This is a genomic window from Cellulosimicrobium sp. 4261 (genome assembly GCF_040546915.1).
Lineage (GTDB): Bacteria > Actinomycetota > Actinomycetes > Actinomycetales > Cellulomonadaceae > Cellulosimicrobium > Cellulosimicrobium cinnabarinum.
On the sequence record NZ_JBEPOQ010000018.1, the window covers coordinates 1 to 56,885 of the forward strand.

Below are 56,885 nucleotides of genomic sequence, written 5' to 3' on the forward strand. Positions count from 1 at the left end.
GGACCGCCCGCCCCCCCCCCCGGTGGGGGGGCAGCGGGCGGTGGCGGTGGCGCACCCCCCCCCCCCCCCCCCCCCCCGGGGGGGGCGCCCCCCCCCGGGGGGCGGCCCCGGCCCCCGACCCCGTTCTCGTCGACGTCTCGGCGGTGCAGCCGGTCAGCGCGCGCGGCGCTCCAGGCGGTCCATGTCGAGCAGGACGACGGCCCGGCCCTCGCGGCGGACCCAGCCGCGCGTCGCGAAGTCGGCGAGCGCCTTGTTCACGGTCTCGCGCGACGCGCCGACGAGCTGCGCCAGCTCCTCCTGCGTGAGGTCGTGCGCGACGCGGATGCCCTCGTCCGTCTCCTCGCCGAACCGGGTCGACAGGTCGAGGAGCGCCTTGGCGACGCGGCCCGGCACGTCGGAGAACACGAGGTCGGCCAGCGTCTCGTTCGTGCGGCGCAGGCGGCGCGCGAGGGCGTTGAGCAGGTGCTTCGCGACGCTCGGGTGCTTCTCGATCCACTCGACGAGCTGGTCGTGGCCGAGCTCGTAGATGACGGAGTCGGCGACGGAGCTCGCGGTGGCGGTGCGGGGGCCCGGGTCGAAGAGCGAGAGCTCGCCGAACATCTCGCCGGGGCCGAGGATCGACAGGAGGTTCTCGCGGCCGTCGTTGGAGCGGCGCCCCAGCTTGATCTTGCCGCTCGCGATCACGTAGAGGCGGTCGCCCGGCTCGCCCTCGCGGAAGAGCACGTCCCCGCGCGAGAGCTCGATTTGCTGCATCGACTCGAAGAGGGTGCGCGTCTCGTCCGCGTCCATCGTCGCGAACAGGGGGGCGGAGAGCACAACGTCGTCGTCCACGCGGGGTGTCCTATCGTCTCGTCCTCGGAAATGTTCCAGGACAAGTCTGCCCTACCGCTGCAACTCGGGTGTCGGGGGCGGCGGCTACGGTGGGTTCGTGACCACCACCGAGCAGGCCCGCGCGCAGGCTCCGAAGCCCGAGTCGCACCTCGCGCTCGTGCGGCGCGCGCGCCGCACGAACCGTGAGCTCGCGATCACCTACCCGGACGCGCACTGCGAGCTCGACTTCACCACGCCGCTCGAGCTGCTGGTCGCGACGGTCCTCTCGGCCCAGACGACGGACAAGCGCGTGAACCTCACGACGCCTGCGCTCTTCGCGCGGTACCCGGACGCCGCGGCGTACGCGTCGGCGGACCGGGCCGAGCTCGAGGAGATCCTGCGGCCCACGGGCTTCTTCCGCGCCAAGGCCCAGTCGGTCATCGGGATCGGCCAGGCACTCGTCGAGCGGTTCGACGGTGAGGTGCCCGCCCGCCTGGAGGACCTCGTCTCCCTGCCGGGCGTGGGCCGCAAGACGGCGAACGTCGTGCTCGGAAACGCGTTCGGCGTGCCGGGGCTGACCGTGGACACGCACTTCGGCCGCCTCGTGCGCCGCCTGGGGTGGACCACGGAGGAGGACCCGGTCAAGGTCGAGCAGGTCGTCGGCGGTCTGATCGAGAAGTCGGAGTGGACCATGCTCTCCCACCGGCTGATCTTCCACGGCCGGCGCGTCTGCTTCGCGCGCTGGCCCGCGTGCGGCGCGTGCACGATCGCACGGTGGTGCCCGTCGTTCGGCGTCGGCGAGGTCGACCCGGTCAAGGCGGCCGCGCTCGTCAAGACGAGCTGACGGTCTCCCGCCGACCGCCCGGCGACCGCTCGGTCAGCCCGCGGGCCGCTGCGTCGTGGGGAGCCAGTCCAGGAGCAGCTCCGTCACGGTGTCCGGCGCCTCCTCGGGGAGGAAGTGCCCGGCGTCGTCCACGACCTCGAAGCGGAAGTCCCGGGCGAGCGCCGCGCCGTCGGCGTCCGCGAGGTCGCGGCGCAGCAGGCCGTCCTGCGCCGCGTGCACCTGGAGGGCGGGGACCTCCACGGGGTGGCGGAGCGCGGCGAGGAAGCGGCGCCCGTCGGGCCGGGGGGTGGAGCGCACGGCCCAGCGCAGCGACTCCATCGCCGTGTGCGCCGCGAAGGGGATGCGCATGACGGTGCGGTACGTGTCGACGACGTCGGGTGCGAAGGGTTGTGCGGCGCCCGTCGCGAGCACGTCGGCGACGAGGTCGCCGCGGACGAGCGCCCGCTCGGGCAGGGTCGGCACCTGGTAGAACGCGAGCTGGCGCCGCGCGGCGGGCGTGAGCAGCCGCCGGGCCGACGTGTGCAGGCGGGCGGGGTGCGGCGCGGAGAACGCGGCGACCCCGGCCGTCACGGCGGGCTGGAGCGCGGCCATCGCCCAGGCGAGGCTGCCGCCGGTGCCGTGGCCCACGACGACCGCGCGGCCCGACCCCAGCGAGCGGATCACGCCCGCGATGTCGCGCGTGCGCGTCGGGGCGTCGTAGCCGATCGGCGGCTTGTCGGACGCACCGACGCCGCGCACGTCCATGGCGGCGACGCGGTAGCCGGCGGCGGCCAGCGGCTCGAGCTGGTGCCGCCACGCCCACCAGAACTGGGGGAAGGAGTGGAGGAGCACGACGAGGGGCGGGCCGGGGTCCCGCACGCCGCGGTCCTCGGGACCGGCGAGCGCGACGTGGAAGCGGGCCCCGTTGGCCGGCACGAACTCGTGGCGCCAGGGGCCGTCGAGGAGGGCGGACGTGAAGTCGGAGGGGTCGGGCGTCACCCGGACGAACCTACCGGGGTACCGGACCCGCTGTCCGCGGACGACGCGGCGTCCGCCCCGGTGGCATCGGTCCCGCCCGGCTCCGCGGCCGCCGCCGGGCGGCGGTCCTTCGGCGGGTCGAACCGGTAGCCGACGTTGCGCACCGTGCCGATGAGCTGCTCGTGCTCCGGCCCGAGCTTCGCGCGCAGGCGCCGCACGTGGACGTCGACGGTGCGCGTGCCCCCGTAGTAGTCGTAGCCCCAGACCTCCTGGAGGAGCTGCGCGCGCGTGAACACGCGGCCCGGGTGCTGGACGAGGTACTTGAGGAGCTCGAACTCCTTGTACGTGAGGTCGATCGGGCGGCCGCGGAGCCGCGCGGTGTAGCCGCTGGCGTCGATCGCGAGCTCGCCCGCCGCGATCTCCTGCGGGCCGTCCTCGGCCGGTCCGCGCGCGGAGCGCTCGATGACGAGCCGGAGCCGGGCCTCGACCTCGGCCGGGCCGGCGCCCTCCAGCAGGAGGTCGTCCGCACCCCACTCGGCGGTCACCACGGTGAGCCCGCCCTCGGTGAGCACGAGCACGAGCGGGACCGTCAGGCCCGTGGCGTGCAGGAGCCGGCACGTGGTGCGGGCGGCGACGAGGTCGCGGCGCGCGTCCAGCAGCAGGACGTCGGAGTCCGGCGCGTCGACGAGCGCCGACGGCTCCATGGGCAGGACCCGGATGCGGTGCGAGAGCAGGCCGAGCGCGGGCAGCACCTCGACGGAACCGCCTGTCGCGGGGGTGAGGATGAGCAGGTCGGCCATCCGGCACCTCCTTCCGGGTCGCGGGGCGCGGGCGGCGCCCCCGGGCGTCGACGCGTGGCGACCGGGCGGACGGACCTCTACGGGGCACGCCACGTCGTCGGCCACGTCCTCGGTCCGTGGACGGTTACCGTATCGCGTGCCGGCCGCGCGCACGGTGCGTGTCTCACATCGCGCGCGTCCTCTCCCTCGCCGGTGACAGCGCTGCCCGACGGCGACGCGGCAGCCCGCCCGCGCGACCGCCGCTCGATCGCGGAGCGGGGGCCGGTGAGCGGCGCGCGGCGAGTCTCTGCGACACTCTGAGGCGTGCTGCACGACCCGACGCCCTCCCGCGACCCCCGAACGGGGCGCTGACCGCGTGGACCTCTCGACCCGTGCCGTCGTGACGGCATGCCTGGCGGCGGTCGTCGCCGTCGCCGCGTTCTTCGGCCCGCTGCCGCTCACGATCGCGTCGGGCGCCCTGGCTCTGGGCGTCGCGATCGGCTGGCCGCGGCTGCTCGACATCCCCGTCCACGGCGGGACCCGGGTCGTCATCGCGATCGCCGGGCTCGGCGCCGTGGCCGCGACCGCCGCGACGCACGGCGAGCCCGCGCTGCGCCACCTGCCCGTCGTGCTCGCGCTCTCCGTCGTCCTCGCGTTCGTCGCCGAGCTCCTGCGGCGCGACGGCCGTCCGCGCCTCGTCGAGTCGCTCATCGGCACGGTGAGCGGGATCGTCGTGGCGACGTCGAGCGCGGGCTGGATCGCCGCGGGCCGGACCGACGCCGGCGAGTCCCTCGTCGTGACGACGGCCGTCGCGCTCGCCGTGGCGTCCGCGGTGTCCGCGCTGCCGCTCGGCGGGTGGCTCAACGCCGCGCTCACGCTCGGCCTCGCGGTCCTCGCGGGCGGTGCCGTCGGCTATGTCATGCCCGACCTCGAGCTGCTGGGCGGCGTCTGGGCGGGGGTCGTCGCGGGCCTGCTCGTCGCGTCGCTGCACGCGCTCTTCGACCAGCTCCCCGAGCTGCGCGGCCGGCTGGGCGCGTTCTCGGCGACGGCCCTGCCCGTCGCCGTCGGCGGGACCCTGATCTTCGTCGTCGGCCGGGTGATCGTCGGGTGACGCCGTCGCCGCTCGCCGTCGTGCTGCTCGTCGTGACCCTCGTCGGGACGGCGGTGCTCGGCGTGCGGTGGCAGCGCCGCCAGGGTGTGGTGCGGGCCGCGCGCGAGGGAGCGGGCGCCGCGTCGTCCGCCGCCGGGCCCGCGGCCGTCGACTGGGCGACGCACGGCGTCGCGCTCGCGGAGCGCCGCACGTTCGTCCAGTTCTCCGCCGAGCTCTGCGCGCCGTGCCGGGCCACCGCCCGGGTCCTGCGCGACGTGAGCGCCGCGCACCCGGACGTGACGCATCGTGAGATGGACGTCGACGACCACCTCGACCTGGTGCGAACATTCGGCATACTGCGCACGCCGACCGTCCTCGTGCTCGACGCGGAGGGCCGGGAGGTCGCCCGCGCGAGCGGTGGCATGAACCGCGCCCAGGCGCTCGCGGCGCTCGCCGTCGCGGGCCCGGGCGCGCAGCCCGCGAGCGCGCCAGGCAGCTGACCGCCGTCTCCGACGGCCCGACCGGAGGAGACCCGAGTGAGCGACCAGGCAGGCCCGGAGGCCACCGTCACCGAGCCGGACGGCACGCCCGTCGGCATCGACCCGCGCGGTCCGCGCGCGGGGGCGGGCATGACGGCCGTCCTGCTCGCCGTGGTCATCCTGCTCTGGACGTCGCCCGCGGCGCTCGTGCTGCTCGCGGTCGTCGCGGCGAGCTTCCTGCTCGGTACCGTCCGCGGCGCGCAGGGTACCTGGCAGGCGGCCGTCTACCGGCTGGTCCTGCTCCCGCGCATCGGCCCGACGACGGAGCGCGAGGACCCGAGGCCGCCGCGGTTCGCGCAGGCGGTGGGCCTGGTGATCACCGGCGCCGGGGTCGTGCTCGGGCTGCTCGGCGTCGCGGGCGCCGTGCCGGCCGCGGCGGCGCTCGCGCTCGTGGCCGCCGTCCTCAACGCCGCGTTCGGCCTGTGCCTCGGGTGCGAGCTGTACCTGCTGCTGCGCCGGGTCGCGCCCGCCCGCTGACGGCCGTGCGCGGGTCGGTCAGTAGACGAGCGCCTGGGCACCCTCGCGCAGCGCCTCCTCGACGAACACCGCCGCCCCCGCGATGCGCACGCCGGGCAGGACGTCGTCGGCCGTGATCCCGCGGCGCGCCGCGCACTGGGTGCAGACGGTCACCGTGCCCGTGGCGAGGACCGCGTCGAGCAGGTCGGGCAGCGGCGCCGCGTGCTCGAGCTCGAGCTCGGCCGCGCGGCCCGGCACCCCGAACCACGCCGCCTCGCCCGTGAGCCAGACGCTCACCTCGACGCCGGCCGCGACGGCGGCGGCGGCGACGGTGAAGGCCTGGTTCGCGGCCTCGGGCCGGTCGAGCCCGGAGGTCGTCTTGACGACGAGCGAGCGGGAGCGGGGGGCGGCGGCAGGGAGCGAGGAGTCGGTCACGCGGCCGAGCGTAGCCCCGCGGGTGACCACGGCCACGGCGTGCCGGTGCCGTCCGGCCGGTAGGATCGCCCGCATGAGCCCGCACACTCTCGAGCTGATCTTCCTCGGCCTGCTCCTCGCGGCGACGGTCACCATCACGTGGTTCGCCGGGTACGTCGTCTACAAGCTCTTCAAGGGCCAGCGCTGACGTCACCGCACGGGGCCCGTCCCCGCGCGGGCGCCGCGCGTCGCCCGACTCCGAGAGGTGGTCGCTGATGCCGTTCGAGTTCCCCGAAGGCCTCGCTCCCGAGGTGTACCCGCTCGCCTGGCTCGTCGGGAGCTGGCGCGGCGAGGGCGTCGTGAAGTACCCGGGCATCGAGGAGACGCCGTTCGTCCACGACGTCGTGTTCGACCACGACGGCGGCCCCTACCTGCGGTACGAGTCGACGCTGCGCGTCCTCGACGCCGCGATCCCCGAGACCGTGCCCGCGGAGGGCGAGTGGCCCGAGCGTGACGAGGCGACCCTCGACGCCGCGGCCGCCGCGTCGCCCGTCTGGTCGACGGAGACCGGCTACTGGCGCGTGTCGACCGACCGGCCCGAGGGCCTGGAGGACGACCGCCACCCCCTCGAGGTCCTGATCGCCGACCCGGCGGGCCGCGTCTCGGTGTACCTGGGCGCCGTCGGCAACGGCCGCGTGGACCTGGCGAGCGACCTCATCGCGCGCACGTCCACCGCGTCCGAGGTGACGGCCTCGAAGCGGCTCTACGGGTTCGTCGAGGGCCAGCTCCTGTGGGTGTGGGAATTGGCGGCCTTCGGTCAGCCGTTGCAGTCGTACGCGTCCGCGAAGCTGACCCGGCGCCCGTCGGCCTGACGCGCAGGCCACCGGGCAGCCCCGTAGGCCTGCCAGGACCGGACGCGTCGACGAAGGAGGACCACCCGTGACCACCGGTTACACCAGCCCGCTCCTGTCCCGCCACGGCGCCGTGCCCGCGACGGGCCCCGACGAGGGCGTCGCCTGGCACTACGGCGACCCCACCGGGGAGCAGCGCGCGCTGCGCACGGGCGGCGCCGTCGTCGACCAGTCGCACCTGGGCGTCGTGACGGTCACGGGCCCGGACCGGCTGAGCTGGCTGCACTCCATCACGTCCCAGGACCTCACGGACCTCGCACCGCGCACCTCGACCGAGCTGCTCGTGCTCTCGCCGCAGGGCCACGTCGAGCACGCCGCGTCCGTCGTCGACGACGGCACGACGACGTGGCTCGTCACGGAGCGCTCGCACGCCGCCGACCTCGCTGCGTGGCTGGACCGCATGAAGTTCATGCTCCGCGTCGAGATCGCGGACGCCACGGACGAGTGGGCCGCGCTCGGCGAGCCGGTCGACGCCGAGGGCACCGAGGACGAGCCCGTGACCTGGCGCGACCCGTGGCCGCACGTCCTCGCGGGCGGCACGCGGTACGGGCCGCCCGAGGACGAGCACCCGGGGCGGGAGCGCCCGTGGCGGCTCGTGCTCGTCCCGCGCGCGGAGCTGGCCGACTCCGTCGCGGCGCGCGAGGCCGCCGGGTGGCGCCTCGTGGGCACGTGGGCGAGCGAGGCCGCCCGCGTCGAGGCCTGGCGCCCGCGGCTCGCGACGGAGGTCGACCACCGGTCGATCCCGCACGAGACCGACTGGCTGCGCACCGCGGTCCACCTGCACAAGGGCTGCTACCGGGGGCAGGAGACCATCGCGCGCGTGCACAACCTCGGGCGCCCGCCGCGCCGCGTCGTCATGCTGCACCTCGACGGCTCGGGGCACCTGCTGCCCGCACCGGGGGCCGACGTCACGCTCGACGGCCGCTCCGTCGGCACCGTGACGTCGGTCGCGCGCCACCACGAGCTCGGGCCGATCGCGCTCGCGGTCCTCAAGCGGAGCGCGCCGGTCGACGCCGAGCTCCTCGTCGACTGCGACGGAGGCGCGATCTCCGCGGCGCAAGAGGTCGTGGTGCCCGGCGAGGGCGTCTCCGTCGACCGTCCGGCCGCGCGCGGCCCCGTCGGGCGCGGCGTCACGCCGCGCGGCGAGGGCGCACCCACGAGCATGCTGTGACGTCGGGGCCGGCGCGAGGGCAGTCCTCGGGTCCGGGGGCGGTCGACGTCGCCCGGACCGCGTGGCGCCGGCTCCTCCTGCGGGCCCGGATCCGGCAGGGCGCGTCGCGCGTGCGCGTGGCGCTGTGGCCCATCCTCCAGGCGTCGGCGGCCGCGGGTCTCGCGTTCGGCATCGCGCGGTACGGGCTCGGGCACACGGCACCGTTCTTCGCGCCCGTCTCGGCGTGGATCTGCCTCGGCTTCAGCCAGGACCGGCAGCTCCGCCGCGTCCTCGAGCTCGCCGTGGGCGTCGCGATCGGCGTCGGCCTCGGGGACCTCGTGGTCCACGCGATCGGGTCCGGCTGGTGGCAGGTCGCGGTCGTGCTCGCGGTCTCGGCGCTCGCCGCGCGCTTCATCGACCGGGGCGCGATGCTCACGACGCAGGCGGGCGTGCAGGCGATCGTCATCGTCGGGCTCCCGGCCGCGCAGGCGGGCGGCCCGCTCGGGCGGTGGACGGACGCGCTCGTCGGCGGCGCCGTCGCGCTCGCCGTTGCTGCCCTCACGCCGGGCGACCCCCGGCGACGACCCCGTCTGCTCGGGTCCGAGGCGACGACGGAGCTCGCGGGCGTGCTCGACGTGATCGCCCGCGGCCTGCGGGCGCGCGACCCCGCGGACCTCGACGCCGCGCTGGTCCAGGGCCGCGCGTCCGAGGGTGCGCTGGAGGAGTGGCAGTCGTCCGCGTCGTCCGCGCGCGAGCTCGCGCGCGTGAGCGCGGCGGGCCTGCGGCACCGCGACGAGCTGGGCGGGCTCGAGCGGCAGGCGGTCCTCGTCGACCGCGCGATGCGCAGCGTGCGCGTCCTGGCGCGGCGTGCGCGGCCGGTCGCGAGCAGCCCGGACGACCACGAGCTCGACGCCGTGGCGGACCTCGTCGGCCGGTTCGGCGCGGGGGTGCACGTGCTCGCCGAGGCGGTCGGCGCGGGCCGCGACCCGGCGGTCGCGCGCGAGGTCCTCCTCGAGGTGGCCCGGAGCGCCGACCCCCACGTGCTCGGCGACGGCGACTGGCAGGTGCAGTCGCTCGTGATGCTCGTGCGGTCGCCGATCGTCGACGCCCTGGAAGCGGCGGGCGCGACGCCCGAGCAGGCGCGCGACGCGCTCCCCGACCTCTGAGCGCCGGCGCGTGGCGGGTGCGGGCGGCGCCTGCGCTCGCGGTGCGCGCCGCCTGGGCGCACCGGGTATGCACCAGGGGACGACCGGCCCCTGCACAGCGGCACCGCGGGCCGGTACGGTCGGGGCATGGAGGTCCCTGTCAGCGCGCTGCGCGCCGAGCTCAAGTCGTGGATCGAGCGGGCCAGGGACGGTGAGGAGGTCGTCATCACCGAGCGCGGCGTGCCCGTCGCCCGGCTGACCGGCGTCGCGACGGCCGACCTCGTCACGGAGCTCGTGCGCGACGGCGTCCTGGTGCCCCCGGCGGGGGAGCGTCCCGTGCACACGGTGCCCGCGCCGGCGCTCGTCGCGGCGACGGACGGGCCGCGCCCTGCCGGGCCGGACGGGTCGCGTCCCACCGACGGCGCCCGGGCCGCCCGCGGCGGCGGGGTCGCGGCGCTCGTGCGCCGGATCCGGCGCTGAGGGTCCCGCGGTGGCCCTCGTCTACTTCGACGCGAGCGCGCTCGTGAAGCTGTGCGTCCCCGAGGCCGGCTCCGCGCTGGCGAGCCGCCTGTGGAACCGTGCCGACGTCGTCGTCACGAGCCGCCTCGCCGACGTCGAGGTCCGCGCCGCGCTCGCCGCGGGGGCCCGCGGCGGGGTGATCGACGGCTCGGCGCACGCCCGCGCGCTCGGCACCTGGGACACCCTCCGGCCCGCGCTGCACGTGGTCGAGGTGTCCGGCGCGGTCGCCGACCGCGCGTCGCGCCTCGTCTCCGCGGGGTCGATGCGCAGCAACGACGCGGTGCACGTGGCGAGCGCGCTCGCCGTCGCGCACGACGACACGGTCGTGGCCGCCTGGGACCCCCACGTCGTCACGGCGGCGCGTGCCGCCGGGCTGCGCGTGGTGCCGTGGCCGCTCGTCAGACCGTAGGCTCGTGCCCGTGGGAATCTTCGGGTCGCTGCAGTGGATCGTCTACCTCCTCCTGTCGCTGGTCGTGTTCGGGACGCAGCTCTTCGCGCTCGTGGACGCCCTCCGGCGGCCTGCGAGCGCGTTCACGGCGGAGGGCAAGCTGAGCAAGCCGATCTGGCTCGCGATCCTCGGCGTCGCCGCGGCGCTCGGATTCCTCTCGATCCCCCTCGGCGGCGGGATCAACCTCGGCTTCATCGGGATCATCGCGGTCGTCGCGGCGATCGTGTACCTCGTCGACGTGCGCCCGCGCCTCCAGCCGTACGGGAACGGGCGCGGCAACGGGTCGTCCGGCCGGCCGGGCGGCTGGTGAGCGCCGCGGTGACCGACGGCGTCCGCACCGGGGTCGCGCGCGCCGCCGTCCCGCTGGCCGAGGTCGTGCGCGGTGACCTCGTCGAGTCCGTCCACACGGGCCACCTCGTGCTGCTGGACGCCGACGGCGGCACGCTCCTCGAGCGCGGCGACGCCGGCACGGTGATCTGGCCGCGCTCGAGCGTCAAGCCGTTCCAGGCCGTCGCGATGCTGCGGCACGGGCTGCGCCTTCCGCCGCGCCTCCTGGCCCTCGCCGCCGCGAGCCACGACGGCGAGCCCGAGCACCTCGCCGGGGTGCGCGAGATCCTCGCGGGCGCCGGGCTCGACGAGTCCGCGCTGCGCAACACCCCCGACCTCCCGCTGCACCCGCCCGCCGCGCTCGCGTGGCAGGAGGCGGGGAACGGCCCGGCGTCGATCACCCAGAACTGCTCCGGCAAGCACGCGGCGATGCTCGCGACGTGCGTCGTGGCGGGCTGGGACCCGCGCACGTACCTGGAGCACGACCACCCGCTGCAGGTCGCGGTCCGGGAGGCCGTCGCGGAGGCGACGGGCGTCGCGGTCGAGCACGTCACGGTCGACGGCTGCGGGGCGCCGCTCTTCTCGACGACCGTGCGCGGGCTCGCGCGCGCCTTCGGGCGGCTCGCCGCGGCCCCGCAGCACGACCCGGGTTCTCCCGAGGCCGAGGTCGCGCACGCCATGGCGGCGTTCCCCGAGATGGTGGGTGGCACGGGCCGCGACGCGACGCTCGCGATGCGCGCCGTGCCCGGCCTGGTCGCCAAGGACGGGGCCGACGGGGTGTACGGGGCCGCGCTGCCCGACGGCCGTGCGCTCGCCCTCAAGGTGCTCGACGGCGCGTCCCGACCCCGGCCGGCGGTGCTCGCCGCCGCGCTGCGTCGTCTCGGCGCGCTCGACGTCGCGGGGGCGGACGGGCCGGCGCTCGACGCGCTCGGCGACGTGCCGGTCCTCGGTGCGGGGCAGCCGGTGGGCACGGTCCGCGCGGTGCTCGACGAGGCCGCGGCGGACGCCCTGCAGGACCGGCCGCACGGCCCCTCGGCCGACACCGCGCGGCACGCCGACGGGGGTCGGCCGTGAGGGCCGTCGTCCAGCGCGTGACGCGCGCGAGCGTGCGCGTCGTGGCCGACGACGGGACGGCGGAGGTCGTCGGCGCGATCGACCGACCGGGCCTCCTCGCGCTCGTCGGCGTCACGCACGACGACGGCGACGCGCAGGTGGAGACGATCGCGCGCAAGATCGCCGAGCTGCGGATCCTCGCGGGGGAGCGGTCCGTGCTCGACGACGGCGCGCCCGTGCTCGTCGTCAGCCAGTTCACGCTCTACGCGGACACGCGCAAGGGCCGACGCCCGTCGTGGAACGGCGCGGCGCCCGGTCCCGTCGCCGAGCCGCTCGTCGACGCGGTCGTCGACGCGCTGCGCGCCCGCGGGGTCGAGGTCGCGACCGGACGGTTCGGCGCGCACATGGCGGTCGACCTCGTCAACGACGGCCCGGTCACGCTGATCCTCGAGGCCTGACGCGCCGCCGTACGGGCTGTCCCGTACGGGATGTGCGTACGCAGGACCGCGTACGCCGCGCGACGTGCGTGACGCGAAGAGTGTGGGAAGCACGTAGTCCCCCCGCGCCCGCCCGCGGCTACGGTCGCTGACGTCAGCCGGTCGCTCAGGCCCCGCAAAAGGCCGCACCGCCGCGCGTCCGTGCGGGTCGGCGACCGACCTCGTCGACGAGAGGTTCTCTCGATGCACCGTCCTCGCCCGTCCGCCCCGCGCCCCGCTCGCGCCACGCGCGCGGCCGCCGGCCTCACCGCCCTCGCGCTCGCCGCGAGCGGGGCCGTCGCCGCCGCGACGACCGCCGCCGCCGCGCCCGCCGACCTGACCGCCACGACGGCGGCCACCGCCCCCACGCCCGACTCGCCGAACGGCGACGCCGCCCTCAACGGGTACCGCAACGTCGGCTACTTCATGTCCTGGGCCCCGGAGAACTACGGCTACACCGTGCGCGACTTCGTCGAGTCCGGCCAGGCCGAGCAGATCACCCACGTGAACTACGCGTTCGGCAACATCCACCCGACCGACCTCACGTGCTTCCTCGCGGACGCCCCGGGCACGCCCGAGCCGGGCGGGAACGACGGCGCCGGCGACGCGCAGGCCGACTTCGTGCGGGCCGTCTCCGCCGAGGACTCCGTCGACGGCGTCGCGGACACGGCGGACCAGGCGCTCGCCGGCAACTTCAACCAGCTCCGCAAGCTCAAGGAGCAGCACCCCGACACCAAGGTCCTCATGTCGCTCGGCGGCTGGACCTGGTCGAAGTTCTTCTCGAAGGCCGCGGCGACGCCCGAGAGTCGCGAGAAGTTCGTCGCGTCGTGCATCGACCTCTACATCGACGGCAACCTGCCCGTGATCGACGGCCGCGGCGGCCTCGGCGCGGCCGCAGGCCTGTTCGACGGCATCGACGTCGACTGGGAGTGGCCCGGGGCGCCCGACTGGTCGCAGCACCCCGAGAACCACGTCGACCCCGTCAACGACAAGGCGAACTTCACCGCCCTCCTCGCCGAGTTCCGCAAGCAGCTCGACGAGCGCGGCGCCGCGCGGGGCGAGGACTACCTGCTCTCCGCCTACATCCCGGTGAGCCCCACCGTGGTGAACGCCGGCTGGGACGCCCCCACGATCTTCGACTACCTCGACTACGGCAACATGCAGGGCTACGACCTGCACGGCGGCTGGTCGCCGAACCTCGCCGGGCACCAGGCGAACCTCCACGACACCACGCAGCCGGGCACGATCTCGCTCGAGGACGGCATCGACCTCTACCTGTCGCGCGGCGTCGACCCCGCCCAGCTCACGCTCGGCATCCCGGCGTTCGGCCGCGGCTGGTCCGGCGTCGAGGCCGGCGACTCGAACGGTGCCTGGCAGCCCGCCGCGGGCGTCGCCCCCGGCACCTACGAGGCCGGGAACAAGCAGTACTTCGAGCTGCGCGACCACGGGACGGAGTACTTCGACGAGGCCAGCGGCGCCTCGTGGCGCTACGACGGCGACCAGTGGTGGAGCGTCGACACGCCGCGCGCCGTCGCGCACAAGGCGTCGTGGATCACGGAGAAGGGCCTCGGCGGCTCGATGTTCTGGGACCTCGCGGGCGACTACGAGGACGAGCTCGTCGGCACGGCGGCCGACGTCTACCGCGCGGGCCCGGCCGGTCCGGTCGACCCGACCGCGCCGGGCTCGTGCTTCCCGGGCTGGGACCGCAGCACCTCGTACGTCGGAGGGCGCGTCGTCGCGCACGAGGGCGTGAACTACCGCGCCGCGTGGTGGGTCCGCACGAACGTCCCGGGCACGGAGAAGTGGTACCCGGCCTGGCGCGTCGTCGGCACCTGCGCCTGACCTGAGGGTGCGGTGCGCGACCTCGGCCGCGCACCGCACCGTCCGGCGTTCAGCGCAGCCAGCCGCGGCGCTTGATGTACGCCAGCGGGATGACCGCGGCGACGAGCGTCACCAGGACCGTGAGCGTGAACCCGTACGGCCGGTCGAGCTCGGGCATGTGCGTGAAGTTCATGCCGTAGAACGACGCGATGAGCGTCGGGGGCAGGAACACCGCGGTGATGATGGTGAAGACCTTGACGATCTGCGCCTGCTTGACGTCGAGCGACGTCATGATCGCCTGCTGCAGGTAGCGCACCTTGTCGTGCTCGAACCCGGCGTGCTGCTTCACGCCGTCGACGTCCGCGACGAGGGTCTCGACGAGCCCCGCGAGCACCGGGTCCGAGTCCGCGATCTCGCTGCGCAGGTGCCGCGCGGCGCGCGCGAGCGAGAGCTGGGACTCCTGGGCTCGCGACACGATCTCCTCGGCGCGGTTCATGCGCGTGATCGTGTCCTGCATGTCGCTCACCCCGATCTCCCGGCCGCGCGAGTCGACGCCGCGCGTGGCCTCGTCGATCTCGTCGGACATGTCCTCGAGCAGGTCGCTCGCGTAGGACACGACGCGGTCCGCCGCCTCGTTGAGCGCGTAGAGCAGCGCGTACGCGACGCCGTACGACGAGCCGATGAGCCACGGCGTGCGGCGCATGCGGGCGATCGCCTTGTCGAAGACGGCGTAGTGCCGCTGCGGCTGGGCCGTCACGACGACGTCGGCGGACAGGGCGAGCACGATGCGCTCGTCCACGACCCGGTCGCCGTCGCGCCGGGTCGCCGTCACCGGCAGGTAGACGTGCGCGTCCGTCTCCCAGACGCGCCCTCCGGCGGCCGCGAAGTCGACGCCGTGCTCGGCCGCGCGGGCCGCGGACTCCGGGTCGCCCACCGCGACCTGCACCCAGCGCGAGCGCAGGACGCGCGGGTCGAACCGGGGCGCGCCGTCGCCGTGCGCACGGGCGTGCAGGTCGAGCCCGCCGCGCGCGGGGGCGGGCAGGCGGGTCTCCGTCCGGGGAGCGAGGCCCGGGGTCTCGGGCAGCATCGTCGTCATCACGCACCGCCGGCCGTGAAGTGCGCGGTGAGGAGCGCGGCGCAGATGAACAGGTAGAGCCCCACGGTGAAGGAGATCGACTGCCGTTCGAGGTTCGGCCGGCGCGCGCGGCGCCGCTCCTCGCGCGGGGCACGCAGGGGCGTCCGGGCGGGGCGCGTCCGCACCGGGGTCGCGGCAGGGGTGGCGACGGGCGTGGTGGCGGGTCCCGTGGCAGGGGAACGCTGGGTCATGGTGGTCGTCCTTTCCGGCGGGCGGACGCACGGGCGCGGCCACGTACGGGCGGCGCGGGAGCGTCGGCGGGGGAGGTCCGGCGGCGCGCACGAGGCGCGCGCGGAGCGCACTGGCGACCTCCCCGCGCGGGACGGACGACGGCCGGGGACGCAGGGACCTGCGTCGGCCGGGCTCAGGCGTCGGGTCGCGAGCCACGGGGGGTGAGCGCGCAGTGCACGGATCTATGACTGCTGCCGTCAGGCATGGGGCTCACCTCGCTCTCGTGGCGGCGGCGCCGTGGGCGCCGCACCCGGGTCGGGACGCACGAGGGTCGTGGCCGCGACGGGGATCGAGCCCAGGCTAGCCCTCCGGGCAGCGGGCAGCAACCGTCGAGGTGCGGGTGTCGGCCCAGGTGGCGGCCGTGTGACGGGCGGGAAACGATGAGGTGATCCCTTGTTTACGGAGGGTTGTTAACATTTCATCCGGTCGACGGGCGACGAAGCCCCCGGACGGAGGGTCCCGACATGTCAGAACAGCAGGACTACATGGTTCCCGAGCCGGTCCGTCGCGCGGACTCGCGGTTCGCACGACGGCTCGAGCGGCTCTCGTCCCGCGCGCAGGAGGTCGACCGCGCGCTCGCCGCCGTGAGCGAGGGCAAGGGCGGTCTCGTGTGGACCGCCGAGCACGGCATGGGTGCGAGCGCGACGCTCGAGCTGGTGTGCGAGGCCGTCGCGACGCACGAGTTCGCGCAGCCGACCGTCACGCTCCGCTGTCGCCCGCCCGCGGGCGTCCCTGCTCCGGGGTCGGCCGTCGTCTCCGTCGTGTCGCAGGTGTCGCAGCTCGCGGGCGGCGTCGTCCCCGAGCGGCTCACGCGGGTCCTCGAGCCGGTCGACCCAGGCTTCGGCTACCTCCCTGAGGTAGCGGCGGTCGCGCTCGCCGAGCTCCTCGTCGCGACGTTCGACGGCGCGACCGTCGTCCTCGTCGCCGACGACCTGCACCTCCAGGACGAGCTGAGCCGGTCGGTCCTCGCGAGCCTCGTCGCGCAGCGGCACGCGCCCGTCGTCCTGCTCGGGACCGCGCCGGCGGGTGCGCTCGACCCGTCCGTGGGGCCGTTCGAGCTGCGCGCCGTCCCGCCGCTCGCGCCCGCCGACGCGCTCCACCTCCTGCTCGTCGAGCGTCGGCTCGCCGTCGCCCCGCACGTCGCGGCGCGGCTCGCGCACCTCCTCGGCGGCAACGCCGCGGCGATCACGCAGACGGCGGCGCTCCTCACGCCCGAGCAGCTCTCGGGCGGGTCGATCCTGCCCGACCCGCTGCCCGCGGTCCCCGCCGTCCGGTCCCTCTTCGCCGACCGGCTCGCCGCGCTCAGCGAGGCGGAGCGCCAGGCGCTGCTCGTCGCGGCGGTCGCCGTCGTCGACCGCACGGAGCTCGTGCTGTCCGCGACGGGGCTCGCGATGGAGCAGGTCCTCGACGGCCCGCTCGCGGAGCACCTCGTCCTCGCGGGGGGCCGCTTCGCGTTCGTCGACCCGCGCATGCGCTCGCTCGTCCACGCGGACGCGCGCCTCGCCGAGCGCACGGCGGCGCACGTGGCGCTCGCGGAGGCGCACCGGCGCGCGGGCGAGGAGGACGTCGCGGTGTGGCACTCGGCGCTCGCGACCCTCGTCGGCGACCCGGCGCTCGTCCCGGGCCTCCTGCGCATCGCGCGCCGCCACCTCGACCGCGGCGACGTCGTCTGGGCGCACGAGGTCGCGCGCGAGGCGGCGAGCCAGGCGGGCGCCGAGCACCGTGCGGAGGCGTTCGCGATCGCCGGGGTCGCGGCCCTGCGGTCGGGCCACGTGCAGGACGCCGCCGACTGGCTGCGCAAGGCCTCGCGGAGCGGGGACGACGCGCTGCGCGCCTGCACGCTCGGCCCGCTCGTCGCGGCGCTCACGCTCGCCGAGGGCCAGGTGCCCGACGACGTCCTGTCGCCCTACCTGCGCGGGGGGCGGCCGGACGGCCTCCCCGCGGACGCGGTCGCCGGGGTCGTCACGGGCGTGCTCACGGCGGCGCGGCTGCACGCCGAGCGGGGCGACGGCGTGAGCACGTCCCAGCTCCTCGACACCGCGACGTTCCTCGCGTCGTGGTGCGAGGACGACGCGACCGCGGCCCGCCTCGCGCTCGCCCGGTCGTGGGCCGCGGTGTTCGGGGTGGGGGAGCGCGGCGTCGTGCCCGACGTCGACCTGGGCCCGGACCACGAGGCCGCGCTCCAGGTGAGCCGGGCCCTCGGGCTCGCCGCCGACGACCGGCTGGACGACGCCGCGCAGACGCTCGCGAGCGTCGTCGCCTCCCTGGCCCCGGTGCGCGACGGCGGTCGGTGGTTCGACGGCCCGGACGCCGCCCTCACACCGCTCGCCGAGGCGCACGTCCGGCTCGCGCAGGCGCTCGTGCACCTGTGGCGCGGCACCCTCACGCGCGCCGCGGACGAGCTCGCGGAGGCCGCGTTCCGGCTGCCGCTCGGCCTGCCCTTCGCGGGGATGGGCGTGGCCGCCGCGCGTCGGCTCGACATGATGACCCGGGGGGTCGTCGGGCCCGTCGCGACGGCGCTCGAGGAGACGTGCGCGAGCCCGACGTCGCGGCCCGTGCGCCTCGGCCTGCTCGTGGACCGCGCGATGGGCGCCGCGTTCGCCCACCACGTGACCCAGGCCGCGACGCTGCTCGAGCTCGCCGCGGAGCGCGAGCGCCCCGACAGCGCACGCATGCTGCCGCTGCCCGGCCTGGACGACGTCGAGGCATGGGTCGTCGCCGGGCGCCACGACGCGGCGCAGCGCGCGCTCGCGCGGCGCCGGGTCGACGCCAAGGAGCTGCCGCCGTCGCTGCGGTCGGCGACCCTCGTGCGCGCCGACGTCTCGCTCGCCGCGCCCGAGGACCTCACCGCGCCGCTCGAGCGGGCCACGCGCGTGAACCGCACGACCGCGTCGCCCTACGAGCACGCGCGGACCGACCTGTGCGCCGCGCGCGCCCTCGTGCGCGCGGGCGAGCTGCAGCGCGCCCACGGCCTGTTCCTGTCCGCGATCGAGCTGTTCGACGACGCGGGCGCGGACGCCTGGACGACGATCGCGCTCGACGAGCACGCCGAGGTGGTCCGCCTCCTCGGCGGCCCGGTGCCCGAGGACCTGACCGTCGCGGTGCCCGGCCCGCCCGGTGTCCCCGGCGTCCTGGGCGGCGGAGCCGTCGGCCCGGCCGGGGCGTGGCCCCACGCCACGCGGGCCGCCGGCCTGCCCACCGCGGCCCTCGGGGTCGCGCGCGCCGGCGCCGAGGCGCAGGCCGCGCTGCGCACCGCCCCGCCGGACGCGTGCCGGCTCGCGGTGCGCGAGAGCGACGTGACGGACGAGGCGCTCGCGGAGCTGCGGGGCCGGTGGGCCGACGAGCTCACGGAGCGCGAGCTCGACGTCGCGCTCCTCGTCGTCCAGGGGGCCTCGAACCGGGAGGCGGCGGACCAGCTGTACCTGTCCGTGCGCACCGTGGAGGTCCATCTCGGACGCGTCTTCCGCAAGCTCGGCGTGCGCTCGCGCGTCGAGCTCACGGTGCTGGCGCACCGCGTGGGCCGCTGAGACGAGGGCGTTTCGAGGGTTCTCGTCAGCATTTGTCCACTTTTGTCCTACGGGTCTTCCCCTACGCCGACCCCGCGGACGCGCCGCGAACACTGCGGGAAGCGCGGATCACGCGCGGGGTCCGGCGTGGCTACGTTCGGGGTGACCTGAGGGCAGGGCGGCCCCGACGACGGCGCCGCCGCAGCTCCCCGCACGAGCACGAGGCAGGACCCATGGACGTGTCCCTCTCCACCCGACCACCGCGCCCGGCCCGGCGGCGCGGCGTGCGCCTCGCGGCGCTCGCGACGGCGGCCGCCCTCGTCGGCGGCCTCCTCGCGGGCGTCGCGCCGGCGCAGGCGGCGCCGACCGCCACGACGGCGGTCGGCAACCCCGGCGACAGCGACGTCAACGGCTACCGCAACGTCGGCTACTTCACCCAGTGGGGCGTGTACGGCCGCGCCTTCCCGCTCAAGAAGGTGCAGGACTCCGGCGCGGCCGCGGACCTCACCCACATCAACTACTCGTTCGGCAACATCCATCACCAGAACCTCACGTGCTTCATCGCGAACAAGGCGCAGGGCACGGGGCCGAACGGCTCCGACGGCGCAGGCGACGCGTGGGCCGACTTCGGTATGGGCTACACGGCCGCGAACTCCGTCGGCGGCGTCGCCGACGCGTGGGACCAGCCGCTCGCGGGCTCGTTCAACCAGCTCAAGCAGCTCAAGGCGAAGAACCCGCAGCTGCGCGCGCTCATCTCGATCGGCGGCTGGACCTGGTCGAAGAACTTCTCCCGCGCGGCGGCGACGCAGGCGTCCCGCGAGAAGCTCGTGTCGTCGTGCATCGACCTCTACATCAAGGGCAACCTGCCCGTGATCGACGGCCGGGGCGGGCCGGGTGCGGCCGCCGGCGTGTTCGACGGCATCGACATCGACTGGGAGTGGCCGGGCTCGAACAACGGTGAGGTCGGCAACTCCGTCGACCCCGTGAACGACCGCGAGAACTTCCGGCTCCTGCTCGCCGAGTTCCGCAAGCAGCTCGACGCCTACGGCGCGCAGACCGGCAAGCACTACCTGCTCTCGGCGTTCCTGCCCGCCAACCCGGCCGACATCGCGGCGGGCGGCTGGAACGATCCGCGCATCTTCCAGTCCCTCGACTACGGCAACGTGCAGGGCTACGACCTCCACGGTGCCTGGGACCCGGCGCTGGCCGGCCACCAGGGCAACCTCTACGACGACCCGGCCGACCCGCGCGCCGCGAGCCGCCAGTTCAGCGCGGACAAGGCCGTGCAGGAGTACCTCCGCGCCGGCGTCGCCCCGAGCCGGCTCGGCCTCGGTCTCGCCATGTACGGCCGTGGCTGGAAGGGCGTCACGTCGTCGCAGCCGTGGTCGGCCGCGAACGGGGCGGCCCCCGGCACGTGGGAGGCGGGCAACGAGGACTACGACAAGCTCCGCACGCGGGGCCAGGACTACTACGACCCGACGACCGTCTCCGCCTGGCGGTACGACGGCGACCAGTGGTGGAGCTACGACAACGCCCGGTCGGTGGCGGCCAAGGCCGAGTACATCGACCGCCTGAACCTGGGAGGCGCCATGTGGTGGGACCTGTCCGGCAACCACGACGGCACGCTGCTCGGCGGCTTCACGGACAAGGTCCGCACGCTGCCCGCCGGTCCCGTCGACGGCACGAGCGGCCCGACGAACCCGCCGACCAACCCGCCGACCAACCCGCCGACCAACCCGCCGACCAACCCGCCGACCAACCCGCCGACGAACCCCCCGACCAACCCGCCGACCAACCCGACGGCCTGCGTGGCCGCGTGGTCGGCCGCGACGGTCTACACGGGCGGGGCGACGGCGTCGTTCGAGGGCAAGAACTACCGCGCGAAGTGGTGGACCCAGGGCGACAGGCCGAGCGCGGGCGGTCCGTGGGAGGCGACGGGCGCGTGCGGCGGGACCACCCCGACGACCCCGCCGACGACGCCGCCCACGAACCCCCCGACCACGCCGCCCACGACGCCGGGCACGTGCACCGCGCCGGCGTGGTCCGCGACCGTGGCCTACACCGGGGGCGCGACGGTCTCCTACCAGGGCCAGTCCTACCGCGCGAAGTGGTGGACGCAGAACAACGTCCCGGGCGCGGAGCAGTACGGCCCGTGGCAGGCCCTCGGCGCGTGCTGACGACCTGCCGGACCTCCTGACGCGGGACCGCCGGGGCGGCCCGCGGGTACGGGGAAACCCGTACCCGCGGGCCGCCATCGTGTGGTTCTCCCGCATCTCGACCAACCCTCGCGCTCGTTAGCGTGAAGGGGCCGACGAGGACCTCCGCAGCCCTCCCCAGTGGGTTGCGGGGCTCCTCCGACCGTGAAAGGCGGTCAGCGTGCCCGTGCGTCACCGAACGACCCGACCCCGCACCTCCCGTCCCCTCCCGGCGTCCCTGGCCTCCGCCCTGCCCGTCGTCCTGACGGCCGTGCTCGGCGCCGCGCTCCTCGCGGGCTGCACGAGCGGCTCCGCCGACGCCGGGGCGACCGTGGACGGCGGGTCGGGCCCCGCCCAGGCCGAGGACCACGGCTCGCACGGCGACCACGCCGACGCGGGCAAGGTGCCCGTCGGCCCCCTCCAGCTCCCCGGCGCCGACTACTGGTCGGTGCTCCAGCCGGCCGACGGCGTCACGCAGGTCCGAGCGGGCGGGTGCCCCGAGGACGCCGCGTGCCCGAGCTTCGAGGTGCTGACCGGCGCCGCGCTCGACGGCATCGACCCCGCGGCGGCGCTCCTGCCCGACGGCGCGACGTGCCCGGGCACGGACGCGCTCGCGGCCCGCGCGGCCGGCGACCCCGCCGAGTCGGACGTCGAGGTCGCCGGCACGCCCGCGACGCTCGCGCGCTGGACGCTCTCGTGCGTCGACGCCGCGGGGGCCGAGGTGCGGACCGTCGAGCAGCTCCAGTGGTACGTGCCCGACGCCCCGGGCGGTGCGGTGCTCGTCGTCGACCGCTGGGCGTTCGAGGGTCTCGAGTCGCGCCTCGCCGCGGGGGGCTGGGCGTCCGCCTGACGGCGGCCTGCCCCCGGGCACCACGACGGCCTCGCTCCCGGGAGGGTGCGAGGCCGTCGTCGTGCGCCCGGCCGTGCCGGCGGCCGGGTCAGCTCTTGCGCGTGCGGCGCGCCAGCAGCACGACCGCGGCGCCCACGGCGGCGAGCCCCGCGGCGACGGCGGCGTACAGGCCCACGGTCGCGCCCGTGGTCGCGAGCGACGAGGACGACGAGCCGGTCGCGACGGTGCGCGAGACCTGGGAGGCCGTCGTGGTCGTCGTCGGGTTCCCCTGCCCGGGCGGGTTCGTCGCACAGCTCGGGGACGACGGCGGGTAGTCCACGCTGACGACCGTCTCGGGGTTGACCTGGAAGAGCACCTGGACGCTGGGGCGCACCCAGTCGAACTCGTCGCCCTCGACCCACTGGCCGTCCACGAGGCTCCAGCCGGGCCAGTCGGCGCCGCGGCCGTCCGCCCCGACGACGGCGCCGGGCCACAGGACGCGGCCCTGCAGGGGGAGACCGGACTGGACGACGTTCTCGCCGCCCGGGTTGAGCCACGTGATCGTCGCGGTGTCGTTGTCCGTGCCGGTGACGGCGATGGCGTACTCGAGGTACGGGACGTCCCCGTCGCAGACGGGGGTCAGCGTGGTGAGCTCGATCGTCGGCTCCGGCACGTACGTGTCGTCCTCGGCGGCTCCCGCGACCGGTGCGGCGAGCAGCACCACCGTCGCGGCTGTTGCGGTGACGGCCAGCGCGCGGCTCGCGGCGCGGCGTCCTCCCGACGTCTTCATGGTGATTCCTGTCCGTGGGCGGGAAAGGCTGTTCGTGGAGAGGGAGCCGTGCCCCGAGGTCCCTGATACGTGCAGGTGCCACACGCGCGCGAGGTGTTTCCGTCCTGCCAGGCTAGCGACGTGGGCGTGCGAGTTGGACGCTCGTCCAGGGTGAAAAACGCCGGGAGGCCGGGTTCGTGACCGTGCCGTGACGTGACCCGAAGCGGCTCAGCCGCAGGGCGCGACCTCCACGGTGCGCAGGCCCGGCTGGGTGGTCGTGGGCGTGCTCCACACGTCGAGCGAGGTCGCGGCGGCGGTCCCCGCGTCCCGCGGCGTCGTCGTCGTGAACGACAGGGTCGTCGACTGTCCGGGCGCGAGGTCGACCATCGCGGACAGCGCGCCGCGGCCCGCGACGTCCGCGGGCTGCGCCGGGAGCGGGGCGTCGTCGCTGCGCAGGCCCGACACCTGCCCGTCGCGCGGCGGGTAGAGGACGACGAACGTGCGCGTGACGCCCGGCTCGACGCCCGCCGTGCCGCCGCCGGTGACGTACCAGGGCAGGCTCGTCGCGGCGTCGGCCGGGGCGGACGACGCGAGGTCGACCTCGAAGGTGTCCACGCGGCCCGCGGCCGTGCACCTGCTGCCCGCGAGCCGCACGTCGCTGCCGAGGTAGACGCCCATCTTGCCGCCGGTGCCGTCGTTGAGGAACACGCCGACCGAGCCCGCGGCCTGGTCGGCGGTGTCGATGTCGCCCGCCACGACCGTGCCCGCGAGACGCTCCTGCTCCGCCTCGTGCGCCGACCACAGCAGCACGCGGTGCTCGTCCGCGCCGCGCACGAGCGCGTCCCGCGCGACGGCCGGGTCGGCCCCGCCCGCGAGGAACTCCTCCAGGACCCGGGCCGCGACCGCCGCGAAGAAGGTGTCCGTCTGCTCGCCGGGCTCGAGGTCGGCGTACGCGTCGGAGAGGAGGGTCTGCACGACGTTGCCCGCGTCGAGGTCGACCGCGCCGCCGTCGACCGGGACGGTCACCGGGCCCGTGGCCTCGAGCAGGTAGGAGAGCGCGACGGGGTCGGTCGCGATCACGCCGTCGACCTGCTCGCCCTGCGCGCGCTCCCACATCGTCGACGCGAGCGCCGCGGTCGTGGGGAAGTCCGGCGTCAGCGGGGTGTCCTGGAGGTAGCGGCCCACGCGGTCCGAGAAGAGCTGCTCGACCCCGGGGTCGAGGGGCAGCACCGGCTCGTCGAACGACGGGAAGCCGACCGTCGAGGCCTGCCGCTCCAGCATCACCGTGCCCTGGTCCGCCGAGATCACCGCGAGCGCGCCGGGAATCCCGCCGCCGGCGCGCAGCTCGGCGTTGTTCAGCGCGAGCACGAGGTAGCGGCGCGGGCCGTCGGCACCGAGCATCGCGGGCGCGAGCGCCGTGAGCCGGTCGGCGGTGCGGACCACGGGGCGCAGGTCGTCCGTGCGCGCGACGAGCGCCGCGTACGGGTCGGCGACCTCCGCGTGCAGCGCGTCGCGGTCGACGGTCGCGAGGCGCGCGTCGATCGCGTCGTACGCGTCGGCGGCGCGCGCGACCGTCGGGGCGGCCGCGACGAGCGGCGCGAGGTCGACGCCCTCGCCCGTGAGCGCGAGCCCGTCGCCCTCGACGCTGCCGAGCGTCTGCGTGAGCGACGGCAGCACGACGGCGGCGAGGTCGTCGGCCGTCGCGGCGGCCACGGAGAAGGCCCGCACGTCCTGCCCGTAGACCGGCAGGTGCGCCGCGAGCGACCACAGCGGTCCGTCGGTGTGCGCGCGTGCGGAGGCGGTGAGGGGCTGGACCCGCTCGAGCGCGGCGTCGGCGGCCGCGACGTCGCCCGCCCGCAGCGCCTCCTCGGCGGCGGGGACCTCGTCGAGCGCGCGCGTCAGGGCGTCGCGCGCGGCGAGCGCGTCCCGCGCGAGGAGCCCGACGCACACGACGAGCGCGACCGCGAGCAGGATGAGGCCCCAGCCGAGCCACGCCGCCCGGCTCCGCAGACGGCGGGGGTGGCGCGGCGGGGCGTCCCGCTCCGTCGTCGTCATGCCTCTCAGCGTAGGTGCCGGGGATGGCAGGATCGGTGCCGTCGCGGGTGAGGTTCGGGTGAACCGCGGGGCGTGCAAGGAACGCGCGCCCCGGCACACAGAGCGGTTGACAGCCCGCCCCGCCGACGAGGAGCCGCCGTGACGACCGACGAGGGCAGTGCCGGGACCACCCAGGCCGCCGTCCACGACGAGGCCTGGTTCGCCGCGCTCTTCGCCGCGCACGCGACGCCGCTCTACCGCTACTTCCGCCGCCGCCTGCCGAGCGCCGTCGGGGGCGTCGCCCCCGACGCCGACGACCTGACGGCGGAGGTCCTCGCGACCGCGTGGCGGCGTCGCGACGACGTGCCCGACGGCGCCGAGCTGCCGTGGCTGTACCGCACGGCGGGGTTCCTCCTCGCCAACCACCGGCGCAAGGCGCGCGCGCTGCCCGTGGCGGCGGTGCCCGAGCGCCCGGACGACGGGGCCGACGTCGAGCACGTCGTCGTCCAGGACGACGAGGTGCGCCGCGCGCTCGGCGCGCTGTCCGACCGCGACCGGCGCATCCTCCTCCTGCACGCGTGGGAGGGGCTCGGCGGAGCGGAGCTCGCCGCCGTCCTCGGCACGTCGCGCGGGGGCGCGGACGCGGCCCTCTCCCGGGCTCGTGCCCGTCTGCGGGCGGCGTGGGCGGAGCAGGCGGCGCTCGCGCAAGAGACCGGCGCCTGAGCACACATCACGGGTAGACCCGACCGGCCGCGCCTGCGCGGTACGGCCCCTGCGGTACCTGGAGGGCGACATGACCACCCGAACCCCCGAGCAGCCCGACGACGCCGACCTCGAGCGCCTGCGCGCGGCCGACCCGGCCGCGGACGCGACCCCCGACGCCACGGCCCTGGAGGCCGCGGTGCGCGACCGCGTCCCCGAGGCGTTCGCCCGTTCTGCGACGGCCGGCCCGGGCGCGGGCCCGGCTTCCGCGGCGCTCCCGGACGCGTCCGGCCTCGCCGGGGCGGACGGCCCGACGGCCGCGCTCGTCGACGAGCTGGCCGAGCGCCGCGCGCGCCGGCTGCGCCGTCGGGCGCCGCTCCAGGTGGCGGCTGCCGTGGTGGGTGCGCTCGTCATCGGGACGGGCGGGTACGCGCTCGGCGCCGGCGACTGGGGCTCGGCGGGCGACTCCGCCGCGGAGAGCACGGCGCTCGCGCCGATCCGCCTCGGCGGCGCGGACGCGCCCGCGGCGGCGGACATGCCGGCGGGGACGGAGGTGTTCGCGGGCGGTGTCGCGACCGAGGAGGGCTCCGTCGGGAGCTCCCGCGCCACCGCCGACATGGCCTACCCCGGCGGGTGGGGCGGCCGCACCGTCTTCCGTGCCGACGGGCTGTCGTCCGACGGCGCGCGCGCGGACGCGTGGGCCTACGACGCGGCGGGCGTGTTCTCGCAGGAGACGGCGCGCCGCGTCGCCGAGGTCCTCGGGGTCACGGGCGAGGTGCGCGAGGAGTACGGGTCGTACGCCGTCGGCTCGGCCGACTGGACGGGTCGCACGGTCTCGCTCCAGCCGGACGGCCTCGCGAGCGTGAGCTTCAACGACCCGGCCAAGGACCCGTGGGGCTGCGTCGTCGTGACGCCGATGCCCGCCGAGGGCGCGGACGGGGTGAGCCCGTCGGCCGAGCCGGGCGCGTGCGAGGAGGCCGACCACGGCGCCCCGCCGAGCGGCGCCGAGGCCGGTGACCGGCTGCGCGAGGTGCTGGGCTCCCTCGGTCTCGACCCGGACGGCTACGAGATCGCGGCGGAGGAGCAGCCCGTGGACCAGGGCGCCCCGCGCGCGACGACGGTGACGGCGGCCGAGGTGGTCGACGGCCAGCGCACCGGGACGCAGTGGAGCGCGACGTACTCGGGCGCCGGGCTCGCGTCGCTCTACGGGACCCTGGCGCCGCGCGTCCCGATCGGCGCGTACGACGTGGTGAGCCCTGCCGAGGCGGTCGAGCGGCTCGGCGACCCGCGGTTCGGCGGGGGCGGCATGATCGCGTGGGCCCGGGCGGACGTGCAGGCCGTCCCCGAGGCCGCGCCCGAGCCCGAGGCCCCGACGGTCCCGCCGACGGTCGGGGAGGGGGCGCGGTTCTCCTGGCCCGTCACGGACGTGACGATCACGGACGCCCGCCTCGGCCTGGCGGTGCAGCACCAGCCCGACGGCGCCGCGGTGCTGCTGCCCGCGTACGAGCTGTCCGACGCGGCCGGGAACGTGTGGTCCGTCGTGGCCGTGGTGGACGACCAGCTGGACTTCACGCCCTCCGCCTGGTGACGGAGCACGTCCTGGCGGTCGGTATCGTGGATACCGACCGCCAGGTCGGCGTCGGCCGCGCGCTTTTGCACGTTGCAAGCATTCGCTGTCGCGAAAGTGGCGCCGCTTTTGATTGACCACCGACAAAAGTGTGGTTAGGGTCGCAGCAGACCGAGCGCCACCGGGTCGGAGAGCGAGCAGAGCGACCCTCTCCCGGGGTGTGCGGTCCGGCGGTGGCAGGGAGGCCATCGCCGTCGTGATCGGCGGCGCCGCGGCGTCCGCCGTCGGAACGGGAGCAACGATGCACCACTTCGCCCCTGACGGATCGTCGGACCGCCCCGCCCCGGACGCGCGCACCGGGCTCTGGCTCGTCGGCGCCCGCGGCTCGGTCGCGACCACCGCCGCCCTCGGCCTCGCGGTGATCGCCGACGGGCGCGCGGAGCCGACCGGGTGCGTCACCGCGGGCGAGCCCTTCGCCTCCGCCCCGCTGCCCGCGTTCGGCGACCTCGTCGTCGGCGGCCACGACATCTCCGACGTGTCGATGGTCAAGCGCGCCGAGCTGCTCGTCGAGGCCGGGATGATCGCGCCGCGCCTGCTCACCGCCGCGCACGCCGCGCTCGAGCGGGCCGACGCCGAGGTGCGTCCCGGCTACTCCGCCCACCCCGCCGAGGGCAGCGCGCGCGAGTCGCAGGAGGCCGCCGCGGAGCGCCTCGCGGCGGACATCGTGGACTTCCGCGAGCGCCACGGCCTCGCCCGAGTCGTCGTCGTCGACCTCGTGTCGACCGAGCCGCTGCCCGAGCCCGCGCCCGAGCTCTCCGACCGCGACCTGCTGCGCGCGGCGCTCGCGGACCCGGAGCGCGCGGTGCTCCCGCCGAGCTCCGTCACCGCCTACGCCGCGCTCCTCGCGGGCGCCCCGTTCGCCGAGTTCACGCCGTCGGCCAGCATGCACCTCCCGGTGCTGCTCGAGCTCGCAGAGGAGCGCGGCGTGCCCGTCGCGGGCCAGGACGGCAAGACCGGCCAGACGTGGCTGCGCACGATCCTCGCTCCGGCGTTCGGGGCCCGCGGGCTGCGCGTCCTGTCCTGGGCGGGGGCCAACCTGCTCGGTGGCGGGGACGGCGCCACGCTCGCCGACCCGCAGGCGGTGCAGAGCAAGCTCGTGTCCAAGTCGCGCGGGCTCCAGGACCTCACGGGCAGCGACGTCACGCCGCTGCACATCGACAACGTGCCCGACCTCGGGGACATCAAGGTCGCGTGGGACCACGTCCACGTCGAGGGCTTCCTCGGCTCGCGGCTCACGCTGCAGACCACGTGGTCGGCGTACGACTCGATGCTCGCCGCGCCGCTCGTGCTCGACCTGGCGCGCCTGCTCGCGCTCGCGGACGCGGCCGGGTACGCGGGCCCGGTCCCGGAGCTCGGGTTCTTCTTCAAGGACCCCTGGGGCAGCGGCGTGCACGACTTCGCCGCGCAGACCGTCGCGCTGTCCGACTGGGTCCGCGAGGCGACCGCCCGGGTGGGCGGCGACGCGACCGCCGCGACCGACCGGTCGTGACGGGCTCCCTCCACGACCACCTGGACCTGGTCCGCGCCCCCGCGGTCCTCTCGGTGGTCGGTGACACGCTCGCGGGCGCGGCGGCGGCCGGGCACACGCTCACGCCGCGCCGCGCGCTCCTGCCGGTCGCGTCGGCGTGCCTGTACGCGGGCGGCATGGCGCTCAACGACTACGCGGACCGGCACCTCGACGCGGTCGAGCGGCCCGAGCGGCCGATCCCGTCGGGCCGCGTGACGGAGCGGCGTGCCCTCCAGGTCGCCGTCGGTCTCACGGCGGCGGGCGTCGGGCTCGCCGCCGCGGGCGGGGGAGCGCGCGCACTCGCCGTCGCCGTCCCGCTCGCCGCGAGCGTGTGGACGTACGACACGGTCGCCAAGGAGCGCGCGGCCGGTCCTCTCGTGATGGCCGCGTGCCGCGGGCTCGACGTCCTGCTCGGGGCCGGCGTCGGGCACCTGCGCGCCGCGCTGCCCGCCGCGGCGGGGATGGCCGTGCACACCGCGGGCGTCACGTACCTGTCGCGCGGCGAGGTGCACGGCACGACGTCGTCCCTCGCCGCGGGCGTGGCCACGGCCACCGCGGTGGGCGGGGCGGTCGTCGGCGCCGGTGCGCTGCGCCGAGCCCGCACGGCCGACGGCGGCGCGAGCCGCCGCGTGCGCGTCGCGACGGCGGCCGCCGGGGTCGCGGCCGCGGGCGCCTACGTCGCGACGTGCCTGCCCCGGCAGGTCGACGCCGCGATCGCGCCCTCCGCGCAGAACGCGTTCGCCGCGACCAAGGCCGGGATCCGCGCGATGCTCCCGCTGCAGGCGGCGTGGTCCGCGCGCGGGGGGAGCCTCGCGTCGGTCGGGGTGCTCGCGGCCGTGGAGGTCGCCGGGCGTCTCCTGCGCCGGGCGGGCCGGGCCCCGGGCCGCGCCGAGATGAGCGAGACGTGACCGCGCACGCCGCCCCCGGGGGCGGGATGCCCTTCACGCTCGGGTACGGCACCAACGGCTTCACCGACCACCCGCTCGACGTCGCGCTCGACGTGCTCGCGCACGAGGGGTACGGCGCGGTCGCGCTCACGCTCGGCTTCCCGCACCTCGACCCCTTCGCGGACGGCTGGGAGGACGAGGCCGCGGCGCTGCGCACGCGGCTCGCCGCGGCGCGCGACGGCGCGGGGATACGGGTCGTCGTCGAGACGGGCACGCGGTTCCTCCTCGACCCGTTCCGCAAGCACCGCCCGACGCTGGTGGACACCGACGCCGACGCCCGGCTGCGGTTCCTGCGGCGCGCGGTCGAGGTCGCCGCCGTGCTCGACGCGGAGTGCGTGTCCTTCTTCTCCGGGGTCCTGCCCGACGACGTGGCCCCCGCCGAGGGCTGGTCGCTCCTGCGCGAGCGCCTGCCCGCGCTCGTCGAGCACGCGCGCGACCACGGCGTGCGGCTCTCGCTCGAGCCCGAGCCGGGGATGCTCGTGGAGACGGTGGGCGACGCCCTGCGGCTGCGCGACGAGCTGGGGGGAGACGGCGGCGACCTCGCGGACCTCGGCGTCACGGTCGACGTCGGGCACTGCCTCGTCGTCGAGCCCGACGGCGTCGTGGGCGCGCTGCGCGCGGCCGCCCCGTACCTCGCGAACGTGCAGCTCGACGACATGCCGCGCACGCACCACGAGCACCGCCCGTTCGGCGAGGGCGAGATCGACCTCCCGCTCGTGCTCGGCACGCTCGCCGACGTCGGGTACGCCGGCGTCGCGGCGGTCGAGCTGCCGCGCCACTCGTACGACGCCCCCGGCCTCGCGCACCGCAGCATGACAGCGCTGCACCGCGCGTGGGACGACCGCCCCCACCACCCCCAGGAGGTGCCATGACCGAGACCACCCGCCCCGACGCCCGCACGGCGGACGGGACCGCCCCGGGCGAGCGCTGGCTCGCCGAGGCGCGCGCCGCCGTCGTGCAGGACCCCGCGGTCGTGACGCGCGCGTTCGCGCTCGCGGGCCGCCAGGTGGGCCGCGCGCCCGTCCGCCCGGACACCGACCCCGCCGGGGTCGTGCACGGGACGGTCGACGACGCCGCCCGCGCCGACCTCGTCGTCGCGCTCGCCGAGGCCACCGGTCGCGGCGGGGCCGACGGCGACGCCGCCCTCGCGGCGCGGCTCGCGGACCTCTACCAGCACGGCGACACCGCCGAGCGGCGGGGCGTCCTGCGCGGTCTCGACGCCCTCACGGAGCGCGGGGCGCTGGCGGACGACGCCGCGCCGTCGGTCGTGGCGGTGGGCCGGGACCTCGCCGCGGACGCGCTCCGCACGAACGACCAGAGCCTCGTCGCGGCGGCCGTCGGGCCGTTCGCGGCCGCGCACCTCGACCCGCACGCGTGGCGCCACGCCGTGCTCAAGCTCGTCTTCATGGGCGTGAGCCTCGACGCCGTCGCCGGCCTCGACGACCGCGCGGACGACGAGCTCGCCCGCATGGCGCGCGACTTCGCCGCCGAGCGCCGCGCCGCGGGCCGCGTCGTGCCCGACGACGTCGCCCGCCTCGCCCCTGACGTCACCACCGGGAGGACCGCCTGATGCGCATCTTCGACCCCCACATCCACATGACCAGCCGCACGACGGACGACTACGAGGCCCTGTACGCCGCGGGCGTGCGCGCGCTCGTCGAGCCGGCGTTCTGGCTGGGCCAGCCGCGCACGAACGTGGGGTCGTTCCTCGACTACTTCGACGCGCTCCTGGGCTGGGAGCGGTTCCGGGCCGCGCAGTTCGGCATCCGGCACCACGCGACGATCGCCCTCAACCCCAAGGAGGCGAACGACGCGCGGTGCCGCGAGGTGCTCGACGAGATCCCGCGCTACCTGCTCAAGGACGGCGTCGTCGCCGTCGGGGAGGTCGGGTACGACTCGATGACGCCGGAGGAGGACGAGGTCTTCTCGCGCCAGCTCCAGATGGCCCGCGACGCGGCGCTGCCCGTGCTCGTGCACACCCCCCACCGCGACAAGCTGTCGGGGACGCGGCGGACGCTCGACGTCGTGCGCGAGTCGGGGATCGCGCCCGAGCACGTGCTCGTGGACCACCTCAACGAGACCAACGTCGCGCTCGTGCTCGACGCGGGCGCGTGGGCCGGGTTCTCGATCTACCCGGACACGAAGATGGACGAGGACCGCATGGTCGCGATCCTCCAGGAGCACGGCACCGAGCGCATGATCGTGAACTCCGCCGCCGACTGGGGCCGCTCCGACCCGCTCAAGACGCTCAAGACGGGGCAGGCGATGCTCGCCGCGGGCTTCACCGCGGACGACGTCGACCAGGTGCTGTGGCGCAACCCGGTCGAGTTCTACGGGCAGTCGGGCAACCTCGTGCTGGACCCGGTCCCCGGCTTCGTCGAGGGGGACCTCCCCACCCCGGGCGTGGAGTTCGAGGGCTCCTCCGTGCTGCGCGGCGCGCGGGCGTAGCGCGGGAGGGCACCACCATGCTGCTGTCGTACTGCACCAACGTCCACCCGGCCGAGCACCTCGACGGGGTGCTCGACCAGCTCGTGCGCTACGCCGCGCCCGTGCGCGAGGCCGCGGGCCTGGACGTGCTGGGCGTCGGGCTGTGGATGCCGGCCGTGCTCGCGCACCGCCTCGCGGGCTCGCCCGACGACCGCGTGCGCCTGCGGTCCGTGCTCGACGAGCACGGCCTCCAGGTCCACACGCTCAACGCGTTCCCGTACGGCGGCTTCCACGCCGACGTCGTCAAGCTCGACGTCTACACGCCCACGTGGGCGGACCCGGAGCGGCTCGCGTACACGCTCGAGTGCGCCGAGGTGCTGGCCGAGCTCCTGCCCGACGGCGTCGCCGGGTCGATCTCGACGCTCCCGCTCGCGTGGCGCGAGCCGTGGACCGACGCCGACGACGACGCCGCGACGCGCGCGTTCGCCGCGCTCGGGGAGGGCCTGCGCGACCTGCGCGAGCGCACCGGCAAGGTCGTGCGCGTCGCGGTCGAGCCCGAGCCGGGCTGCGTGCTCGACACGGTGGACGACGTCGTGGCCTGGCTCGCGGCGCGCACGGGGCCGGACGTGCCGGCGGACCGGCGCATCGACCCCGAGCACGTCGGCGTGTGCCTCGACACGTGCCACCTCGCGGTGTCCTTCGCGGACCGCCGCGCGGGCACCGCCGCGACGGTGCGCCGCGTCACCGACGCGGGACTGCGGGTCGTCAAGGTGCAGGCGTCGGCCGCGCTGCACGTCGCGGCCCCGGCCGACGACGCGGCGCGCGCCGCCGTCGGCGCGTTCGCCGAGCAGCGGTACATCCACCAGGTGCGCGAGCTCACCGCGACGGGCGACGTGCTCGCCGCCGACGACCTGCCCGACGCGCTGGGCGGCGCGCTGCCCGCGGAGGGTCCGTGGCGCGTGCACTTCCACGTGCCGCTGCACCACGAGCCCGCCGCGCCGCTCGCCGCGACGACCGACGTGCTGCGCGAGGCGGTCGATGCCGTCCGCGCGGCGCCGCACGGCGACGAGGCCCACCTCGACGTCGAGACGTACACGTGGGCGGTGCTGCCCGAGGGGGCCGCCACCGACTCGCTCGTCGCCGGCATCGCGGCCGAGCTGCGCTGGGCGACGACCCACCTCGCCGCGGCGCACGACGTCGCTGCCGCCGGGACGGCGCACACCGAACCGCCCTCGGGGCCGACCGCGGACGACACCGCGGCCGACCCGGGCATGACCAGGAGGACCGCATGAAGCCCGTGCTGCTGCTCGACGTCGTCGGGCTCACCTCGACCGCGCTCGCGCACATGCCGCGACTGCGCCAGCTCGCCGCGAACGGCTGGCAGTCCGAGCTCGCGACGGTGCTCCCCGCCGTGACGTGCAGCGTCCAGTCGACGATGCTCACCGGGCTCAGCCCGGCGGAGCACGGGATCGTGGGCAACGGCTGGTACTTCCGCGAGCTCGGCGACGTCTACCTGTGGCGCCAGCACAACCGCCTCGTCGAGGGCGAGAAGCTCTGGGAGGCCGCGCGCCGGGCGCGCGGCGAGTACTCGGCGGCGAACGTCTGCTGGTGGTACGCGATGGGGATGACGACGGACGTCACCGTCACCCCGCGCCCGGTCTACCACGCGGACGGCCGCAAGTCCCCGGACGCCTACGTGCGCCCGCCGGCGCTCCACGACGACCTCGTCGGCCGGTTCGGCGAGTTCCCGCTGTTCACCTACTGGGGCCCGACGGCGGACATCACGTCGTCGCGGTGGATCGTGGACGCGACGCGGCACGTGCTGCGCACGCACGCGCCGGACCTGACCATGGCGTACGTCCCGCACCTCGACTACGACCTCCAGCGGTTCGGGCCGACGTCGCCCCAGGCCGACGCCGCCGCGGCCGAGCTCGACGCGACGCTCGCGCCGCTGCTCGACGACGCCGCGAACCAGGGCGTCACCGTCCTCGTGGTCTCCGAGTACGGGATCGCGGACGCCGACCGGCCCGTGCACCTCAACCGCATCCTGCGCCGGGAGGGACTCCTCGAGGTCTACGTGCAGGACGGCAAGGAGCAGCTCGACCCGTGGACGTCGCGCGCGTTCGCGGTCGCGGACCACCAGGTCGCGCACGTGTACCTCGGCGACCAGCAGGACCCGGCGCTCCGACGGCGCGTCACGGACCTGCTGCGCGGCGTCCCCGGCGTCGACGAGGTGCTCGACCGCGAGGCGCAGGCGCGGTACGGGCTCGACCACGAGCGGTCGGGCGACCTCGTCGTCGTCGCGGAGCCCGGCGCGTGGTTCACGTACTACTTCTGGCTCGACGACGCCCGCGCGCCCGAGTACGCGCGCGGCGTCGACATCCACCGCAAGCCTGGCTACGACCCCGCCGAGCTGTTCTTCGACCCGGCGGACCGGCTCGCGAAGGCGAAGGCCGGCCTCAACCTCGTCAAGAAGAAGGTGGGGCTGCGGTACGCGATGAGCACCGTGCCGCTCGACGCGTCGTACGTGAAGGGCTCCCACGGGCGGCTCCCCGACTCCTCCGCCGACACGCCGCTCGTGCTGTGCTCGGACCCGGAGGTGCCGGCGTCGGTCGCGGGCGTGGTGGAGAACGGGTCCGGGCAGGTCCCGGCCGCCGCCATCAAGGGCCTGGTGCTCGAGCTGCAGGGCCTCGGCGTCCGGGTCTGACGAGCGATCGCTACCGGGCGAGGCGCTCGTCGAGCCAGTCGAGCACGCGCTGCTCGACGAGCGCCCGCCCGAGGGGCTCGCAGTGCCCGCTCGCGCCCTCGTCGTCGCTGAAGGTGACGAGCGTCGCGCCGGGGACGAGCCCGGCCAGCCGCTCCGGCTGGCCGGGCCAGAACTGCTCGTCCTCCGGGCTCGTGACGAGCAGCGGCGTCGTGACCTGCGCGGCGACGTCGGAGGCGTCGTACCGGCGGACCTCGCGCAGCGTCGCGGCGTACCCCTCGACGCCGTACGGGCGCGCGCGGAAGCGCCATGTGCGGGCAGCGCCCTTCGACAGGCGCAGGCCGAGCGCCATGTCGCGGTCGAACGCGTGGTCGTCGCCCTTGTCCAGGAGCTTGAGGAGGCTCTTCGGCACCTCGCGCTCCCACGAGGTGGCCACGTCGACCACCCCCGGGTCGACGACGGCCGCGGCCGGGCGGTGCTCGAACGCGAGCGCGCGCGTGACCCAGTAGCCGGCCTGGCTGATCCCGTAGAGCGCGACGCGGTCGGGGTCGACGTCGGCCCGCGCGACGACCGCGTCGAGCACGGGCGTGAGGACCGCCTCGAAGTCGGGACGGAACGGGACCCCGTGCTCGAAGAGCACCGACTGCTGGCCCGGGCCGTCGAACACGAGCGCGTGGTACCCGCGGCGCACCGCCCCGGACACGACGGCCGACCACAGCGCCGGCAGCGAGCCGTCCGAGCCGTTCACCGCGACGACGACGGGTCCGCGTGCCGCGGGGTCCACGCCCGGGGCGCGGAAGAAGTACCCCGGGAGCGTCGTGCCCTCGTAGGGGATCGGGAAGCGCTCGACGTCGAGGTCCACGAGGTCGACCCAGCGGTCCCACGCCGCCCGGTGCTTGCGGAACGTCGGCAGCAGCGGCGCGTCGTCCTCGAGCCCGGACACCGCGTTCACCGCGACGCCGAGGTAGGTCGCCGCACGCAGGTACGCGGAGGCGGCGCTGACGCGGTGCCCGCGCGCCGCGCACGACTCGCCGGTCGCGGCCAGGCGGTCCCCGAGCGCGTCCCAGGCGCGGAACCACGCACGGTGGTCCGTGCCGACGTCGGCGACGGCCGCGAGCGCCTCGCCGACGTCGGCGGCGCCGCTGAACGCCCCGCCGAGGACCGTGCGGATCTCGAAGTCGAGGTCGGGGTCGTGGGAGAAGCGGCCGGAGAGGCTGCTCCGGTGCGTGCCGTGCCCGGTCATGAGGTGCCCCTGCCGTCCTGGGAGGTACGGAACGCTCTCCAGGCTAGGAGCGTCGGCGCACGGGCGCGCGGCGAGCGAGCGGTGCGCACGCCCGTGCGCGGTCGGCGAGCCGCGCGGGCGGTCGGTCAGGCGCGGGTGACGGCGCCCACGACGAGCGTCGCGACGAGACCCACGACGAAGACGGCCGAGCACACGCCGCCCACGACCCGCGCGGCGCGCAGCCCGGCGGGTGCCGGGGCGTCGCCCGGGTCGAGGAACCCGACGAACGCCGACCCGGCGTACGAGGGCCGGATCGGCACGTGGAACTGCCGGACGTCGTGGTCGGTCAGCGCAGGCGGCGGCTGGTGCGCGAGCGCCGCCTCGACGCGACGGCGGCGCAGGCGGCCGACCTGCAGCACGTACCCGGCGAGGACGCCGTACTGGCTGAGGTAGAACAGGCCCAGCGCGAGCACCGTCGTCCCGAGACAGACCCCCGTCGCGGACCGCATCGACACCAGCAGGGCCACCCCGCCGGCGGTGAGCGCGGCACCGAGGAGCAGCCACAGGGGCAGCACGGCCCAGGAGCCCGAGCGGTCGTCGGCGTACGGCGAGGCGGGCTGCGTGGGACGGCTCGAGTCCGCGAGCTGGTCCGCGAGCCGGCTCGCGGACGGCTTCTCGTCTTCCCACCAGGCCATCGGGTCGTCTCCCGTCGTCGTGCGTCGTCACCTGCCCCGGAACGCTAGCCGCCCCCGGCCACCCGTTCCATGGGGAGCAGTGCCCGCTCTAGTCGTCGTCCTCGTCGTCGGGGAGCGCGACGAGCAGGTCGAGGTGCAGGCCGAGCACCGTGCCGTCCGCGGCGACGGTCCGCACGAGCGGGTAGAAGCCGTCGCCCCACCCGGAGTGCGAGAGCACGACGTTCTCGCCGTCCTGCGCACCCGGGAGCAGGATGTTCGCCGATCCCTCGCGCAGGTGGTCGGGAGAGTCCGTGAGCGCGAACCAGCTCGTGTCCGTGCCGTCGTCGAACACCTCGTCGTACCAGTCGCCCTGCGGCATGAGGCGCGCGACGGCGTCGGCGTCGGCGAACGCGACCGTCCCGGCGTCCACCGGCACGCCGTAGGCGGCACCCGCCTCCGGCGGGCCGTCCGCGCCCTCCGGGACCACGGGCTCGACGGCGGCGACCTCGCCCTCGGCGAGCACGACGCTCAGGTACGCCTCCCGCAGGTGGGAGCCGTCCTGCTCGTCGGAGACGTCGGCGACGGTGACGCGCACCGGGTACCGGCCCGGCTCGACCGGCACGACGAGCCCGTGCCCGAGCAGCGTGAACGGGTCGGACGCCTCCAGGCGCCCGCTGGGGAGGACGAGCTCGCCCAGGTCGTGGACCGTCAGGGTGTAGTCGGGGCCGTCGGCCGCGCCCGTGCCGACGGCGGGGCCGGGGCGCAGGGCGAAGAACGTGTCGGGGGAGGGGAAGTCGCTCACGCCCGCGAGCGTAGCGGGCCGCGCCCACGCGGGCGGCGGGGCTGCCGCGCGGCGGCCGGCATCCCCACGCGGCGGCCGCGGCCACGACGCGGCCCCGGACGCGCCGACGGCGCCCGGTCCGTGGGACCGGGCGCCGTCGGGCGGTGTCGCTCGAGCGTCCGCGAGGAGCGCTCAGGCGGCGGGCGTCACGAGCAGCTCAGCGCCTCGTAGTCGGCGTCGTAGGTCGTGGTGACCTCCTCGCCGTCGATCTCGGCGGTGAGCGTGGCCGTCACCGAGCCCGCGTCGAACGACGCGGCACGCGACGAGAACGACCGGTAGGCGTTCTTGCCGTCCTTGACGTTCGGGAACGTCTTCTCGCCGTACGGCGTGGTCACGACGACGTCGGCCGTCGCGCCCGACTCGTTGAGCACGCGCACCGCGACGTGGGCCTTGCCGCCGAGGCAGCGGGCCTCGGCCGTGACGGTCGCGTCGACGACGGCGGACGTCGCGACGTCCACGGTCTGCCAGCGCGAGGTCGGCGTCGCGTTGTGCAGGTGCAGCAGCAGGAGCTTCCCGCTGCCGGCCTCGACCGCCGACTCCGAGCGGTGCACGGTGATCGATGCGTCGTCGGCCCCGACGTAGACGAGCTCGCTCTCGCCCCCGAACCAGTAGGCCGGGTCGTACGGGTCGGCCGTGAACGTCTCGCTCGCGTCGACGAGCTGGTCGGCCGCCTGCGAGTACGGCGAGTACGTGAGGACCTGGAAGGTCGGCACGTCGCCTTCCTCGATGCCGAGCGACCCGATGCCGACCGGGATGACGACGACGTTGTTGTCGAACACCGAGGTGTCGACGTCGCCCCACACCGAGTTGACCGGCTGGAGGTCGACGTTGTCGCCCGCCTCGTACTCGGTGCCGTCGGGAGCCGTCCAGTCCTTGAGCGTGTATGTGGCGGCGAGCGTGAGGTCGGTCTCGGCGTTGTACTTCACCGCGGCGACCTCGAAGTCCGCCGAGCCGTCGGAGTCGACGTCGACCTCGACCGCGGGGATCGAGACGGAGCCGAGGCTCGCCCACTCCCCGTCCATCGCGACACCGATGCCCATGACGCCGTCGGCGGGGTCGCCCCCGGCCGCGGCCTCCTGCGGCGCCGTGGACGCGAAGCCGACCGCGCGCACGTCGGCCGCCGCGATGGCCGACGCCGAGGCGCCCACCGCCGCGTCCGCCTCGAGGCGGGGGCTCGTCGTCTTGAGCTCGAACGGCGCGACGATCGACGTCCAGCCGCCGGAGTCGACGCCGCGGCCGTCGAGGTCGAGCTCGGCGGTCGTCACGGTGCCCGGGAAGGCGACGGGCTTGCCGGACAGGTCGCTCACGAGCCGCGGCGACGCCTGCACGGGGACGCGCAGCTCGCTGCCGCCGTCCGTCGGGGTGAGGACCACGCGACCGCTCAGCGAGGACACGAAGTCGCGCGGCACGCCGACGCCGGAGTCGGCCGACGACGTCGGGTCGAGCTCCTTGGCGAGCGTCGCCGGGTCCGCCGTGAGGGTCACGGTGACGACGGTGCGCTGGCCGGCGGGGACGGTGACCGAGGCGGGCGCGACGGAGACGGTGGCGCCGCCGGCCGTGCTCGACTGCGTGAAGCCGGTCGAGTACGTCTTCGGGGTGTCGCCGGTGTTCTGCACCGTCACGGTCTTGCGGACCGTCACCGGGTCCGCGCCCACGGGCACGACGCCGAACGCGACGGACACCTGGTCGGAGTCCTGCGACGCGTAGGCGAGGGTCGTGTTCGAGGCCGCGTCGACGGCGTCGACCCGGCCGGAGCCCACGCGCTCGGGACCGTACGCGGTGCCCGTGCCCGAGGGGCCGGTGAAGACGTCGTGGGTCGCCGTGTTCATGACCGACGCCTTGACCTCGGCCGGCGCCCAGCCCGGGTGGGCCTGCTTGACGAGGGCCGCGATGCCCGCGACGTGCGGGGTGGCCATCGAGGTGCCGGACTTGATGCTCGCGCCGACCAGGCGGCCGGACGCGACGGACGCGATGCCGGTGCCGGGCGCCGCGACGTCGGGCTTGGCGACGCCGAGCGAGCCGTGCACGCCGCGCGACGAGCCGCTGTTGAGCGTGTCGCCGATCTCCGGGATCGAGACGAACGACGACAGCGCGAGCGACGGGCCGACGGTCATCGTGACCTCGCCGGCCTCGATCGCGGGGCGCAGCGCCGCGTGGCTCGGGCCCGTGAGCTGCGCGCCGGGGATGCCGGGGTTGCCGGCGATGCCCGCGACGAACGACGACAGCTCGGAGGACAGCAGCACGCCCACGGCGCCCGCGGCCTCCGCGTTGTTGAACCGCGCGGCGCTGCCGCACGCGCGCGTCGCGTCGTCGTCGTCCCAGTAGAGGAACGCGATCTTGCCCGCGACGGCCGCGGCCTGCTCGGGCGTGAACGCGGTGCAGCCGGAGAAGTCGTCCGCGACGAACGCGACCGGGGCCGTTACGTCCGCGGTGCCCGCGTACGCCTGGGAGTTCTGCGCCGGGTACGTGCCGGCGAGGGACTCCGGCGCCTCGACGCGGACCGCGTCGAACGTCTGGGTGTCGCCGACCGAGTTCGCGACGGTCAGCGCGGTGCGCGCGTTGCCGGGCGAGCCGCCGACGTCGGTCACGTCGCCCGCGTTGCCCGACGCGATGACGGACAGCGTGCCCAGGCGCGAGAGCTGGTCGATGAAGAGGTTCTCCGGGTCGTCCGCGGGCGAGCCGTCGGAGCCGAGGGAGAGGTTGACGATGTCGAGGCGGTCGGAGAGGTCGCCGTCGCCGTTCGGGTCGGCCGCCCACTCGAGCGCGTCGACGACGACGCCCGTCGAGCCGCCGAGGTCGCCGAACACCTTGAGCGCGTAGATGCCCGCCTCGGGCGCGGAGCCCGGGCCGACCTGCCAGTCGGAGATGTCCGTGAGCGTCGAGTAGTCGCCGTCGAACGTCTCGCCGTCCGCGGTGACGCCGTACGCCGCCGTCGTGCCGGCCACGTGCGAGCCGTGGCCCGAGCCGACCGAGTCGAGCGAGTCGATGGGGTTCTCGTCGGGCGTCGGGACGAGGGTCGTGCCGGGGACGGTGCCGCTCGCGTCGTAGTCGTAGCCGGCGAAGTCGTGGCCGCCGAGGAACTTCAGCTCGTCGTACGTGCCCTCGGGGACCGGGCCGGTGCCGCGGTCGCCGTAGGCCTCGTCGAACGCCTCCTGGGTGCCGGGGCCGCCGAACGCCTTGTGGGTGTAGTCGACGCCGGTGTCGATGATGCCGATGCGCACGCCCTCGCCGGTGAGGCCGGTGCTCTGCCACGTCTCGAGCGCGCGCGTGAACACGTCCGTGCCCTTGTTCGCGGGCTGCTTGGGGATGATCCGGTAGACCGTGCGGACCGAGGCGTCGCGCGCGAGGTCGCGCACGCGGGCCGCGTCGCCCGTGACGACGACGCCCGCGACGAGCGTGCTCGTGACCGACACCTGCTGCGGGTTGCGCGCGCCCGCGCTGCGGGCGGTCGCCTGCTGCGGGACGACGTCGTCCGCGAGCTGCGCGACCTCCTGCGCGTTGGCCTCGACCTCGTCGGGGCTCGCGCCCTGCGCCGTGAGGTCGACCGCCGACGGCGCGTCGAGCTCGACGAACGCGGTGACCGTGCCGGTCGCCTTCGCGAGCGACGGCGCGACCTTCTCGGTCGGCTCGAGGGACGCGCCCGACTGCACGCCGAAGGCGTTGCCGGGGTCGGGCGGCGGGTCCGCGGCGGCGGGTGCGGCGGCGGCCGCGACGACCGCGAGGCTCGCGGCGGCGGCGGTCAGTGACACGGGTAGAGAACGGTGCTTCATCGACACTCATCTCCCCGGCAGTGCCGGTTCGGCGAAGGGTTCGTGGATGGGTCCTTCCCAGCGGTCTCGCCCGGGTGGGACCGAGGCCACCCGAGCACGGTAACCAACGACCGCCCGACCTGCCCAGCGGCAGGGGACCTCCGCCGGGCCCCGGGGGACCGCCCGCCCTAGGATGCGGGCGGGGTCACGGGACGTGGCCGTCCTGTGGGAGTCCCCTTCCCGCGTCAGGTCCACGGGGTGCGAACCCGGGGGCGTGGCCCACGCAGAAGGAGAACCATGACCAGCACTCCGCTCCGCGCCCTGTCCGCCGGCCTGTCCGCCGGTCTCGTCGCCGGTCTCGTGCTGGTGGGCGCCGTCGCCGGCCCGGCGCTCGCCTCGTCGTCGGACGTCCGGGCCGCCCCGGGAGGCGACCTCGCGGCGCTCCCCGCCACGGACCCGCCCGTCGCGACCGGCGAGAGCTGCGCCGTCCGGGCGCAGCCTCTCCTCCCGGGCCAGGACCCGGCCACCCTGCCCGCCGCTGACGAGGCGTGCTTCGACTCGCTGGAGGAGGCGCTCGAGTTCGTGTCCGGGGACGAGGTCGCGCCGTCGCGCCTCGCACGCGCCACGCGGGTCGACGTCGACGGCCTCGTCGCCGAGCTCAACGCGACCACGACGGCGGGCCCGCGCGCCGCGGCGACGGAGCGTGCGACGGCGGCCGCGGCCAGCTCGATCGTGCTCGGCGTGCTCTGGCGGGACCCGGGCTACAAGGGTGCGTCGAAGGTGCTCTACGGGTCGGGCACGAACGGGTGCCACACCGGCTCGACGTACGGCTTCCCGAACCTCGCGAACCTCCTCATGAACAACGTCGTCTCCTCGGCGTCGACGTACGCCGGGTGCTGGGCGACGCTCTACGACTCGACCTCCTACGCGGGCGCGAAGAAGAACTGCACGCCGCACTGCGCGAGCCTCGGCTCGTTCGACGACCGCGCGTCGTCGGTCGTCTACCGCCCGGCGGGCACGCTCGGCTGACCGCGTCGGGTGACGCAGACCTCACGCACCCCGTCCCGGCGGGGCGCGGCCCGGCGGGTTACGGTCGGGGCACCGGGTCCTGCCCGGGACCCACGACGTCGAAGGAGATCTCGCATGCCCACCCGTATCGCACGCACCGCCTGGAACGGCGGCCTCCAGGACGGCCAGGGCCAGGTCGAGCTCTCGAGCTCGAAGGTCGGGACGTACGACGTGTCCTTCCCGCGTCGAGCCGCCGACGACGCGGGCGGGGTCACGAGCCCCGAGGAGCTCATCGCCGCCGCGCACTCGTCCTGCTACGCGATGCAGTTCTCCGCGCTGCTCGGCGAGGCCGGCGCGACGCCCGTCTCGCTCGAGGTCACGGCGGAGGTCACCCTGGCGCCGGACCCGGCGGGCGGCTTCCAGATCCCGGAGATCGCGCTGACCGTCCGCGGCGAGGTCGAGGGCATCGACGCCGCCGGCTTCCAGCAGGCGGCGGAGGCCGCCAAGGCCACGTGCCCCGTCTCGAAGGCGCTCGCGGGCGTCCCGACGATCACGCTGGACGCCACGCTCGAGAGCTGACCCCGGTACCGACGACGGACCCCGGGCCGCGCACCGTCCAGCGGTGCGCGACCCGGGGTCCGTCGTGCCGGGGGCGGGACGCCGCGCGCGGTCCGGTCAGCGGGGGAGGAGCGGGGGCGAGGACGTCCCGGCGCCCGCCCGGATGCCGTCGACGAGCTCGGCGAGCGTGTCCTTCGCGCCGTGCACGGGGCGCCAGCGCAGCAGCTCCGTCGCGAGCTCGGTGTCGAGCACGGGCGCGCGCATCGCCATGTCGAGCCAGCCCTCGCCGACGGGGACGAGGCGCGCGCGCCACGCGACGGCGACGGCGGTCCGCGCCGTCGCGTAGGGGACGGTGCGCAGCGAGCCGTCCGCGACGACGTCGGCCACGTCCTGCGCCGTGAGCACCGCGGGGTGGGCGACGTTGAACGGCCCGGGGTGCCGGCCCACGACGATCCGCGCGTAGGCGTCCGCGAGGTCGTCGGCGTGGACGACCTGGAGCCGCAGGCCGTCGGGCAGCGGGACCGTCGGGAGCGGGTCGCGCCGCAGCACGCGCGTGCCGAGCGGGCCCAGGAAGTACCGCGCGATCTCGGAGCCCGCGTCGCGCTGGAACACGAGCGCCGAGCGGACGCGCGAGACGACGAGGCCCGTCTCCCGGTCGAGGTCGTCGAGCAGCGTCTCGACCGCAGCCTTGTCCTCCGAGTACGACGAGCCCGGGACGCCCTCGACGGGCCAGCCCTCGTTGACCGGGGTGTCGCGCGCGTCGCCCGCGTACGGGGCGGGCGAGTAGGCGCCGACCGACGACGCCACGACCACGTGCGCGACGCCTGCCCGCTGCGCCGCCTCGACGACGCGGCGCGTGCCCTCGACGTTGACGCGCCGCAGCCGCCTGCGGTCGTGGCTCGGCTGGATCGCCCACGCGAGGTGCACGACGACGTCCGCCCCGGCGAACGCGGCGTCGAGCCGCCGGTCGGCGTCGGGGGCTGCGACGTCCGCGTACCGCCAGGTCGCGACGTCGTGCGGGAAGCGCACGGTGCTCGAGCCGTCCGCGCGCGGCACCCGGCGCGCGACCGCCACGACGGACGTCACGACCGGTTCCTCCGCGAGCCGGCGCAGGACCGCCGTGCCGACGTTCCCGCTCGCTCCGACGACCACCACGCGCATGCGCTGCCTCCCGACCTCGTCCGCTGCCCGTCGCCCCGACGCTAGCCCGCCGCGGGCGAGTTCGCCCGGGCGATGGCCAGGACGGCGCCGCGCGCGGGCTCGGGGAGCTCGGGCACGAGCACGACGGCGCTCGCGAGCACGAGGCTCTCGATGTCCGCGCGGGTGAGGTCGCCGCCGCCGAGCCACGCGGCCGTGACGTTCTCGACGAGCGCGACCCAGCCCGCGGCGAGGAGCCGGAGCCGGGGCGTCGTGGGCAGCGCGTCCGCGGTGGTGGCGCTCACGGTCGAGGTCAGGCGCGCGACCAGCCCGTCACGGACGCGCGCGAGCGCCTCCTGGGTCGCGTCGTCCTCGGCGAGCACCCCGCGCCACAGGTCCTGCCACACGAGCCGGCGCGCCTCGACCGCGTCGAGGTAGGAGGCGACGGCGAGCGCGGGGCGCTCGCCGAGGGGACGATCGTCCGGTGCGACCGTCGCCGCCTCGAGCTCCGCCACCGCCTCCAGCGCGACGGCCCGGCGCAGCCCGGCGGTGGACGCGAAGTAGTGGAAGACGAGCGCCCTGGACGCGCCCGAGCGGGCTGCGACCGCGGCCGGGGTGAGGGCGTCGAGGCCGTGCTCGTCGGCGTGGCGCGAGGCCGCGTCGAGCAGCTCGCGCCGCCGGTCGGCGGGCTCGCGGCGTCGGCGGGCGCCCGGTCGGGTGCGCACCGAGCCGTCGAGGCCGGAGGGACCGGCGGGGGTGGGCGTGCGGGGCATGACACCGTTCTACGCTGTTGTTGACCGCGAGTCAACAACAGGCGTAGCGTTGTTGACCGTGAGTCAACGGCGCCCCGGGGAAGGCCCGGGGGCCACGGAGGGAAGAACCGGATGCAGATCACGCTGACGGACGTGCACGTCGACGGGCGGCGCGAGCCGATGCTCGAGCCGATGGACCTCGCCTGGTCCACGGGCGAGTGCGTGCTCGTCGCGGGGGAGCCCGGGCACGGGCACACCGCGCTCGCCCTCGTCGCGACGGGCCGCTTCGACCCGTCCGGGGGCGAGGTCCGGCTCACCCCGGAGAGCACGCCGTCGCACCGCGCCGGACGATCGGCGCGCGGCGCCGCCGCGACCCTGCGCGACGTGACCGCCGTCGTCGACGTGCCCGGCATCAGCGAGCCCGACGACGCCCTCACCGTGGCCGACGTCGTCGCCGAGGGCCTCGCGCTCGCCGGCCGCCGCTCGCTGCCCTCCGACGTGACCCGCTGGCTCGCCGACCACTCGCTCGCCACCGACCGCGGGCGGCGCCTCGACCAGGTGCCCGGGGTCGTGCGCACCGCGCTGCTCGCGGCGCTCGCGGCCGAGGACCGCGACGTCCGCTTCCTCGTGCTCACGCTCCCCGACCGGCACGGGGGAGAGCCGTCGGGCTGGTGGGAGGTCGCGCAGAGCCTCGCCGGCGCCGGGTACGGCGTCCTCGTGCAGTGCACGCGCGCCTCGGCCCGCGACCTCGGTGCGGACCTCCCGCCCGCGCGCGGCGCGTCGATCCACCAGCCGCCCGCCGTCGTGCTGCGCACGCGCCCGGAGCCGCCGCGGGACCCGGACCCGGACCCCACGCCGGAGCCGGACCCCGCGCCCGAGCCTGAGCCGGGCCCGGCTCCCGAGCAGCCCGTCCCGGGGACCGCGCCCACCGCGACCGACGAGCCCACAGCCCCGCACGACCCCGAGGAGGACCGATGACCGCGATCCGCCTCGGGCTGTCCGAGCTGCGCCGCCTCGCCGCGGGCACGCTGCCCCGCCTCGCGATCCTCGCGATGGCACTCATCCCCACGCTCTACGCGGGCCTCTACCTGTTCGCGAACCACGACCCGTACGACAAGCTCGACGAGATCCCCGCCGCGCTCGTCGTGCTCGACGAGGGCACGACGACCACCGACGCCCAGACGGGCACGACGACGCGGCGCGACTTCGGGCGTGACGTCGCCGACCAGCTGCTCGACGACGGCGGCTTCGGCTGGGTCGAGACGAGCCAGGTCGATGCCGAGTACGGGGTGCGGTCCGGCCGGTACGACGCCGCGCTCGTCATCGGCCCGACGTTCTCCGCCGACCTCGCGTCCGCGGGCGAGTTCGAGCCGCAGCAGGCGAGCCTCACGCTCATCACCAACGACGCGAACAACTACCTCGCGCGCACGATCGCGGACCAGATCGTCGGCAAGGTGCGCGACTCGATCGCCGAGCAGGTGGGCACCGAGGCGGCGGACACGTTCCTGCGCGGCTTCGCGTCCATCCACACCAACCTCGCCGACGCCGTGGACGGCGCGGACCAGCTCCTCGACGGGTCGACGCAGCTCCGCGACGGCCTCGTCACCGCGGACGACGGCGCGCACACCCTCGCCGACGGCGCGGGGCAGGCCGCCGACGGCGCCGAGCGTCTCGACGCGAGCACCGGGACGCTCGCGGACGCCGTCGGGCAGCTCGACGACGGCGCGGAGGCGCTCGCGTCGGGGCTCGGGACGCTCCGGGGCGCGACGTCGTCGCTGCCCGCCCAGACCCAGCAGCTCGCCGACGGCGCCGCGCAGGTCGCGGACGGGAACGCGCAGGTCGCGCAGTACGGGCAGCAGGCCGCCGCGGCCGCGGGCGAGGTGCTCCCGACGCTCGACACGATCCGCGGCGACGTCGACGCCCGGCTCGACCAGCTCGTCGCCGACGGCGTCATCGACCGGGCGACCGCGGACCAGGTGCGGTCGCAGGTCGGCCCCGTGCTCGACCAGCAGCGCGCGCAGGTGCAGGGCGCCGTCGACCAGGTGACCGCCGCGTCCGGGAAGCTCGACCAGCTCGCCGACGGGTCGCGCCAGGTGTCCGACGGCGCGGCCCAGCTCGCGGGCGCGACGCCGCAGCTGACCTCCGGCATCGCGAGCGCCGCCGACGGCGCGGACCGCCTCGCCGACGGCACCGGACAGCTCGCCGCCGCGACCCCGCAGCTCGTGGACGGCGTCTCGCAGCTCGCCGACGGCACGCGCCAGGTGTCCGACGGCGCCACCTCGCTCGCGGACGGCACGTCGCAGCTGCGCGACGGCTCGGGCGAGCTCGTCGACGGCGTCACGCAGCTCCGCGACGGGCTCGCCGAGGGTCTCGGGCAGGTGCCGGACCTCGACGAGCAGACCCGCCAGGACACGGCCGAGACCATCGGCAACCCCGTGTCCGTGCAGAGCGACGCGCTGTCGTCCGCGGGCACGTACGGCGTCGGCCTCGCGCCGTTCTTCCTGTCGCTCGCGACGTGGATCGGCGCCTACGTGCTCTTCCTGCTCGTGCGCCCGCTGTCGTCGCGGGCCCTCGCCGCCGGGAGGTCGGGCCTGGCCACCGCCCTGGGCGGGTGGCTCACCCCGGCCGCGATCGGCGTCGTGCAGGTCGCCGCGATGTTCACCGTGACGAAGTTCGCGCTCGACATCGACCCGGTCCACGGGGTCGGGACCGCGCTGTTCCTCGTGCTGGTGTCGGCGACGTTCGTCGCGATCCTCCAGGCGCTCAACGTCTGGCTCGGCGCCGCGGGCCAGTTCCTCGGGCTCGTGCTCATGCTCGTCCAGCTCGTCACCGCGGGCGGCACGTTCCCGTGGCAGACGATCCCCGAGCCGCTGCGCTCCATGCACCGGTTCCTGCCCATGACGTACGCCGTCGAGGGCCTGCGGCAGCTCCTCTACGGCGGCAACATGGCGACGGTGACGCGCGACGTCACGGTGCTCGTCGTCGTGCTGGTCGCCGCCCTCGCCCTGACGACGGTCGCCGCCCGCAAGCAGCGCGTCTGGACCATCAAGAAGCTCCAGCCGGAACTCGTCCTCTGACACCGAGGTAGAGGCCCGGTCGCGCGAGGTAGAGGCCCGGTCTGCCGAGGTAGAGCCGTAGTCTGTCGAGGTAGAGCCGTGGTCTGTCGAGGTAGAGCCGTGGTTCTTGCGCCCGACGGCGTGTGGTGACGTCGGGTGGTCGGGGTGGGTGGTGGTGCCGCGGCTACCATCCGCGCCGCTCGTTCCTCGCGTCGCCCCGGCCAGGCCCGCCACGACGCGGCACCACCACCCACCCCGCCCGGCGTCGTCTCGCCGTGGTCTTCGCTCACCTGGGCGAACGACCCGCGGCGTCGTTCGCTCACGTCGGGCCGCGGCGACCCGCCCGCGGCGGGCGACCGCCCGCCGTCGGGCATCAGGTGCCCATGCCGGCCGCAGCCTCGGCCGTGATAGGTGACCACGCGCCGTCTGGCATGACCAGGCCTCTACGTCGGCGGACCGAGGCTCTACCTCGGCGGACCAGGGCTCTACCTCGGCGGACTGGGGCTCTACCTCGCGCGACCACGGGCCTGCCGGGGGTCAGGGGGCGGACAGACCGTCGGGTCCGGGCGCCAGGGTGCGACAATCGCGACGTGTCCGCTGAGATCGACGCCACCACGACCCCCGCCACGCAGCACGGGAACGGCTCGCGGCGGTCCGGCTCCCGCGCGACGACGTCGCCGGAGGCGGAGCGCGCGGCTGCCGTCCGCGAGGCGGAGCGGGCGGCCGACGCCGCGCGCACGGCGCTCGCGGACGCGCTGCGGACGGTCGTGCGCGGCACGGTCGACACCGCGACGCGTCGCCGCGCGGAGTACTCGACCGATGCGTCGAACTACCGCGTCGTGCCCGAGGCCGTGGTCTACCCGCAGGACGTGGACGACGTCGTCGCCGCGCTGGACGTGCTGCGCGAGCTCGAGGTGCCGGTCACGGCGCGCGGGGCGGGGACGTCGGTCGCGGGGAACTCGATCGGCCCGGGCGTCGTCCTGGACTTCACGCGGCACGTGAACCGCGTGCTCGACGTCGACCCGGAGGAGCGCACGGCCCGCATCGAGCCGGGTGTCGTCATGTCGACGCTCCAGCAGGAGGCGGCGCCGCACGGGCTGCGGTTCGGCCCGGACCCGTCGACGCAGAACCGCGCGACGCTCGGCGGCATGATCGGCAACAACGCGTGCGGTCCGCACGCCGTCGCGTACGGGCGCACGGTCGACAACGTCCTCGCGCTCGACGTCGTCGACGGCCGCGGCCGCCGCTTCACCGCAGGCAAGGGCGACCCGACGTTCGCGGCGGTCCCCGGCCTGGCCGAGCTCGTCCGCGAGAACCTCGCACTGATCCGCACGGAGTTCGGGCGGTTCGGGCGCCAGGTGTCGGGCTACTCGCTCGAGCACCTGTTGCCCGAGAACGGGTCGGACCTCGCGAAGGCGCTCGTCGGCACCGAGGGCACGCTCGTGACGATCCTCGAGGCCACGGTGCGCCTGGTGCCGGTGCCGTCCAAGCCGACGCTCGTCGTGCTGGGCTACCCGGACATGCCGTCCGCGGCCGACGACGTCCCGACCTTCCTCGACCTCAGCCCGCTCGCGGTCGAGGGCCTCGACGCGCGGCTCGTCGACGTCGTGCGCCGCGCCAAGGGCGACGCGTCGGTGCCGCCGCTGCCGCCGGGCGCCGGCTGGCTCATGGTCGAGGTCGGCGGCGCGACCCCCGAGGAGGCGATGGCGAACGCCGAGGCGATCGTCGCGGCGTCGGGCAGCGAGGCCACGATGATCCTGCCCGCGGGCCCCGAGGCGACCAAGATGTGGCAGATCCGGGCCGACGGCGCGGGGCTCGCCGGGCGCACGCCCGCGGGCGAGCAGGCGTGGCCGGGCTGGGAGGACTCCGCCGTCCCGCCGGAGAAGCTGGGCGACTACCTGCGCGACCTCGACGCGCTCATGGCGCGCTACGGCGTCGACGGCCTGCCGTACGGGCACTTCGGCGACGGGTGCGTGCACCTGCGCATCGACATCCCGCTCGAGGCGTCGGGCTCGGTGCTGCGCACGTTCATGCTGGAGGCGGCCGAGCTCGTCGCCAAGTACGGCGGCTCGCTCTCGGGCGAGCACGGCGACGGCCGCGCGCGCTCGGAGCTGCTGCCGGTCATGTACAGCCCCGAGGCGATCGCGCTCATGGAGCGGTTCAAGGCGCTGTTCGACCCGCAGGACGTGATGAACCCGGGCGTCGTGGTGCGCCCGAGCGCCGTCGACGACGACCTGCGCCGCCCGCACGCGCACCCGCTGCTGTCGAAGGTCGGCGCGCCGGGGACACCCGGGACGAGCACGGCCGCGCCTGCGAAGGTCACGAAGATCTCTCGCCGCGCCGGCTACCAGGGCTTCTCGTTCGCGCACGACCACGGCGACATGACCCAGGCCGTGCACCGGTGCGTCGGCGTCGGCAAGTGCCGCGCCGACACCAGCGCCGCGGGCGGCTTCATGTGCCCGTCGTACCAGGCGACGAAGGACGAGAAGGACGTCACGCGCGCCCGCGCCCGCGTGCTCCAGGAGGCGGTGAACGGCACGCTCGTCGGCGGTCTCGCGGCGCCTGAGGTGCGCGAGTCGCTCGACCTGTGCCTGTCCTGCAAGGCGTGCTCGAGCGACTGCCCCGCGGGCGTCGACATGGCGCAGTACAAGTCCGAGGTGCTGTACCGGACGTACCGCGGCAGGCTGCGCCCCGTCGACCACTACTCGCTCGGCTGGCTCCCGGTCTGGGCGCGCCTCGCGACGGGGATGCCGCGTCTGGCCAACAAGCTGCTCGGGTTCCGGCCGCTCGCGAAGGCGGTCCTGTGGGCGGGCGGCATGGACACGCGCCGCTCCATGACGGAGTTCGCCGAGGTGCCGTTCCGCACGTGGTGGAAGCGCGGCGGCGCGACCCAGGGCGTGCCCGGCCTGCGCATCGGGCAGCAGCCCGGCCGCCCCGTGCGCGACGAGCGCCCGAAGGTCGTCCTGTGGACCGACTCGTTCAGCGACAACATGTCGCCGGGTGTGCCGCAGGCGGCCGTCACGGTGCTCACGGCGGCCGGGTACGACGTCGTCGTGCCCGACGAGCAGGCGTGCTGCGGCCTCACGTGGATCAGCACGGGCCAGCTCGACGGCGCGCGCAAGCGCCTGGAGAACCTGCTGTCCGTGCTCGGCCCGTACGCCGTGAACGGCATCCCGATCATGGGGCTCGAGCCGTCGTGCACGGCCGTGCTGCGCTCCGACCTCGTGGACCTGTTCCCCGACGACCCGCGGGCCCAGGCGGTCTCCGCCGCGACGCGGACGCTCGCGGAGCTCCTGACGTCGGTCGACACCGCGCCCGGGCACGAGTCCGGGTGGCGCGTGCCCGACCTGTCGGACGTGACGGCCGTCGTGCAGCCGCACTGCCACCAGCACTCGGTGATGGGCTTCGCCGCGGACGAGCGGCTGCTGCGCGACGCGGGCGCGACGATCAAGGTGCTCGCCGGGTGCTGCGGCCTCGCGGGGAACTTCGGCATGCAGAAGGGCCACTACGAGACGTCGGTCGCCGTCGCGGAGAACGCTCTGCTGCCCGCGCTGCGCGACGCCGCCCCCGGCGACGTGTACCTCGCGGACGGCTTCTCGTGCCGCACCCAGGCGGACGACCTCGCCGGTGTGCAGGGCAAGGCTCTCGTCGAGCTGCTCGCCGAGCGGCTCTGAGCGTGGCGCCGCGCGGCCGTCAGCCGCGCGCGGGGTGCACGTCCGTGATCGCGTAGCACTCCTCGTCGTCGATCGCGCGCGGCACCGGGTCGAGCGTGAGCGACGACGGGTAGCCCAGCGCGTCGTCGAACGCGACGTCGGTGACGTCGTCGTGGCGCTCGTCGACGAGGTCGAGGAACCCGGCGATCGTGCGGCCACCGCTCTCGACGTAGGACTCCGGGGTCATCTCCAGGTGCGCGAGGCTCGCGGAGACCGCGACCACCTCGTCGGCCGCGACCTCGACGTCGAAGTCCCCGACGAGGTTCCGCTCGCCGCACGACGACGTGAGCGTGAACGCGTAGTCGTCGTACCCCGCCGCAGCCCACCGGTCCCGTGCCTCCGCGAGTCCGGCAACCGGCCCCTCGGCGCTCGCGGGCGCGCACCCGGCCGCGAGCGGCGCGACGACGAGCCCGCCCAGGGCGAGCGCCGCCGTCGTCCGGGACGGCCGAGCGTGGCGGTGCGACGTCGTCTCCATGCCCTGCTCGTGTCGCGACGCGGCCCGGTCTTGCCCGGGGCGGTTGGTTCGTCGGCGCGCGGCGCGACGACTCAGCCTCCTGTCCCACGACGAGGAGCGGCACGCACCGCGTCGGCGAGCCGGGCGACGGCCTCGCCGACGCGGGCGTCGGCGAGGTTGCCGTACCCGAGCACGAGGGTCGTCGACCGCTCGGCGGGGCGCACCTGGTAGCGGCGCAGGTCGACGACGGTCACCTCGCGCCGCGCGGCCTCGCGCACGACGTGCGCGGCGTCGGGCGCGGGGTCGTCCGGCGCGCCCGGCAGGGACAGCAGCGCGTGCATCCCCGCCGCGATGCCGCTCACCGCGGCGCCGGGCAGCTCGCGGGAGAGGGCGTCGAGCACGGCGTCGCGACGGCGGCGGTAGCGCCAGCGCGCGGCGCGCAGGTGCCGGTCGTAGCCGCCGGACGCGACGAGCCGCGCGAACGTGAGCTGGTCGACGGTGGACGGGGCCGCCGTCGGGCCGTGCGGGGCGGCAGCGCGCGCGACGGACTCGCGCCAGCGCGCGGGCACGACCATCCACCCGACGCCGAACGCAGGGCTCATCGTCTTGCTCACCGAGCCGAGCAGCACGACCCGGTCGGGATCGAGCTGCTGGAGCGCGGCGACGGGCCGGCGGTCGTAGCGGAACTCGGCGTCGTAGTCGTCCTCGACGACGACGCCGTCGACGTCCCGCGCCCAGGCGAGGACGGCCTCGCGCCGCTCGGGCGCGAGCGCGGAGCCGGTGGGGAACTGGTGCGCGGGCGTGAGGAGCGCGGCCCGAGCGCCCGTCCGTCGGGACGCGTCGACGAGCGCCTCGACGTCCGCGCCGCCGGCGTCCACGGGGACCGGGACGGGGGTGAGACCGGCGCGTGCCGCGACGTCGCGCAGCACCGACCAGCTCGGGTCCTCGACGAGCAGGTGCGTGTGGCCCGCCTCTACGAGCGCGGCGGCGACGCGCGCCATGCCGTCCGTCGCGCCGCGCGTCAGCACGACGGCGTCGTCCGGCCCGGTGACGACGCGCGCCCGGCGCAGGTGGCCGGCGACGACGGCGCGCGCGTGCGGGTGCCCGGCGGGGGACGGCTGCCCGAGGTCGTCGTTCGACGCCGTCCCGCCGGACGTGCCGAGCGCCTCGCGTGCCGCGCGGAGCCACGCGTCGCGCGGGACGTGCCGCAGATCCGGGACGCCCGGTGCGAGGTCGAACCGGGCGCGCGCGGCGGTGGGCGGGGGTCCGTCGTCCGCCGCTCGTGCCCCGCGGTTCCCGGCGGGCGCGCCACGACCCGCGCCCACGGTCGCCCCCGGGCTCCCCGGTCGGGCGGCGGCCGAGACACGGGTCGCGGACCCGGCGCGCGCCTCGAGGAAGCCCTCCGCGACGAGCTGGCCGTACGCCTCCGTGACGACCCATCGCGACACCCCGAGCGTCTCGGCGAGCTGCCGGCTCGGCGGCAGCGCCGCCCCGACGGGCACCCGCCCGCCGCGCGCGGCGTCCCGGATCGCGCGTTCCAGCCGCTCGACGCGCGAGCCCGGCCCCGTCCCCAGGTCGAGCAGCGCCTCCCAGGCGAGCGCGGTCGTCTCCGGAGGTGCCGCCCGGGAGGAAGTGGTCTGGTCGACGCCCATGGAATCGGACCGTACACCCGGGCCGGTGGCTCCCTAGCGTGGAGCACGTCACCGAGACCACAGGTCCACCACGGACCGCTCGGACCACCGACACACCCAGGGAGACCACCATGCGGTACCGCACCATCGGCGACGGGCGCACCTCCTTCGAGGTGTCGACCCTGTGCCTCGGCACGATGAACATGGGCACGCGCGTCGACGAGGACACGTCGTTCGCGATCCTCGACCGGTACCGCGAGGCGGGCGGCACGTTCCTCGACACCGCGAACAACTACAGCTTCTGGGCCGGTGGCCACGGCCGCGACAGCGAGGACCTGCTCGGCCGCTGGCTCGCGAGCCGCGGCGCGCGCGACGAGGTCCGGATCGCGACGAAGCTCGGCGCGGCCAAGAAGGACCCGGCCCTGCCGCTGCAGAACGTCGAGCCGACGAACTTCCAGGGGCTCGGCGCCGACGTCGTCGCGGACGAGGCGCACGAGAGCCTGCGCCACCTCGGCGTGGACCACCTGGACGTGCTGTACGGGCACGTCGACGACCACGGGACGCCGCTCGCCGAGACCGTCGGCGCGTTCGGCAAGCTCCAGGCGGAGGGCGTCGTCGGCATCACGGGCATCTCGAACGTCGCGCTGTGGCGCGTCGTCGAGGCGCGCGAGGAGGCGCTGCGCCAGGGCGTCGCGCCCTACGGGCTCGTCCAGCAGAACTACACCTACGCCTACCCGACGCCCGAGCCGGGCCGGCACAACTGGGCGTCGTACGAGTTGCTCGACTACGCGGCGTCCACGGGCGTCGAGGACCGCCCGCCGCTCGCCGTCACGGCCTACTCGCCGATCCTCCAGGGCGCGTACGTGCGCCGGGACAAGCCGTTGTGGGACGGGTTCGACCACCCGACCACGTGCGAGCGCGTCCGCCTCCTGCACGAGGTCGCGGGCGAGCTCGGCGCGACGCCGAACCAGGTCGCGCTCGCGTGGCTCCTCGGGGGCGAGCACGCGGTGATCCCGGTGATCGGGCCCAGCACGGTCGAGCAGCTCGACGACCTCCTCGGCGCGGCCGACCTCGAGCTCGACCCCGAGCTGCGCGCACGCCTCGACGCGGCCTGAGGCGGCCGAGCAGCCTGAGCCGGTCGAGCGGCCCGGTCCGGCGCACCCACGCCGAGCCGGGCTGCCACGATGGGCCGATGCCCACCACGCTCGTCGAGCGCGCCCGGCCGGACGACTGGCGCGACCTGCGGGACGTCCGCCTGCGGGCGCTCGCGGACGCGCCGTCCGCGTTCGGCTCGACCCTCGCGCGCGAGGTCGCCTTCCCCGACGACGTGTGGCGCGAGCGCGCGGCGCAGGGGCGCACGCTCCTGGCGCGGACGACGCTCGACGGCGGCCCACCTGGCGACCGCGGCCAGTCCGACGACGGCGCCCCGCCCGTGAGGGGCCGGTCGCCCGGTCCCGTGGTGGGGGTCGCGGCCGTCGTTCCCTCGCCCGACGACCCGACCGTGGCCGAGCTCGTGTCCGTGTGGGTCGAGCCCGGCGCGCGGGGGAGCGGCGTCGCGGCGACGCTCCTGGAGCACGCGGACGCGCTCGCCGCCGAGCTCGGCGCGCGCACGCTCTCGCTCTGGGTCACCGCGACCAACGCTCCCGCGCTCCGTCTCTACGAGCGCGCGGGCTTCGCGCCGACCGGCGAGACCCAGCCCCTCCCGAGCGATCCCCGCCTCGTCGAGCTGCGGATGACGCGACGCGTCGCCGGATAGGGTGCGGGGACCTGTTCCCGGACCGTGCCGAGGGGGCCCTGTGGAGTTCCAGGACGTCGTCCGACGCCGGCGCATGGTGCGCCGGTTCACCGACGAGCCGGTCCGTCCGGACGCCGTCGACCGCCTCGTGCGCAACGCCGTCCGCGCGCCGAGCGCGGGGTTCGCGCAGGGGTGGTCGTTCCTCGTGCTCACCGAGCCCGACGACGTCGCGCGCTTCTGGGCCGCGACCTCGCCCGAGCAGCCCGAGCGGAGCATGAGCACGTGGCTCGCCGGGATGCGCACGGCGCCCGTGCTCGTCGTGGTCCTCACGTCGAAGGACGTCTACCTCGACCGGTACGCCGAGGACGACAAGGGCTGGGCGGACCGCGACGAGAACCGCTGGGCCGTGCCGTACTGGCACGTCGACGCCGGGATGGCGGCGCTGCTCATGCTCCAGACCGCCGTCGACGACGGGCTCGGCGCGTGCTTCTTCGGCGTCGCGCCGGGCGAGGTCGGGCGGCTGCGCGCGGCGTTCGGGATCCCTGACGCGTACGCACCGACCGGGGTCGTCGCCGTCGGGCACCCCGCCGACCGGGCGGCCACGGGCTCGCCGCGCCGTCGTGCGCGCAAGCCGCTCGACGACGTCGTGCACCGCGGGCGCTGGGGAGGCCGGTCGTCACCGCGGTGACGACCGCCGTCAGGCGTCGTGGTCGCGCAGCGCCGGGACGTGCAGCCCGACGACGGCCCGCACGTGCGGGGGCAGCTCGCTCCAGTCGTCCACGGTGTCCAGGTCGACGGCGGTCCCGGGCCGCTGCACGACGACGGCCCGCAGCCCCAGCCGCTCGGCCTCCGCGACGTGCGCCGCGCGACTGCCCGGCCCGAACCGGAACCGGAACCCCGCACCGTGAGGACCGCCGCCGGGCCGAACACGAGGTTCCTGGCGTTCTGTGCCGGTTCCCGACAGCAAGGTCGTGCTCGACGGCGCGGAGGCCGGGGGGTCGAGGACGAGCAGGTTCGTGCCCGCTCCGAGGCGGTCCGTCGCGACGACGACGGGGGCGTCCTCGGCGAGGAGCGCCGCGACGTCCGCGGTCGTGAGCGCGGGGAGGTCGGCGTGCGCCACGAGGAGCCGCACCGGTCCGTGCTCCGCCGGGCCCGACGTCGTGCCCACCTCCGGCTCCGACGCCGCGATCTCGCGCCCGACGTCCACCGCGGCGTCCAGGCCCGGCCGGTCCGCGGGCTGGAGCACGATGCGCAGGCGGTCCGCGTCGGCGGTGAGGAGGGGCAGACCGTCGCCGTCGTCCGTCGCCGCGGCGGCGCCGTCCACCACGACGTCCCGCAGCGCCCGCCACGTGAACCGCGGGTCGGACGTCACGACGACCACGCGCTCGACGCCGTCGCTCGCGAGCAGCGTCCCCACGACGTGCCGTGCGAGCACGCCGATCAGCCTGCTGCGCGACGCGGGGTCGAGCACGTGCGCGAGGCGCGACTTCCCCGACGAGCCGTCGCGCAGCGGCACGACGGCGACCACACGCCCCGGGCGCGCGGCCGCACCCGGGTGGGCGCCGGCGTCGGGCGGCTCAGCCACGTGCGGGACCCGACAGGAGCGTGCGTGCCAGGCGCTCGCGGCCCTCGGCGCCGCCCATGACCGTGTCCGTCACGACGACGTCCATCCCGAGCGCGCGGACGTCGTCCGCGAGGTGCGCGTCGTGGTCGTCGATCACCATGACGTCCACCAGGCCCACGTACAGGCGTGCGACGCCGAGCGCGGAGACCTCGTGCCCGAGCGTCGTGAGGATCTGCGCCGCGGGGCCCTTGAGCGCCCGACCGCCGACGATCGGGCTCACCGCGACGCACCGCGCCGACGTCCCGGCGAGCGCCTCCCGCACGCCCACGACGCCCAGCACCGGCTCCACCGACAGAAAGGGGTTCGACGGCGCGACCACGACCACGTCGGCTCCGGTCACCGCGTCGAGCACGCCGGGCGCCGGGCGCGCGGCGTCGAT

General features: G+C 76.0%; 51 protein-coding genes (1 of these 51 running past the window's edge). 33 read left to right on the forward strand and 18 right to left on the reverse strand.

Going from position 1 to position 56,885, the window contains the following annotated elements; translation table 11 throughout:
• Positions 1-153 precede the first annotated feature (153 nt).
• Positions 154-831 carry a Crp/Fnr family transcriptional regulator gene (locus ABIE39_RS16850; RefSeq protein ID WP_021481784.1) on the reverse strand — a complete coding sequence of 226 codons (678 nt, stop codon included), beginning with the start codon at positions 829-831 and terminating at the stop codon, positions 154-156.
• 97 nt (positions 832-928) lie between these two features.
• On the opposite strand from ABIE39_RS16850, the gene nth reads away from it, so the two are divergent.
• Positions 929-1,654: an endonuclease III gene (nth, locus tag ABIE39_RS16855; protein WP_354052699.1), complete on the forward strand. Its 726-nt coding sequence runs from the start codon at positions 929-931 to the stop codon at positions 1,652-1,654.
• Positions 1,655-1,687: 33 nt separating this feature from the next.
• Here nth and ABIE39_RS16860 read toward each other — a convergent pair whose 3' ends face one another.
• Complete coding sequence (locus tag ABIE39_RS16860) at positions 1,688-2,632, reverse strand: alpha/beta fold hydrolase (protein WP_257418509.1); 945 nt, start codon at positions 2,630-2,632, stop codon at positions 1,688-1,690.
• Complete coding sequence (locus ABIE39_RS16865; RefSeq protein ID WP_255437391.1) at positions 2,629-3,411, reverse strand: winged helix-turn-helix transcriptional regulator; 783 nt, start codon at positions 3,409-3,411, stop codon at positions 2,629-2,631. Before ABIE39_RS16865 ends, ABIE39_RS16860 begins: the two co-directional genes overlap by 4 nt.
• 355 nt (positions 3,412-3,766) lie before the next feature.
• On the opposite strand from ABIE39_RS16865, the gene ABIE39_RS16870 reads away from it, so the two are divergent.
• From ABIE39_RS16870 to ABIE39_RS16880, 3 genes are read left to right on the forward strand one after another with little or no spacing between them, the layout of a single operon-like run.
• A complete protein-coding gene (locus tag ABIE39_RS16870; RefSeq protein WP_043654716.1) occupies positions 3,767-4,501 on the forward strand; it encodes a hypothetical protein in 735 nt (244 codons plus the stop codon).
• Positions 4,498-4,980: a thioredoxin domain-containing protein gene (locus tag ABIE39_RS16875; RefSeq protein WP_186810509.1), complete on the forward strand. Its 483-nt coding sequence runs from the start codon at positions 4,498-4,500 to the stop codon at positions 4,978-4,980. Before ABIE39_RS16870 ends, ABIE39_RS16875 begins: the two co-directional genes overlap by 4 nt.
• A 36-nt stretch (positions 4,981-5,016) precedes the next feature.
• Positions 5,017-5,496 carry a DUF4395 domain-containing protein gene (locus ABIE39_RS16880; RefSeq protein ID WP_255437390.1) on the forward strand — a complete coding sequence of 160 codons (480 nt, stop codon included), beginning with the start codon at positions 5,017-5,019 and terminating at the stop codon, positions 5,494-5,496.
• Between the two features lie 18 nt (positions 5,497-5,514).
• Here ABIE39_RS16880 and ABIE39_RS16885 read toward each other — a convergent pair whose 3' ends face one another.
• Entirely contained in the window at positions 5,515-5,910 is a 396-nt protein-coding gene (locus ABIE39_RS16885; RefSeq protein ID WP_255437389.1) for a DsrE family protein, read from the reverse strand.
• Positions 5,911-6,164: 254 nt separating this feature from the next.
• Here ABIE39_RS16885 and ABIE39_RS16890 point away from each other — a divergent pair, with 254 nt between their 5' ends.
• From ABIE39_RS16890 to ABIE39_RS16930, 9 genes are all read left to right on the forward strand, one after another.
• Positions 6,165-6,761: a heme-binding beta-barrel domain-containing protein gene (locus ABIE39_RS16890; RefSeq protein ID WP_175010015.1), complete on the forward strand. Its 597-nt coding sequence runs from the start codon at positions 6,165-6,167 to the stop codon at positions 6,759-6,761.
• Between the two features lie 67 nt (positions 6,762-6,828).
• Positions 6,829-7,971: a CAF17-like 4Fe-4S cluster assembly/insertion protein YgfZ gene (gene ygfZ, locus ABIE39_RS16895; protein ID WP_255437388.1), complete on the forward strand. Its 1,143-nt coding sequence runs from the start codon at positions 6,829-6,831 to the stop codon at positions 7,969-7,971.
• Positions 7,968-9,116, forward strand: coding sequence for an FUSC family protein (locus tag ABIE39_RS16900; protein ID WP_354052704.1), 1,149 nt, complete (start codon positions 7,968-7,970; stop codon positions 9,114-9,116). Before ygfZ ends, ABIE39_RS16900 begins: the two co-directional genes overlap by 4 nt.
• A gap of 126 nt (positions 9,117-9,242) precedes the next feature.
• Positions 9,243-9,575, forward strand: a complete 333-nt coding sequence (locus ABIE39_RS16905) for a type II toxin-antitoxin system prevent-host-death family antitoxin (RefSeq protein ID WP_175010013.1) — start codon at positions 9,243-9,245, stop codon at positions 9,573-9,575.
• Between the two features lie 10 nt (positions 9,576-9,585).
• Positions 9,586-10,023 carry a type II toxin-antitoxin system VapC family toxin gene (locus ABIE39_RS16910; RefSeq protein WP_061267981.1) on the forward strand — a complete coding sequence of 146 codons (438 nt, stop codon included), beginning with the start codon at positions 9,586-9,588 and terminating at the stop codon, positions 10,021-10,023.
• A 10-nt stretch (positions 10,024-10,033) separates the two neighbouring features.
• A complete protein-coding gene (locus ABIE39_RS16915; RefSeq protein ID WP_286185721.1) occupies positions 10,034-10,372 on the forward strand; it encodes a DUF2516 family protein in 339 nt (112 codons plus the stop codon).
• On the forward strand, positions 10,369-11,463 hold the full coding sequence (locus ABIE39_RS16920) for an asparaginase (protein ID WP_354052707.1): 1,095 nt from the start codon (positions 10,369-10,371) through the stop codon (positions 11,461-11,463). Before ABIE39_RS16915 ends, ABIE39_RS16920 begins: the two co-directional genes overlap by 4 nt.
• Positions 11,460-11,900 (forward strand): D-aminoacyl-tRNA deacylase, encoded by a 441-nt coding sequence (gene dtd / locus ABIE39_RS16925; RefSeq protein ID WP_043660312.1) that lies wholly within the window; start codon positions 11,460-11,462, stop codon positions 11,898-11,900. Before ABIE39_RS16920 ends, dtd begins: the two co-directional genes overlap by 4 nt.
• Before the next feature lie 222 nt (positions 11,901-12,122).
• Complete coding sequence (locus tag ABIE39_RS16930) at positions 12,123-13,760, forward strand: glycosyl hydrolase family 18 protein (RefSeq protein WP_175010011.1); 1,638 nt, start codon at positions 12,123-12,125, stop codon at positions 13,758-13,760.
• A gap of 49 nt (positions 13,761-13,809) precedes the next feature.
• Here the strand turns inward: ABIE39_RS16930 and ABIE39_RS16935 are convergent, their stop codons facing one another.
• Together ABIE39_RS16935 and ABIE39_RS16940 are read right to left on the reverse strand one after the other, a co-directional pair.
• Positions 13,810-14,835, reverse strand: a complete 1,026-nt coding sequence (locus ABIE39_RS16935) for a CorA family divalent cation transporter (protein WP_108047806.1) — start codon at positions 14,833-14,835, stop codon at positions 13,810-13,812.
• Complete coding sequence (locus tag ABIE39_RS16940) at positions 14,835-15,065, reverse strand: hypothetical protein (protein WP_043659205.1); 231 nt, start codon at positions 15,063-15,065, stop codon at positions 14,835-14,837. Before ABIE39_RS16940 ends, ABIE39_RS16935 begins: the two co-directional genes overlap by 1 nt.
• Before the next feature lie 504 nt (positions 15,066-15,569).
• Here ABIE39_RS16940 and ABIE39_RS16945 point away from each other — a divergent pair.
• From ABIE39_RS16945 to ABIE39_RS16955, 3 genes are all read left to right on the forward strand, one after another.
• Complete coding sequence (locus tag ABIE39_RS16945; protein WP_354052710.1) at positions 15,570-18,632, forward strand: helix-turn-helix transcriptional regulator; 3,063 nt, start codon at positions 15,570-15,572, stop codon at positions 18,630-18,632.
• A gap of 212 nt (positions 18,633-18,844) precedes the next feature.
• Entirely contained in the window at positions 18,845-20,788 is a 1,944-nt protein-coding gene (locus ABIE39_RS16950; protein ID WP_354052712.1) for a glycosyl hydrolase family 18 protein, read from the forward strand.
• Positions 20,789-20,993: 205 nt separating this feature from the next.
• The gene (locus tag ABIE39_RS16955; RefSeq protein ID WP_354052714.1) at positions 20,994-21,656 is read left to right on the forward strand and encodes a hypothetical protein; all 663 of its coding nucleotides are present in this window, start codon (positions 20,994-20,996) and stop codon (positions 21,654-21,656) included.
• Positions 21,657-21,744: 88 nt separating this feature from the next.
• Here the strand turns inward: ABIE39_RS16955 and ABIE39_RS16960 are convergent, their stop codons facing one another.
• Together ABIE39_RS16960 and ABIE39_RS16965 are read right to left on the reverse strand one after the other, a co-directional pair.
• A complete protein-coding gene (locus tag ABIE39_RS16960; protein ID WP_354052716.1) occupies positions 21,745-22,425 on the reverse strand; it encodes a peptidase in 681 nt (226 codons plus the stop codon).
• Between the two features lie 207 nt (positions 22,426-22,632).
• Entirely contained in the window at positions 22,633-24,459 is a 1,827-nt protein-coding gene (locus ABIE39_RS16965; protein ID WP_354052718.1) for a DUF4012 domain-containing protein, read from the reverse strand.
• Between the two features lie 138 nt (positions 24,460-24,597).
• On the opposite strand from ABIE39_RS16965, the gene ABIE39_RS16970 reads away from it, so the two are divergent.
• From ABIE39_RS16970 to ABIE39_RS17010, 9 genes are all read left to right on the forward strand, one after another.
• Positions 24,598-25,161, forward strand: coding sequence for an RNA polymerase sigma factor (locus ABIE39_RS16970; RefSeq protein ID WP_354052719.1), 564 nt, complete (start codon positions 24,598-24,600; stop codon positions 25,159-25,161).
• Positions 25,162-25,231: 70 nt separating this feature from the next.
• Positions 25,232-26,728 (forward strand): hypothetical protein, encoded by a 1,497-nt coding sequence (locus ABIE39_RS16975; RefSeq protein WP_354052721.1) that lies wholly within the window; start codon positions 25,232-25,234, stop codon positions 26,726-26,728.
• A gap of 280 nt (positions 26,729-27,008) precedes the next feature.
• The gene (locus tag ABIE39_RS16980) at positions 27,009-28,256 is read left to right on the forward strand and encodes an inositol-3-phosphate synthase (protein ID WP_354052723.1); all 1,248 of its coding nucleotides are present in this window, start codon (positions 27,009-27,011) and stop codon (positions 28,254-28,256) included.
• The gene (locus ABIE39_RS16985) at positions 28,253-29,182 is read left to right on the forward strand and encodes an SCO3242 family prenyltransferase (protein WP_354052724.1); all 930 of its coding nucleotides are present in this window, start codon (positions 28,253-28,255) and stop codon (positions 29,180-29,182) included. Before ABIE39_RS16980 ends, ABIE39_RS16985 begins: the two co-directional genes overlap by 4 nt.
• Positions 29,179-30,093: a sugar phosphate isomerase/epimerase family protein gene (locus tag ABIE39_RS16990; RefSeq protein ID WP_354052726.1), complete on the forward strand. Its 915-nt coding sequence runs from the start codon at positions 29,179-29,181 to the stop codon at positions 30,091-30,093. The genes ABIE39_RS16985 and ABIE39_RS16990 overlap by 4 nt, the downstream gene beginning before the upstream one ends.
• Positions 30,090-30,791 carry an EboA domain-containing protein gene (locus tag ABIE39_RS16995; RefSeq protein ID WP_354052728.1) on the forward strand — a complete coding sequence of 234 codons (702 nt, stop codon included), beginning with the start codon at positions 30,090-30,092 and terminating at the stop codon, positions 30,789-30,791. The genes ABIE39_RS16990 and ABIE39_RS16995 overlap by 4 nt, the downstream gene beginning before the upstream one ends.
• Positions 30,791-31,669, forward strand: a complete 879-nt coding sequence (locus ABIE39_RS17000; protein WP_354052730.1) for a TatD family hydrolase — start codon at positions 30,791-30,793, stop codon at positions 31,667-31,669. The genes ABIE39_RS16995 and ABIE39_RS17000 overlap by 1 nt, the downstream gene beginning before the upstream one ends.
• A gap of 17 nt (positions 31,670-31,686) precedes the next feature.
• Positions 31,687-32,940: a metabolite traffic protein EboE gene (gene eboE, locus ABIE39_RS17005; RefSeq protein WP_209828571.1), complete on the forward strand. Its 1,254-nt coding sequence runs from the start codon at positions 31,687-31,689 to the stop codon at positions 32,938-32,940.
• On the forward strand, positions 32,937-34,355 hold the full coding sequence (locus tag ABIE39_RS17010; protein WP_175010001.1) for an alkaline phosphatase family protein: 1,419 nt from the start codon (positions 32,937-32,939) through the stop codon (positions 34,353-34,355). Before eboE ends, ABIE39_RS17010 begins: the two co-directional genes overlap by 4 nt.
• Positions 34,356-34,365: 10 nt before the next feature.
• Here the strand turns inward: ABIE39_RS17010 and ABIE39_RS17015 are convergent, their stop codons facing one another.
• The 4 genes from ABIE39_RS17015 to ABIE39_RS17030 all read right to left on the reverse strand — a co-directional run bounded on the left by ABIE39_RS17015 (position 34,366) and on the right by ABIE39_RS17030 (position 40,838).
• The gene (locus tag ABIE39_RS17015; protein ID WP_354052733.1) at positions 34,366-35,595 is read right to left on the reverse strand and encodes an alpha/beta hydrolase family protein; all 1,230 of its coding nucleotides are present in this window, start codon (positions 35,593-35,595) and stop codon (positions 34,366-34,368) included.
• Positions 35,596-35,720: 125 nt separating this feature from the next.
• Positions 35,721-36,269, reverse strand: coding sequence for a hypothetical protein (locus tag ABIE39_RS17020; protein ID WP_175009999.1), 549 nt, complete (start codon positions 36,267-36,269; stop codon positions 35,721-35,723).
• Positions 36,270-36,357: 88 nt separating this feature from the next.
• Positions 36,358-37,050, reverse strand: a complete 693-nt coding sequence (locus tag ABIE39_RS17025; protein ID WP_175009998.1) for a DUF4241 domain-containing protein — start codon at positions 37,048-37,050, stop codon at positions 36,358-36,360.
• Between the two features lie 185 nt (positions 37,051-37,235).
• Positions 37,236-40,838 carry a S8 family peptidase gene (locus tag ABIE39_RS17030; RefSeq protein ID WP_209828563.1) on the reverse strand — a complete coding sequence of 1,201 codons (3,603 nt, stop codon included), beginning with the start codon at positions 40,836-40,838 and terminating at the stop codon, positions 37,236-37,238.
• A 297-nt stretch (positions 40,839-41,135) separates the two neighbouring features.
• Between ABIE39_RS17030 and ABIE39_RS17035 the strand changes: the two genes are divergently transcribed.
• On the forward strand, positions 41,136-41,867 hold the full coding sequence (locus ABIE39_RS17035) for a hypothetical protein (RefSeq protein WP_175009996.1): 732 nt from the start codon (positions 41,136-41,138) through the stop codon (positions 41,865-41,867).
• A 114-nt stretch (positions 41,868-41,981) separates the two neighbouring features.
• A complete protein-coding gene (locus ABIE39_RS17040) occupies positions 41,982-42,425 on the forward strand; it encodes an OsmC family peroxiredoxin (RefSeq protein ID WP_074802899.1) in 444 nt (147 codons plus the stop codon).
• 96 nt (positions 42,426-42,521) lie between these two features.
• Here ABIE39_RS17040 and ABIE39_RS17045 read toward each other — a convergent pair whose 3' ends face one another.
• Together ABIE39_RS17045 and ABIE39_RS17050 are read right to left on the reverse strand one after the other, a co-directional pair.
• Complete coding sequence (locus tag ABIE39_RS17045) at positions 42,522-43,565, reverse strand: NAD-dependent epimerase/dehydratase family protein (protein ID WP_209828561.1); 1,044 nt, start codon at positions 43,563-43,565, stop codon at positions 42,522-42,524.
• Between the two features lie 41 nt (positions 43,566-43,606).
• On the reverse strand, positions 43,607-44,314 hold the full coding sequence (locus tag ABIE39_RS17050; RefSeq protein WP_175009994.1) for a TetR family transcriptional regulator: 708 nt from the start codon (positions 44,312-44,314) through the stop codon (positions 43,607-43,609).
• A gap of 111 nt (positions 44,315-44,425) precedes the next feature.
• Between ABIE39_RS17050 and ABIE39_RS17055 the strand changes: the two genes are divergently transcribed.
• The 3 genes from ABIE39_RS17055 to ABIE39_RS17065 all read left to right on the forward strand — a co-directional run bounded on the left by ABIE39_RS17055 (position 44,426) and on the right by ABIE39_RS17065 (position 51,023).
• A complete protein-coding gene (locus ABIE39_RS17055; RefSeq protein ID WP_354052737.1) occupies positions 44,426-45,271 on the forward strand; it encodes a hypothetical protein in 846 nt (281 codons plus the stop codon).
• Positions 45,268-47,370, forward strand: a complete 2,103-nt coding sequence (locus tag ABIE39_RS17060; protein WP_354052739.1) for a YhgE/Pip family protein — start codon at positions 45,268-45,270, stop codon at positions 47,368-47,370. Before ABIE39_RS17055 ends, ABIE39_RS17060 begins: the two co-directional genes overlap by 4 nt.
• Before the next feature lie 734 nt (positions 47,371-48,104).
• The gene (locus ABIE39_RS17065) at positions 48,105-51,023 is read left to right on the forward strand and encodes an FAD-binding and (Fe-S)-binding domain-containing protein (RefSeq protein WP_354052748.1); all 2,919 of its coding nucleotides are present in this window, start codon (positions 48,105-48,107) and stop codon (positions 51,021-51,023) included.
• 19 nt (positions 51,024-51,042) lie between these two features.
• Here ABIE39_RS17065 and ABIE39_RS17070 read toward each other — a convergent pair whose 3' ends face one another.
• Together ABIE39_RS17070 and pdxR are read right to left on the reverse strand one after the other, a co-directional pair.
• Positions 51,043-51,537, reverse strand: a complete 495-nt coding sequence (locus ABIE39_RS17070; RefSeq protein ID WP_175009991.1) for a DUF6174 domain-containing protein — start codon at positions 51,535-51,537, stop codon at positions 51,043-51,045.
• A 71-nt stretch (positions 51,538-51,608) separates the two neighbouring features.
• A complete protein-coding gene (gene pdxR / locus ABIE39_RS17075; protein ID WP_354052741.1) occupies positions 51,609-53,168 on the reverse strand; it encodes a MocR-like pyridoxine biosynthesis transcription factor PdxR in 1,560 nt (519 codons plus the stop codon).
• Between the two features lie 110 nt (positions 53,169-53,278).
• On the opposite strand from pdxR, the gene ABIE39_RS17080 reads away from it, so the two are divergent.
• From ABIE39_RS17080 to ABIE39_RS17090, 3 genes are all read left to right on the forward strand, one after another.
• Positions 53,279-54,262, forward strand: a complete 984-nt coding sequence (locus tag ABIE39_RS17080) for an aldo/keto reductase (RefSeq protein WP_354052742.1) — start codon at positions 53,279-53,281, stop codon at positions 54,260-54,262.
• A 77-nt stretch (positions 54,263-54,339) separates the two neighbouring features.
• Positions 54,340-54,903, forward strand: coding sequence for a GNAT family N-acetyltransferase (locus tag ABIE39_RS17085; RefSeq protein WP_175009988.1), 564 nt, complete (start codon positions 54,340-54,342; stop codon positions 54,901-54,903).
• A gap of 40 nt (positions 54,904-54,943) precedes the next feature.
• Positions 54,944-55,570: a nitroreductase family protein gene (locus ABIE39_RS17090; protein ID WP_354052744.1), complete on the forward strand. Its 627-nt coding sequence runs from the start codon at positions 54,944-54,946 to the stop codon at positions 55,568-55,570.
• A gap of 9 nt (positions 55,571-55,579) precedes the next feature.
• On the opposite strand, the gene ABIE39_RS17095 is transcribed toward ABIE39_RS17090, so the two are convergent.
• Positions 55,580-56,467, reverse strand: a complete 888-nt coding sequence (locus ABIE39_RS17095) for a CofC family guanylyltransferase (protein WP_255437385.1) — start codon at positions 56,465-56,467, stop codon at positions 55,580-55,582.
• Positions 56,460-56,885, reverse strand: the 3' end of a protein-coding gene (cofD, locus tag ABIE39_RS17100; protein WP_209828551.1) for a 2-phospho-L-lactate transferase. 522 nt of this gene lie beyond the right edge of the window; the window shows 426 of its 948 coding nt (coding positions 523-948); its start codon lies off the right edge, out of view; it ends in the stop codon at positions 56,460-56,462. Before cofD ends, ABIE39_RS17095 begins: the two co-directional genes overlap by 8 nt.

Bases quoted from the DNA above. Each gene is read 5' to 3' on its own strand.
- ABIE39_RS16865 (WP_255437391.1), bottom strand. From the start codon at position 3,411: ATGGCCGACCTGCTCATCCTCACCCCCGCGACAGGCGGTTCCGTCGAG.
- ABIE39_RS16890 (WP_175010015.1), top strand. From the start codon at position 6,165: ATGCCGTTCGAGTTCCCCGAAGGCCTCGCTCCCGAGGTGTACCCGCTC.
- ABIE39_RS16905 (WP_175010013.1), top strand. From the start codon at position 9,243: ATGGAGGTCCCTGTCAGCGCGCTGCGCGCCGAGCTCAAGTCGTGGATC.
- ABIE39_RS16930 (WP_175010011.1), top strand. From the start codon at position 12,123: ATGCACCGTCCTCGCCCGTCCGCCCCGCGCCCCGCTCGCGCCACGCGC.
- ABIE39_RS16935 (WP_108047806.1), bottom strand. From the start codon at position 14,835: ATGACGACGATGCTGCCCGAGACCCCGGGCCTCGCTCCCCGGACGGAG.
- ABIE39_RS16940 (WP_043659205.1), bottom strand. From the start codon at position 15,065: ATGACCCAGCGTTCCCCTGCCACGGGACCCGCCACCACGCCCGTCGCC.
- ABIE39_RS16945 (WP_354052710.1), top strand. From the start codon at position 15,570: ATGTCAGAACAGCAGGACTACATGGTTCCCGAGCCGGTCCGTCGCGCG.
- ABIE39_RS16950 (WP_354052712.1), top strand. From the start codon at position 18,845: ATGGACGTGTCCCTCTCCACCCGACCACCGCGCCCGGCCCGGCGGCGC.
- ABIE39_RS16960 (WP_354052716.1), bottom strand. From the start codon at position 22,425: ATGAAGACGTCGGGAGGACGCCGCGCCGCGAGCCGCGCGCTGGCCGTC.
- ABIE39_RS16965 (WP_354052718.1), bottom strand. From the start codon at position 24,459: ATGACGACGACGGAGCGGGACGCCCCGCCGCGCCACCCCCGCCGTCTG.
- ABIE39_RS16975 (WP_354052721.1), top strand. From the start codon at position 25,232: ATGACCACCCGAACCCCCGAGCAGCCCGACGACGCCGACCTCGAGCGC.
- ABIE39_RS16980 (WP_354052723.1), top strand. From the start codon at position 27,009: ATGCACCACTTCGCCCCTGACGGATCGTCGGACCGCCCCGCCCCGGAC.
- ABIE39_RS16995 (WP_354052728.1), top strand. From the start codon at position 30,090: ATGACCGAGACCACCCGCCCCGACGCCCGCACGGCGGACGGGACCGCC.
- ABIE39_RS17000 (WP_354052730.1), top strand. From the start codon at position 30,791: ATGCGCATCTTCGACCCCCACATCCACATGACCAGCCGCACGACGGAC.
- eboE (WP_209828571.1), top strand. From the start codon at position 31,687: ATGCTGCTGTCGTACTGCACCAACGTCCACCCGGCCGAGCACCTCGAC.
- ABIE39_RS17010 (WP_175010001.1), top strand. From the start codon at position 32,937: ATGAAGCCCGTGCTGCTGCTCGACGTCGTCGGGCTCACCTCGACCGCG.
- ABIE39_RS17015 (WP_354052733.1), bottom strand. From the start codon at position 35,595: ATGACCGGGCACGGCACGCACCGGAGCAGCCTCTCCGGCCGCTTCTCC.
- ABIE39_RS17020 (WP_175009999.1), bottom strand. From the start codon at position 36,269: ATGGCCTGGTGGGAAGACGAGAAGCCGTCCGCGAGCCGGCTCGCGGAC.
- ABIE39_RS17035 (WP_175009996.1), top strand. From the start codon at position 41,136: ATGACCAGCACTCCGCTCCGCGCCCTGTCCGCCGGCCTGTCCGCCGGT.
- ABIE39_RS17040 (WP_074802899.1), top strand. From the start codon at position 41,982: ATGCCCACCCGTATCGCACGCACCGCCTGGAACGGCGGCCTCCAGGAC.
- ABIE39_RS17045 (WP_209828561.1), bottom strand. From the start codon at position 43,565: ATGCGCGTGGTGGTCGTCGGAGCGAGCGGGAACGTCGGCACGGCGGTC.
- ABIE39_RS17050 (WP_175009994.1), bottom strand. From the start codon at position 44,314: ATGCCCCGCACGCCCACCCCCGCCGGTCCCTCCGGCCTCGACGGCTCG.
- ABIE39_RS17055 (WP_354052737.1), top strand. From the start codon at position 44,426: ATGCAGATCACGCTGACGGACGTGCACGTCGACGGGCGGCGCGAGCCG.
- ABIE39_RS17060 (WP_354052739.1), top strand. From the start codon at position 45,268: ATGACCGCGATCCGCCTCGGGCTGTCCGAGCTGCGCCGCCTCGCCGCG.
- ABIE39_RS17070 (WP_175009991.1), bottom strand. From the start codon at position 51,537: ATGGAGACGACGTCGCACCGCCACGCTCGGCCGTCCCGGACGACGGCG.
- pdxR (WP_354052741.1), bottom strand. From the start codon at position 53,168: ATGGGCGTCGACCAGACCACTTCCTCCCGGGCGGCACCTCCGGAGACG.
- ABIE39_RS17080 (WP_354052742.1), top strand. From the start codon at position 53,279: ATGCGGTACCGCACCATCGGCGACGGGCGCACCTCCTTCGAGGTGTCG.
- ABIE39_RS17085 (WP_175009988.1), top strand. From the start codon at position 54,340: ATGCCCACCACGCTCGTCGAGCGCGCCCGGCCGGACGACTGGCGCGAC.